Source organism: Thermostichus sp. MS-CIW-40, assembly GCF_054058315.1.
In genome coordinates this window covers 1-56570 of the sequence record NZ_JBSSAC010000001.1, presented here as the reverse complement: position 1 = coordinate 56570, position 56570 = coordinate 1, and the positions used below count along the sequence as shown (strand labels likewise).

At 58.3% G+C, this 56570-nt stretch carries 52 protein-coding genes and 1 tRNA gene (1 of these 53 running past the window's edge); 18 read left to right on the top strand and 35 right to left on the bottom strand.

What is annotated here, in order from left to right; translation table 11 throughout:
- Together ACVWXF_RS00265 and glgP are read left to right on the top strand one after the other, a co-directional pair.
- A protein-coding gene (locus tag ACVWXF_RS00265; protein ID WP_457473322.1) for a SpoIID/LytB domain-containing protein crosses the window boundary here: on the top strand, nt 1-472 show its 3' portion. It extends 713 nt beyond the left edge of the window; the window shows 472 of its 1185 coding nt (coding positions 714-1185); its start codon lies beyond the left edge, outside the window; its stop codon occupies nt 470-472.
- Between the two features lie 461 nt (nt 473-933).
- Entirely contained in the window at nt 934-3135 is a 2202-nt protein-coding gene (gene glgP / locus ACVWXF_RS00260) for an alpha-glucan family phosphorylase (RefSeq protein ID WP_457473321.1), read from the top strand.
- Between the two features lie 103 nt (nt 3136-3238).
- Here glgP and ftsH read toward each other — a convergent pair whose 3' ends face one another.
- Nucleotides 3239-5155 (bottom strand): ATP-dependent zinc metalloprotease FtsH, encoded by a 1917-nt coding sequence (gene ftsH, locus ACVWXF_RS00255; RefSeq protein ID WP_414332108.1) that lies wholly within the window; start codon nt 5153-5155, stop codon nt 3239-3241.
- Between the two features lie 141 nt (nt 5156-5296).
- Nucleotides 5297-6490, bottom strand: coding sequence for an RNA-guided endonuclease InsQ/TnpB family protein (locus ACVWXF_RS00250; RefSeq protein ID WP_457473320.1), 1194 nt, complete (start codon nt 6488-6490; stop codon nt 5297-5299).
- A 214-nt stretch (nt 6491-6704) separates the two neighbouring features.
- Between ACVWXF_RS00250 and ACVWXF_RS00245 the strand changes: the two genes are divergently transcribed.
- The gene (locus ACVWXF_RS00245; protein WP_011432275.1) at nt 6705-7178 is read left to right on the top strand and encodes a globin family protein; all 474 of its coding nucleotides are present in this window, start codon (nt 6705-6707) and stop codon (nt 7176-7178) included.
- Here the strand turns inward: ACVWXF_RS00245 and ACVWXF_RS00240 are convergent.
- The 4 genes from ACVWXF_RS00240 to ACVWXF_RS00225 all read right to left on the bottom strand — a co-directional run bounded on the left by ACVWXF_RS00240 (nt 7175) and on the right by ACVWXF_RS00225 (nt 11241).
- Nucleotides 7175-7435 carry a ferredoxin-thioredoxin reductase variable chain gene (locus ACVWXF_RS00240; RefSeq protein WP_414349997.1) on the bottom strand — a complete coding sequence of 87 codons (261 nt, stop codon included), beginning with the start codon at nt 7433-7435 and terminating at the stop codon, nt 7175-7177. The genes ACVWXF_RS00245 and ACVWXF_RS00240 overlap by 4 nt on opposite strands.
- A gap of 618 nt (nt 7436-8053) precedes the next feature.
- Nucleotides 8054-9421, bottom strand: a complete 1368-nt coding sequence (locus tag ACVWXF_RS00235; RefSeq protein ID WP_457473319.1) for a cytochrome c biogenesis protein — start codon at nt 9419-9421, stop codon at nt 8054-8056.
- A 111-nt stretch (nt 9422-9532) separates the two neighbouring features.
- Nucleotides 9533-10282 (bottom strand): cytochrome c biogenesis protein CcdA, encoded by a 750-nt coding sequence (locus ACVWXF_RS00230; RefSeq protein WP_457473318.1) that lies wholly within the window; start codon nt 10280-10282, stop codon nt 9533-9535.
- 68 nt (nt 10283-10350) lie between these two features.
- Entirely contained in the window at nt 10351-11241 is an 891-nt protein-coding gene (locus tag ACVWXF_RS00225) for a prephenate/arogenate dehydrogenase (RefSeq protein WP_457473317.1), read from the bottom strand.
- 509 nt (nt 11242-11750) lie between these two features.
- Here ACVWXF_RS00225 and ACVWXF_RS00220 point away from each other — a divergent pair.
- Nucleotides 11751-12149, top strand: coding sequence for a hypothetical protein (locus ACVWXF_RS00220; protein WP_414330450.1), 399 nt, complete (start codon nt 11751-11753; stop codon nt 12147-12149).
- Here ACVWXF_RS00220 and ACVWXF_RS00215 read toward each other — a convergent pair.
- Nucleotides 12146-14065 carry an ABC1 kinase family protein gene (locus ACVWXF_RS00215; protein ID WP_011432269.1) on the bottom strand — a complete coding sequence of 640 codons (1920 nt, stop codon included), beginning with the start codon at nt 14063-14065 and terminating at the stop codon, nt 12146-12148. The genes ACVWXF_RS00220 and ACVWXF_RS00215 overlap by 4 nt on opposite strands.
- A gap of 251 nt (nt 14066-14316) precedes the next feature.
- Between ACVWXF_RS00215 and ACVWXF_RS00210 the strand changes: the two genes are divergently transcribed.
- Complete coding sequence (locus ACVWXF_RS00210; RefSeq protein ID WP_457473316.1) at nt 14317-15156, top strand: CPBP family intramembrane glutamic endopeptidase; 840 nt, start codon at nt 14317-14319, stop codon at nt 15154-15156.
- A gap of 266 nt (nt 15157-15422) precedes the next feature.
- A complete protein-coding gene (locus ACVWXF_RS00205) occupies nt 15423-17597 on the top strand; it encodes a caspase family protein (RefSeq protein WP_457473315.1) in 2175 nt (724 codons plus the stop codon).
- Here ACVWXF_RS00205 and ACVWXF_RS00200 read toward each other — a convergent pair.
- Nucleotides 17594-18265, bottom strand: a complete 672-nt coding sequence (locus ACVWXF_RS00200; RefSeq protein WP_414332122.1) for a DUF1614 domain-containing protein — start codon at nt 18263-18265, stop codon at nt 17594-17596. The two genes, ACVWXF_RS00205 and ACVWXF_RS00200, sit on opposite strands and share 4 nt — an antisense overlap.
- Before the next feature lie 780 nt (nt 18266-19045).
- On the opposite strand from ACVWXF_RS00200, the gene ACVWXF_RS00195 reads away from it, so the two are divergent.
- Complete coding sequence (locus ACVWXF_RS00195; protein ID WP_457473314.1) at nt 19046-19990, top strand: putative CRISPR-associated protein; 945 nt, start codon at nt 19046-19048, stop codon at nt 19988-19990.
- 100 nt (nt 19991-20090) lie between these two features.
- Here ACVWXF_RS00195 and ACVWXF_RS00190 read toward each other — a convergent pair whose 3' ends face one another.
- Nucleotides 20091-21485 carry a malic enzyme-like NAD(P)-binding protein gene (locus ACVWXF_RS00190; protein ID WP_414522438.1) on the bottom strand — a complete coding sequence of 465 codons (1395 nt, stop codon included), beginning with the start codon at nt 21483-21485 and terminating at the stop codon, nt 20091-20093.
- A gap of 8 nt (nt 21486-21493) precedes the next feature.
- On the opposite strand from ACVWXF_RS00190, the gene ACVWXF_RS00185 reads away from it, so the two are divergent.
- Complete coding sequence (locus ACVWXF_RS00185; protein WP_457473313.1) at nt 21494-22105, top strand: chromophore lyase CpcT/CpeT; 612 nt, start codon at nt 21494-21496, stop codon at nt 22103-22105.
- 14 nt (nt 22106-22119) lie between these two features.
- Here ACVWXF_RS00185 and ACVWXF_RS00180 read toward each other — a convergent pair whose 3' ends face one another.
- The 10 genes from ACVWXF_RS00180 to ACVWXF_RS00135 form a co-directional block, all read right to left on the bottom strand.
- Nucleotides 22120-22425 carry a hypothetical protein gene (locus ACVWXF_RS00180; RefSeq protein ID WP_414400144.1) on the bottom strand — a complete coding sequence of 102 codons (306 nt, stop codon included), beginning with the start codon at nt 22423-22425 and terminating at the stop codon, nt 22120-22122.
- 107 nt (nt 22426-22532) lie between these two features.
- Complete coding sequence (locus tag ACVWXF_RS00175; protein WP_011432257.1) at nt 22533-23144, bottom strand: ATP-dependent Clp protease proteolytic subunit; 612 nt, start codon at nt 23142-23144, stop codon at nt 22533-22535.
- 138 nt (nt 23145-23282) lie between these two features.
- Nucleotides 23283-24482, bottom strand: a complete 1200-nt coding sequence (locus ACVWXF_RS00170; protein WP_457473405.1) for an RNA-guided endonuclease InsQ/TnpB family protein — start codon at nt 24480-24482, stop codon at nt 23283-23285.
- Complete coding sequence (locus tag ACVWXF_RS00165; RefSeq protein ID WP_457473312.1) at nt 24370-24963, bottom strand: IS607 family transposase; 594 nt, start codon at nt 24961-24963, stop codon at nt 24370-24372. The genes ACVWXF_RS00170 and ACVWXF_RS00165 overlap by 113 nt, the downstream gene beginning before the upstream one ends.
- Before the next feature lie 67 nt (nt 24964-25030).
- The gene (locus tag ACVWXF_RS00160; protein ID WP_457473311.1) at nt 25031-25189 is read right to left on the bottom strand and encodes a hypothetical protein; all 159 of its coding nucleotides are present in this window, start codon (nt 25187-25189) and stop codon (nt 25031-25033) included.
- A 37-nt stretch (nt 25190-25226) separates the two neighbouring features.
- Nucleotides 25227-25430 carry a hypothetical protein gene (locus ACVWXF_RS00155; protein ID WP_457473310.1) on the bottom strand — a complete coding sequence of 68 codons (204 nt, stop codon included), beginning with the start codon at nt 25428-25430 and terminating at the stop codon, nt 25227-25229.
- A gap of 81 nt (nt 25431-25511) precedes the next feature.
- The gene (locus tag ACVWXF_RS00150) at nt 25512-26147 is read right to left on the bottom strand and encodes an ATP-dependent Clp protease proteolytic subunit (RefSeq protein WP_414349574.1); all 636 of its coding nucleotides are present in this window, start codon (nt 26145-26147) and stop codon (nt 25512-25514) included.
- 127 nt (nt 26148-26274) lie between these two features.
- Entirely contained in the window at nt 26275-28749 is a 2475-nt protein-coding gene (locus ACVWXF_RS00145) for an ATP-dependent Clp protease ATP-binding subunit (protein WP_011432255.1), read from the bottom strand.
- Between the two features lie 118 nt (nt 28750-28867).
- Nucleotides 28868-28941, bottom strand: a tRNA-Arg gene (locus tag ACVWXF_RS00140).
- Between the two features lie 178 nt (nt 28942-29119).
- Nucleotides 29120-30217, bottom strand: a complete 1098-nt coding sequence (locus ACVWXF_RS00135; protein WP_457473309.1) for a tocopherol cyclase family protein — start codon at nt 30215-30217, stop codon at nt 29120-29122.
- A 204-nt stretch (nt 30218-30421) separates the two neighbouring features.
- Between ACVWXF_RS00135 and ACVWXF_RS00130 the strand changes: the two genes are divergently transcribed.
- The 4 genes from ACVWXF_RS00130 to ACVWXF_RS00115 all read left to right on the top strand — a co-directional run bounded on the left by ACVWXF_RS00130 (nt 30422) and on the right by ACVWXF_RS00115 (nt 36050).
- The gene (locus ACVWXF_RS00130) at nt 30422-31732 is read left to right on the top strand and encodes a CmpA/NrtA family ABC transporter substrate-binding protein (protein WP_457473308.1); all 1311 of its coding nucleotides are present in this window, start codon (nt 30422-30424) and stop codon (nt 31730-31732) included.
- Between the two features lie 522 nt (nt 31733-32254).
- Entirely contained in the window at nt 32255-33082 is an 828-nt protein-coding gene (gene ntrB / locus ACVWXF_RS00125) for a nitrate ABC transporter permease (RefSeq protein WP_457473307.1), read from the top strand.
- 59 nt (nt 33083-33141) lie between these two features.
- Nucleotides 33142-35139 carry a nitrate ABC transporter ATP-binding protein gene (locus ACVWXF_RS00120; protein WP_457473306.1) on the top strand — a complete coding sequence of 666 codons (1998 nt, stop codon included), beginning with the start codon at nt 33142-33144 and terminating at the stop codon, nt 35137-35139.
- 71 nt (nt 35140-35210) lie between these two features.
- Entirely contained in the window at nt 35211-36050 is an 840-nt protein-coding gene (locus ACVWXF_RS00115; protein WP_457473305.1) for a nitrate ABC transporter ATP-binding protein, read from the top strand.
- 69 nt (nt 36051-36119) lie between these two features.
- Here the strand turns inward: ACVWXF_RS00115 and ACVWXF_RS00110 are convergent, their stop codons facing one another.
- Together ACVWXF_RS00110 and crn3 are read right to left on the bottom strand one after the other, a co-directional pair.
- Nucleotides 36120-36911 (bottom strand): ADP-ribosylglycohydrolase family protein, encoded by a 792-nt coding sequence (locus ACVWXF_RS00110; RefSeq protein ID WP_457473304.1) that lies wholly within the window; start codon nt 36909-36911, stop codon nt 36120-36122.
- 103 nt (nt 36912-37014) lie between these two features.
- On the bottom strand, nt 37015-37983 hold the full coding sequence (crn3, locus tag ACVWXF_RS00105; protein WP_457473303.1) for a CRISPR-associated ring nuclease Crn3/Csx3: 969 nt from the start codon (nt 37981-37983) through the stop codon (nt 37015-37017).
- A gap of 165 nt (nt 37984-38148) precedes the next feature.
- On the opposite strand from crn3, the gene ACVWXF_RS00100 reads away from it, so the two are divergent.
- Nucleotides 38149-39582, top strand: a complete 1434-nt coding sequence (locus ACVWXF_RS00100) for a TIGR03985 family CRISPR-associated protein (protein WP_457385147.1) — start codon at nt 38149-38151, stop codon at nt 39580-39582.
- Nucleotides 39583-40064: 482 nt separating this feature from the next.
- Here the strand turns inward: ACVWXF_RS00100 and ACVWXF_RS00095 are convergent, their stop codons facing one another.
- The 7 genes from ACVWXF_RS00095 to ACVWXF_RS00065 all read right to left on the bottom strand — a co-directional run bounded on the left by ACVWXF_RS00095 (nt 40065) and on the right by ACVWXF_RS00065 (nt 46412).
- Nucleotides 40065-40751 (bottom strand): VanW family protein, encoded by a 687-nt coding sequence (locus ACVWXF_RS00095; RefSeq protein WP_457473302.1) that lies wholly within the window; start codon nt 40749-40751, stop codon nt 40065-40067.
- 1 nt (nt 40752) lies between these two features.
- Nucleotides 40753-41601: an anti-sigma factor domain-containing protein gene (locus tag ACVWXF_RS00090; protein ID WP_457473301.1), complete on the bottom strand. Its 849-nt coding sequence runs from the start codon at nt 41599-41601 to the stop codon at nt 40753-40755.
- Nucleotides 41602-41673: 72 nt separating this feature from the next.
- Complete coding sequence (locus ACVWXF_RS00085; protein ID WP_457473300.1) at nt 41674-42315, bottom strand: sigma-70 family RNA polymerase sigma factor; 642 nt, start codon at nt 42313-42315, stop codon at nt 41674-41676.
- Nucleotides 42316-42398: 83 nt separating this feature from the next.
- Nucleotides 42399-43016 (bottom strand): ABC transporter permease, encoded by a 618-nt coding sequence (locus ACVWXF_RS00080; protein ID WP_414344038.1) that lies wholly within the window; start codon nt 43014-43016, stop codon nt 42399-42401.
- A complete protein-coding gene (locus tag ACVWXF_RS00075) occupies nt 43013-43981 on the bottom strand; it encodes an ABC transporter ATP-binding protein (protein WP_457473404.1) in 969 nt (322 codons plus the stop codon). The genes ACVWXF_RS00080 and ACVWXF_RS00075 overlap by 4 nt, the downstream gene beginning before the upstream one ends.
- 26 nt (nt 43982-44007) lie before the next feature.
- Nucleotides 44008-44931, bottom strand: coding sequence for a glycine betaine ABC transporter substrate-binding protein (locus ACVWXF_RS00070; protein ID WP_457473403.1), 924 nt, complete (start codon nt 44929-44931; stop codon nt 44008-44010).
- A 236-nt stretch (nt 44932-45167) separates the two neighbouring features.
- Entirely contained in the window at nt 45168-46412 is a 1245-nt protein-coding gene (locus ACVWXF_RS00065; RefSeq protein WP_457473299.1) for an HhoA/HhoB/HtrA family serine endopeptidase, read from the bottom strand.
- Nucleotides 46413-46696: 284 nt separating this feature from the next.
- Here ACVWXF_RS00065 and ACVWXF_RS00060 point away from each other — a divergent pair, with 284 nt between their 5' ends.
- Nucleotides 46697-47404 (top strand): hypothetical protein, encoded by a 708-nt coding sequence (locus tag ACVWXF_RS00060; RefSeq protein ID WP_011432227.1) that lies wholly within the window; start codon nt 46697-46699, stop codon nt 47402-47404.
- Between the two features lie 25 nt (nt 47405-47429).
- Here the strand turns inward: ACVWXF_RS00060 and ACVWXF_RS00055 are convergent, their stop codons facing one another.
- From ACVWXF_RS00055 to ACVWXF_RS00030, 6 genes are all read right to left on the bottom strand, one after another.
- The gene (locus ACVWXF_RS00055) at nt 47430-48119 is read right to left on the bottom strand and encodes a V4R domain-containing protein (RefSeq protein WP_457473298.1); all 690 of its coding nucleotides are present in this window, start codon (nt 48117-48119) and stop codon (nt 47430-47432) included.
- Nucleotides 48120-48237: 118 nt separating this feature from the next.
- Nucleotides 48238-48708, bottom strand: coding sequence for a globin family protein (locus tag ACVWXF_RS00050; RefSeq protein WP_414331876.1), 471 nt, complete (start codon nt 48706-48708; stop codon nt 48238-48240).
- Between the two features lie 24 nt (nt 48709-48732).
- On the bottom strand, nt 48733-49287 hold the full coding sequence (locus tag ACVWXF_RS00045; protein WP_457473297.1) for a hypothetical protein: 555 nt from the start codon (nt 49285-49287) through the stop codon (nt 48733-48735).
- Nucleotides 49288-49350: 63 nt separating this feature from the next.
- Entirely contained in the window at nt 49351-49632 is a 282-nt protein-coding gene (locus ACVWXF_RS00040) for a hypothetical protein (protein WP_457405325.1), read from the bottom strand.
- 59 nt (nt 49633-49691) lie between these two features.
- Nucleotides 49692-50372 (bottom strand): V4R domain-containing protein, encoded by a 681-nt coding sequence (locus ACVWXF_RS00035; RefSeq protein WP_414331881.1) that lies wholly within the window; start codon nt 50370-50372, stop codon nt 49692-49694.
- A gap of 242 nt (nt 50373-50614) precedes the next feature.
- On the bottom strand, nt 50615-51100 hold the full coding sequence (locus tag ACVWXF_RS00030; RefSeq protein ID WP_041436217.1) for a 2Fe-2S iron-sulfur cluster-binding protein: 486 nt from the start codon (nt 51098-51100) through the stop codon (nt 50615-50617).
- 583 nt (nt 51101-51683) lie between these two features.
- Between ACVWXF_RS00030 and ACVWXF_RS00025 the strand changes: the two genes are divergently transcribed.
- Complete coding sequence (locus ACVWXF_RS00025; protein ID WP_457385158.1) at nt 51684-52211, top strand: phycobilisome rod-core linker polypeptide; 528 nt, start codon at nt 51684-51686, stop codon at nt 52209-52211.
- Here ACVWXF_RS00025 and ACVWXF_RS00020 read toward each other — a convergent pair.
- On the bottom strand, nt 52208-53218 hold the full coding sequence (locus ACVWXF_RS00020) for an ABC transporter substrate-binding protein (RefSeq protein ID WP_457473296.1): 1011 nt from the start codon (nt 53216-53218) through the stop codon (nt 52208-52210). The two genes, ACVWXF_RS00025 and ACVWXF_RS00020, sit on opposite strands and share 4 nt — an antisense overlap.
- Before the next feature lie 175 nt (nt 53219-53393).
- On the opposite strand from ACVWXF_RS00020, the gene cobA reads away from it, so the two are divergent.
- The 3 genes from cobA (at nt 53394) to ACVWXF_RS00005 (ending at nt 56488) form a co-directional block, all read left to right on the top strand.
- On the top strand, nt 53394-54896 hold the full coding sequence (gene cobA / locus ACVWXF_RS00015) for a uroporphyrinogen-III C-methyltransferase (protein WP_457473295.1): 1503 nt from the start codon (nt 53394-53396) through the stop codon (nt 54894-54896).
- Between the two features lie 117 nt (nt 54897-55013).
- On the top strand, nt 55014-55838 hold the full coding sequence (menB, locus tag ACVWXF_RS00010) for a 1,4-dihydroxy-2-naphthoyl-CoA synthase (protein ID WP_011432215.1): 825 nt from the start codon (nt 55014-55016) through the stop codon (nt 55836-55838).
- 5 nt (nt 55839-55843) lie between these two features.
- Complete coding sequence (locus tag ACVWXF_RS00005) at nt 55844-56488, top strand: DUF1614 domain-containing protein (RefSeq protein WP_457473294.1); 645 nt, start codon at nt 55844-55846, stop codon at nt 56486-56488.
- Nucleotides 56489-56570: the final 82 nt, after the last annotated feature.

Here is a 56570-nt window from a genome sequence, read left to right as displayed (position 1 = left end):
AGAGTCGCGGCCCTACTTACAGGGGGTGCCGGATTTCGATCAGCACTCACCGGTGTTTAGCTGGACGGCCACCGTTCCTGCCCAGCAGATTCAGCAGTTGGCTGCCGGGATCGGTGCCATTCGTTCTGTGGAGGTACTGCGCAGCTCCCCGTGGGGACGGGCAATCACGGTGCGCTTGACGGGATCCCAAGGAATCAAAGATCTCAGTGCTGGCGATTTTCGTCGGGCTCTAGGGTTGCGCAGCACAAAGATTGCCATTAGCCCGCGCGGGGATGCCACCACTACAGCCAGCTTGGCTCCTGTGGCAGGGACATTCCCGGCTTTCTTTGAGATTCATGGGCGGGGCTACGGGCACGGGGTGGGCATGAGCCAGTGGGGAGCTGCCGCCCTGGCCAGCCAAAACTACTCTTACCAACAGATCCTCAGCCACTACTACCGCAACACCAGTCTGGCAGTGGTGGAAGGACGTTAAGGCTCAACTTCAAGGAGAAGCCAACAAAATAATCGATTGGTAGCAAAAGTAGCTGCAGTTTTTAAGAGCTTATGAGAAGCAGCATTCTGAGCATTCTATACAGATCTGGAGGGGTTTCCCAAGGGTTCGTTGGGGTTCTGTAGATTTTGTTAACTTTGAGTTAACTCTAACGTTGCACCATCTCTTACGATAGACGGGCAGCTTCTAGACGGGCAGCTTCTGCCGGAATCGAAAGCTGGCCTGCCTGCGACCCCTGTTTTTGAAGGCTCCGCGCTGCTGTGGCAAGATCGGGAGAAGCCCTGGAAAATTTGGGTTACGTCCCCTGAAGATTTTGTAGAGATCTTGAATTCCCCCCTCAGAATCCTCAGGATCGGCTCAATAATAATTGAGATACGTTTACCAGGATCGACCTCTACCTCTTCTTTTTCGAGCCCATAACTTTAACCCCAGGTATCTGCCCTATGTCCATTGCCACCTTAGCTCCTGCTTTTCCCGAACGTTGTCCGGTGCTGCCGGAAGCGCTCACGCCCCTGTGCGAGATCGCCCGCAACTATTGGTGGACCTGGAACCCGGATCACCTCACCATTTTCCGGGAAATGGATCCCGCCCTGTGGGAAAAAACCTCCCACAACCCGGTGCGCATGCTGGAGGAGGTTTCCTACTTGCGGTTGGCAGCCTTGGCCACCGATGTGAACTACCTCAACACGTTGAACCGGATGGTGCAGTCCTATCGGAAGTACATGGCGGCTGAGGATACCTGGGCCAAGCGCACCATGAAAACCTACGACTGGCAGCGTCCTATTGCCTATTTCTGTGCCGAATACGGCTTGCACGAGTCTTTGCCCACCTACTCTGGCGGGCTAGGTATGTTGGCCGCCGATCACCTCAAGTCGGCCTCGGATTTGGGAGTGCCCCTGGTGGCCATCGGGTTGCTCTACCGTCAGGGCTACTTCCAACAGCGCCTGGACAACAATGGCTGGCAGGGAGAGCTTTATGAAGACTCTGAGTTTGAGTCTCTGCCGTTGACTTTGGTGCGTCAGCCGGATGGCAGCCCTCTGTTGGTGGAAGTGGCGATGCGGCAGCGGTTGGTGAAGGCGCGGGCCTGGCGGGCGGACGTGGGCCGGGTGCCGCTCTTTCTGCTGGACACCGACCTGCCGGAGAACGACCCCATCGACCGCTGGATTACCGCCCACCTCTACGGGGGCAGCACCGATACTCGCATTGCCCAAGAGTGCATCCTGGGTATCGGTGGGGTGCGCCTGCTGCGCCAGTTGGGTTTGGATCCCATGGTTTATCACATGAATGAAGGGCACGCTGCTTTCCTGACGCTGGAGTTGCTGCGGGAGGAAGTGGCGCGGGGTACCCCCTTCGAGACGGCGGAGGCCAAGGTGCGGGAAAAATGTGTGTTTACTACCCATACACCGGTGCCGGCTGGCCACGATGCCTTTAGCCCCAATGAGATGGATGCGTTCTTTGCCTCCTTCTGGCCTCAACTGGGCCTGACGCGGGAACAATTTTTGGCTTTGGGAGCTCGGCGCACCGGGGATCCCTGGGAGCGCTTTAACATGACGGTGCTGGCTTTGCGGTACGCGCGGGCAGCCAATGGCGTAAGCAAGCTCCACGGACGGGTTTCTCGCGAAATGTGGCATGTGCTCTACCCCGAGCGATCGGTGGATGAGGTGCCCATCAGCTCCATTACCAATGGGGTTCACGCCCGTACCTGGGTTTCCCCTCTTTTTTGGAACCTCTACGACCAGTACTTGGGCCCCGATTGGCCGGAGCGGGTGTCAGACCCGGAACTGTGGGCCAAGGTGGAAGAGATCCCAGATGAAGAACTGTGGCGGCGCAAAGAGGCTCTGCGGGAGCGGCTGGTGTCTTTTACCCGTCACCGGGTGTTGCGGGCCCGGCGCAATCGCGGCGAAAGCAATGAGCGCATCCAAGCGGTCAACCAGTTGCTGGATCCCAAGGTCTTGACGATTGGGTTTGCCCGTCGCTTCAGCACCTACAAGCGAGGAGATTTGATCCTGCGCGATCTGGAGCGAATTACCCGCATCTTCACCAACAAAGAGTACCCTGTACAGATTATCTTCGCCGGCAAGGCCCATCCCCGGGACGAAGGGGGCAAGCGCCTGATTCAGCGGGTGGTGGAATGGTCCAACCGGCCTGAGGTGGCCAACCGGGTCGCCTTCATCGAAAATTACGATGCCTATGTCGCTCGCAATTTGGTGCAGGGGGTCGATGTGTGGCTGAACAACCCGCGACGCCCTCTGGAAGCCTCTGGCACTTCAGGGCAAAAGGTGGGCTTCAGTGGGGGATTGAATTTGTCGGTGCTGGATGGGTGGTGGCCGGAGGGTTACAACGGTCGCAATGGCTGGGCTATTGGCCAAGAAATCGAAGGTCTGGATCCCGCTGCCCAAGACGACTTGGACGCCAACTCCCTCTACGACTTGTTGGAGTATGAGGTGATCCCCATGTTCTACGACCGGGATGAGAAAGGGATCCCACGTCGTTGGATTGCCCGCATGAAGGAGGCCATCCGCACCCTCAACCCCGTTTTCAACACCGACCGCATGGTAGCGGAGTACGTGCTGAAAATCTACGAGCCTCAGCCCCTGGAAGCAGAGGCGAGCCGGACTTTGTTGGGTTCGGCTGTTGCCGGCTAGGGTGGACTCCCCCTCTCCCAGCGCAAATCATACAAAACATTGGGATCCCTCTCTCCTCAAGAGGAAAAGCAGGGATCGCAAGTTTGAGCTTGGGGACAAGAGACTAGGCGCTGGCGTTGACGGCCATAGGAAGCGTCAGCGGTTCTGGCTCCTCTTCGGGGGGCAGCATCACCACCTCAGAGTTGTCGATGATGGCCTGCAGCTCTTCCCCATCGATGGTTTCGGCCTCCACCAGGCGGCGGGCAATCCGATCCAAGAGGGCACGGTTTTCCCGAATCAAGTAGGTGGCCCGTTGGTAGGCCTCGTTCACCAGCCGCCGCACCTCTTCGTCAATGAGGGCCGCTGTTTCCTCCGAGAAATCCCGTTCTGCGGCGATTTCCCGGCCCAGGAAAATGTTGGTGTACTGGCGACCTAGGGCCACATTGCCCAGTCGGTCGCTCATGCCAAAGCGGGTCACCATGTTGCGGGCGATGCGGGCCACCTGTTGCAGGTCGCTGGCTGCCCCCGTGGTGATCTCCGACTCTCCGTAGACCACTTCTTCGGCCACACGCCCACCCAAGGCAACGGTCATCATGTTCTTCAGATGGGCACGGGTGGTTAGTCCCATGTCGTCATCGCTGGGCATGAACCAGGTGAGGCCACCTGCTTGTCCCCGGGGGATGATCGTCACTTTTTGGATGGGATCGTAGTTGGGCAAGAGGGATCCCACCAGGGCATGGCCCGCCTCGTGGTAGGCCACCAACTCCTTGCGCCGCTCGCTCATCAGCCGATCCTTCTTCTCCGGGCCGGCCAACACCCGATCCACCGCGTCGTTGATCTCGTCCATGGAGATCTCAGTGAGGTTGCGGCGGGCTGCCAGAATGGCTGCTTCGTTCAGGAGGTTGGCCAAATCGGCACCGGTAAACCCAGGAGTACGGCGGGCCAATTTCTCCAGATCCACATCGGCAGACAGGGTTTTGCCGCGGGCATGCACCTTGAGGATCTCCAGGCGGCCTTGGAAGTCGGGGCGATCCACCGTAACTTGGCGGTCGAAGCGACCGGGCCGCAGCAGCGCCGCATCCAGCACATCCGGTCGGTTGGTGGCGGCGATGACGATAATGCCGGAGTTGCCCTCAAAACCGTCCATCTCGGTGAGCAACTGGTTCAGGGTCTGCTCCCGTTCGTCGTTGCCACCTCCCAAGCCAGCTCCCCGCTGGCGACCGACCGCATCAATTTCGTCGATGAAGACGATACAGGGAGCATTTTGCTTGGCCTGCTCGAACAGGTCCCGTACCCGCGAGGCCCCCACCCCAACAAACATCTCCACAAACTCAGAGCCAGAGATGGAGAAAAAGGGCACACCCGCCTCTCCGGCTACGGCGCGGGCCAACAGGGTCTTACCTGTGCCGGGCGGGCCCACCAGCAATACCCCGCGGGGGATCTTGGCTCCCAAAGCTGTGAAGCGCTCTGAATTTTTCAGGAAATCCACCACCTCTGCCAGCTCTAGCTTGGCCTGATCGATGCCGGCCACATCGTTGAAGGTAATTTGGGTTTTCGGCTCCATCTGCACCCGTGCCCTGGATTTGCCGAAGTTGAGAGCTTGGCTGCCTGGGCCATTTTGAGCCCGCCGCAGCAGGAAAAAGAGCCCCAGCAAGAGCAAAACCGGCAGGAAGAAGGTGCTGAGAATGCGCCCGAGTAGCCCCTCCTCTTGAACAGGGCGTACCGCCAGCTCCACCCCGTTGGCAACCAGGGTGTTCTCAAACTCAGGGGTAAGGGGGGGCAGATTCACCTGCACTTGGGTGGCGCGGTTGTTGATTTCTGCCTCGGCAATGGCAACTTGGCGACCATCCGGGGCCGTCTCCACCAAAACTTTGCTGACCTCGCCCCGTTCAACACGGCTGATCAGGTCGGAGTAGCTGATCTCCAAACGCTCAGGCGGGCGGGTACCCAAGAAGGTGGTGGCTAAAGAGATCAAGACGATGGCCAGTAGCGCATATAACCCCGCGCTTCTCCATTTCTTGTTTTTACCTTTCTGACTCACGGAAGTGTTTCCTCCCAAAGGGTGTTTTTGAATCGAACTCGCAGATGGCGACTTGTGGGTAACAATCTGGGGTCGGGTGGGTTCTTGCAGCAACAGACTGTTAATTAATATTAACCTGAGTAAACTACCCGGCTCCGACCGCTAAGCGGTACGGAGCGGGCTTTCAGTAGCCCTGAGCCTGCTCTGCTCTACCAGAGAACAAAACAGGCCCGAACCTCTAGGCTGGTTTACGGCAGCCCCCAAGAGCGCAATTACGTTTGCACCATTCAAGTCCGCATCTCCTTCCCATCCACAGTGCCCACACTTGAACGACTTGCCACTGCGGTAGGATTGCGCAGGATCGGGATGGATATGCAAACACTTGTGGCAGGTCTGCGACGTGTAGGCGGGCGGCACAAGAATCAGAGAAACCCCTGCAACCCTCGCCTTGTACTCCAGAAACTGACGTAGTTGGTAGAACGCCCAACTGTTGGTTCTGCGCCGCTCGGCTTTGCTGCGCGGCTGTTGATTGACCCTTTCCCGGATCCCTGTCAGGTCTTCCAGAGCAATAGCGCTGCTTGTGACCTTTGCCCTAGAGACAATAGCTTTGGAGATGCGATGATTGACCCACGCCTGAAAGCGTCTCTCCTTGCCAGACAGCCGTTGCAACAGTTCTCTGCATCTGCGCCGCGAACTGCGTGTGCCCTTACTGGCTTTACGTTGGAGCGCCGCTCTCAATCGAGAGTAGTGGTCGCGGACTCTGTTCAACTGCTGTCCATTCCAGTTGTCCCCCTCTGACGTATGGGCAATATCTGTCCTCCCCAAGTCCACCCCGATCACCTTGTCGGTATCTTGTTGCTTGGGTGGCTTTTTCTCTACGCAAATCTGGATGTAGTAGGAGCCATCTTTGCGCTTGACCAGGGTGGCAGATTTGGGGTTGGAACCAGCCAGCATCCCACGCTGGTAGTTGCCAATAGCCAGTTCAAAGCGTTTTCTCCCTTCCACCGTGGTCAGCGACACCGTCCAGTCTTTTTGACGGAACGAAAAGATGCGAGCATCGTAGGTAACAAAGCCGCTCTTAAACTCCTTGACGGGACGCTTTTTCTGCTTAGCCACTTTGCGGGAACCCGCTACCCGTCTGCACACCTGTTGAGCCAAGTTACTGGACAAGCCAAACCGGGCTCGAATCTCGTAGTAGCAAAGGGATTGCAGCTTGACCGCGTTGACGATCTTCTCCTGCGTGTTCTGGTTGACCCAGTTCAATGCCTGTACAAAGGCATCCATCGTCGCGTCCAATTTGGCGGCTTGCGACGGGGACACCTTGAGCTTGCAGGAGACGGTCAGGACTTGGGTCATGGTTCTATTGTAACCTCGCATTCCTCCCGGCACTGACCCTACGGGTACAGTGCGGGGCTCCTGCGATTTCTAGCTGAGAGGGTTGCCGGGGATCCCTGCAATTCCCCTCTTCTGGCCAGGAGTTTGGGGATAGGATTGAGGGACCAAGGCTGTGCCGTCAGCCAGGATAGGTGGTGTTTTTTCCATTCTCATTCCAGCTTGCCCAGGGATCCCTATGCTGACTCAACTGCGCGAACTGAGCATCGCTGCCGACGGGCGCTATCTCAGGGATGAGGAGCTGCAGTTCATGGAGACCTATCTAGCCTCCTTTGACCTACGCCTGAGCGCCTATCGCAAGATCCAGGCGGCGGAAGCCCAGATCATCCGGGATGTGGAGATGAAAATGCGCGCGCTGGATCCCTACTTGCTCATGCGAGGGGTGGAAGACTTCAGCAACAAGTGGAAAGCTGACACCGTGCGGGTTCTGCGCCTCTCGGCTTTGGCCATGCTCCTGGACGATGAGCAACGCTACAAAGATCGATTTCTCTACTGGTTCCAGACCTTAATGCGGGCCTTCCGCACCCAACGCAGTTGCGAGGCCACCTATCGCTTTCTGCAAGAGGTGATAGCCAATTACCTCACCCCCGAAGAAACCAAGTTGATCAGGCCGATTCTGGAAACCAACCGCACGCTGTTGGGCCTCAACTAGGCAGCCGTCTCAGCAGATTCTCCAGAACCAGCCGACTCCACCACCTCCAGCTCATCAGCCTGGAGATGGGCACGGAACTTGTTGTCAAACTGCACCTGAAAGGGAAAATTGGCGCTGATCGGGCGGCCATTCCAATCCCGAAGCACGGCCTTCAGTTCCCCTTCCATACCTTTGAGGTCAAAAGGTTGATTGCGATGTTCCGGGTGGTGATAGACAATCACGCTGGTACGCACCCGCACCCGATCTCCAACTTTCATGTCTTGCCCTCCTAACAAGGCGGCCCACCACAGGAACCCACTGGAAACACTCTAGCTCAATCTCTAAGCAAACCTTCGAGATGTGGAGAAGTATGTGGAAACTGAAACAGTAGTTTGTATTTTCCTCAGGGTCATCTTCATGTTGGGAAGCCCCAGAACATCCCCTCAAAGTCAACCCAGAGAAGGCCCGTCTCAACCAATGGGATCCCTCTGGAGCCAACAGCGCCGCTCACTGGATCCCTGGGTTGTATAGATGGGATCCCTATTGGGCAGGAGGCTGGTTTCGCCGGAAAAAGCTGCGTCTAGCCAATCTCAGCTTCCACCGGGATCTGGGAAAGAGAGAAGGCGACCTTTTGTTGCTGATACATTTACGCTGAACACTGCTGAACATCACTGTTCAACTATGCAGCGATAGCATTCTGTTTGTTTCCATTCGCGTTAGCGGGACGGAGTCCAAACAGAATGGCGGTATCCCGCAAAGCTTTGAGTAGAATACCCAAAGCGCAGTTTCCGTGTCGTCTTACTACCAATTTTCTGCTTTGCTTTGGCTACCATGTTGGCAGACTCGAAAGTAAACAGAAAGATCAACTGGTAGTAATCCGTACTGAACATATTTTATCAACTAGAGTCATGCTCCACCAAGCGGTCGAATTCTCGCTCGAAGGTGACCAAGGCCCGGTTGGTTTTGCCCCCCAAGTAGAGCCCCGCCTCCGTTTGCAAAGCCCAGATTTGGCTGTAGCTGAAGTAGCTCATCACCACCCCCACCATCAACAGGCCAAATCCGAGATACACCGCAGGGATCCCCGGATCGGATTTAATTTGCAGTCCGGTAGCGCCGATCACCTCATCCAGATGCAGAGTGAGCGGGTTGGGGAAGCGTTGGGGAGCGATTTCGTCGAGGGCCAAGCTCATGCCTTGGCGCAGGGATCCCATCCATTGCCCTTCAGTGTCGTAGAGCAGGGCTGTCCCCTGCAAATCCGGCAGCAGCAGCGTGAGTCCCTGGCTCATGTCCGGCTGGGTGGGCACAAAAGCGCCCCAGAGTTTGTTGCCTGCCTCGGTACGCACCGGCACCACCGGGATTTGAAAAGTGGGGCTGTTGTTGATGCGGATGCGGATGCTGTCGATGCTCCAATCGGCTTGGTAGAGGGTCACACCCCGGTAGGAGAGAGGATGGTTGACGGAAATGGTCTGACGTTTAACCTCCTGACCCTGATCCAAAATCGAGAGGTCGGAATAAAACTGCTTGACCCGGCCATCGGCAGCGTAGTCAATCCAGAAGCGATTGGCCCGAATTTGCCAGGTAGGCAAGTGAGCGCGAGCCAGATCCCCTGCTCCGGTCAAGTGTTGAATAGAAGCCACGCCGCCGCTGGGAATGAGTTCTTGGGCCTTGAAGCCGCTAATGCTGCCCCAAATCGCCCCCAGCAAGATCAGCAGCATGCTGACATGCACCAAGATGGGGCCGATCCTGCCGATTAACCCCTTGCGGGCGTAGAGGTAATGGCCCTCCTGAAACACCAGATAGCCCTGTCGGTGCAACCGCTCTGGCAGACCTTGTAAGGATTGCTGAGGCAGATACGTCCGAAACGGCAGGCGCTGAAAAGACTGCGGACGGGTGAGATAGCTCCAACGGCGAGCCACCTTCAACATCGGCCATTGGCGCGTCAGGGAACAGGCGGCAAGGCTGCTGCCGAACAGGATCAAAATGGCCAGAAACCAAGGGGTGCGGTAGACGTGATCCAATCCCAAGTTCAGGATCACCCGCCACGTGAGAAAGCCAAACAGGGCCGGATGCTCCGGATAGTGGGCTTGATAAAAAGCCGCTGTTTCCTCTTGCTCAATTACCGTGCCGGTGGCGCTCAAAACCGCAATCGCCAACAAAAGGCCGATGGCCAGGCGCAGATCCGCCAGCAGCGGCAGCAGCTCATGACGAAAGTACCGCCGCAGCGAGGAAACCCAGCGGGCAAGCGGGAGAGAGTATATGACCATGAGAAGTTTGTCGGCTTAAGATTCAGACCGCTGCTCTTGCCAGGCAAGGTGCAGTCCCCAACAGGGTGCTGTAGGTGTAGCCCCATCTTAGCCTGCAGCAGCAGGGATCCCTTAGGCCCAAGCCGACAAGATTGTTACGCTGCCGAACCCCACCAACACCACCCCACTGGCATAAGTGAGCCAGCCCGACCAGCGCCGCAGGGCCAACAGTTGCTTCACCGCTCCGGTAAACACCCCCGCCAGGAGCAGGGGAAAGGCCAATCCCAGCCCGTAAGCCAGCAGCAGCCCGCCTCCTACCCATGGCTGCCCTGTGGTGGAAACCCAGGCCAGCAAAGCCACCAAAACCGGCGTACTGCAGGGAGAGGCCACCAGGCCAAAAGTTAACCCCAGCAACACTGCCCGACCCAGCCTGGGCCATTCTCCGGGAATCTCGAGGCGGTTAAACCAATTGGGAAAACGCAGGGGGATCACCTCTAACAAGTTCAGCCCCATCAAAATAGCAATTCCCCCCACCACAACAGGCCCGAAGGATCCGGTTTGTCCGTAAACGCGACCCAGCAAAGCTGCCGACAAACCCAGCAGGGTCAGGGTAAAAGCCACCCCAGCCGCAAAACCCAAAGATTGAGCCCAAACTTGCCGCCGCCCTTCCCCAGCCGTTTCCTCAGAAGCGGGGGTGTAGCCGCCGATGTAGCCGATGGTCACCGGCAGCATAGACAACGTGCAGGGGGAAAGACTGGTGAGCAAGCCCGCCAGACCCACCACCAACAGACTAACGGGAGAAAGGTGCTGCAGTTGAAACTGCACCAGCTCAGTTGCCCATTGTTCCAGTTGGTAAAGCCAAAGCTGAGCCGCATTCAACATAAGCTCAATCTGTCAACATAAGCCCAAGGTAGCATGAAGGATCCCCGAGCCCGTTCAAGATATCTTTGCTATCCATTCCCACCGCCCAGGTTGTGGAGAATTTCGCGAGGATGGTTGACCGGGAACTGCTGCCATTCTTGTTGAGTTCGTTGCAGCACCCGGAGCAATTCGTCCCACTTTTCGCCATCGATCAACCGCTCTATCTGTCGTAACTGGGCTTGGTAGCTGCTCAGGGCAGTCAGCAGCGCCTGCCGGTTGTGGCGGGCCATCTCCAAACCCAATTGCGGGATCCCTCCGCCAACACGGCTGGTATCGCGGAATCCGCTGCTGGCCAAAGTGCGGGCCAATTCCAGAATCGCGGGATCCTCCTCCTGGCTGACGGCTGCGATCAAACTGGCGCTGACCATAACTGGCAAATGGCTGATCCAGGCCACCGCTCGGTCATGGCGGGCGGGATCCGTGAGGACAGCTTCTGCGCCAACAGCAGCAATCAGTTCTTTCACCGCATCGAGAGCCTGAGGTTGGGTCTCGGCGATGGGAGTGAGCACGTAGGGCCGCTCCTGAAACAAGTCAGCTTCTGCCGCTTGGATCCCTTGCAGGCTTTTGCCGGCCATGGGGTGCCCCCCCACAAACCAGGGCCACAATTCGGTTGCCGGAGCAACGATGGGCTGCTTAACCGAGCCGACATCGCTCACCACGGTTTCTGCCGACAAATAAGGCACCAGGGCGGCTAGGGTGGCCAACACCTGCTCCAGAGGGGTACAGATCAGCACCATTTGCGGATCAAAGCGAGCCAACTGGGCCAACTCGGTTCCACAGCCTTGGACAGCACCCCGTTCCAGAGCCTGTTTGCAGGTGGCCGGGTTGCGGCTTATCCCCCAGACGGGATATCCCTTTTCGGTCAGTTTGAGGGCCAGGGATCCGCCAATCAACCCCAACCCGACAATGGCAATGCGCATAGTATCTCAGTAAGCCAGTGAAACTCCTTTTTGGACACCACCAACAACCGCTTCCAGGTGTAGTAGGAGGCTGCTCCCGTAGCTCAGCGATACTCGCCACCGGCGGGCAAGCCTAGTTCCTTCCGAAGCTCCCGCCGCAGCAGCTAAATTCTCGGCCAGGGACTGTCCACTTGTCCATTTTTAAGTCAATATAGGGGTAATATCCGGGCTTGCTTGCCCTGCGGATTCGTGGTAGCCAAACTGGCCTCCGACAGGAAAAACAAGGGCAGGCCTTGGATGTATTGGCAGGAGCTCGGCCCGCTGTGGACTGCTGTTGCGCCGAAGGGATCCCAGCCTTTCGTGCCGGCTCAGCGCAGTTCTTCTTCGCTTACTCAAGAGCAGGTGTCCCTCTTCTCAGCGATTCTCCAGAACTGTACCCATCGAGCCACTTTCACAGCGGGCTCGGCTTTTGGCCTGCGAGTTCCCGCTTTAACCCCCGTTGGGGAGCACTCTGTCGTTTAGGAGATTCTATGCCTAGTGAACCCAAAACCCGCAAGAGCCGTGAAAGCACTAACCCGCGCCCGCGCGACCGTCGTCGTGAATCGGCCAAAGGGAGCAAAGGGGCAGTCTCAGCCACCCATCTCTCCTTGCCGAAGCTAATTCAAGAGAATGCGGTGCTCCAATCTCGCAGCCAGTTGTTGTTGATGTACAGTGACTTCCAAACCGAAATGCCCAACGATGGCAAAACCGGTGTGGGCACTTGGCTACAGTCTCGACTCAAGGAGCACGGCATGCCCAGCCTGCTGCGTTTTGGCCCCCGCTCCCGCCCCCAGGTTTTCCGCCGCGATGAATTTTCCGAGTGGATTACGCTGGCTCTGGCCTCTGTTAACCCCAACAGCGATACTGCCCCCCAAGAGCACCTGAGCTAGGCCGGAAGGGGAAGTTGAGCGGTAGAAGCAGAGGTTGCTGGCCCAGGGATCCCGCCACGCCCGTTGAGGGAAGAGGGTGAACTGGGCTTTTCTGTATCCGGCAACAGCAGGTCGCGGATGAGGCGAGCTGCCGAGCGTTGCAACCAGCGGGAGGCCAATTGACGGCCCAGTTGTTGAGCTTCCGGTTTGGCAGCCACCTTGGCAACAATCGGCAGAAGCTGCAGCGGCTGAAAGCTCGGGTTGCTGCTGAGGAGTTCCCACAGACGCTGCAAATGAGCCAAGCCATCTGAGCCACCCTGGGATCCCGAGCTGGAAAAGAGCACATCCACTAGGCGCTCCCGCAGGAAAGCGCCCCGCTCAGAAAAGATAAAATCAACGGCCTTTTCCAGGGATCCCTGTAGATCAAAATCCTCGCTGTTGACGGCGTTGCGCAGCAGGTTCTCCAGGCGGTTCCAGCGAAATTGCCCCTGGTTAAACAGCAGCTCCCGCAGAGATACGCGCAGCTCCGGGGCCGGGTCGGTGAGCAGGCGCTGAGCCACGTAGGGATAGGCCACGCTCAACACCTTAAAGTTGGGATCCAGGCCGATGGCGATCCCTTCCAGGGTGAGCAAAGAGCGGATGATCAAGGCGTAGTAGGCGGGAACTCGAAAGGGAAAGTCGTACATCACCCCCGAGAGCCGATCGGTGATGCTCTTGAAATTCAGTTCGGAGACCGATTTGCCCATCGCTTCGGCGAAGACAGCTTCCAGAGCAGGGATGATGGGAGTCAGGTCGGTATCTGGATCCAGGAACTCCAAGTCCACGTAGTCTTGGGCCAGCCCGGCAAAGTCTCGGTTTACCAAATGCACAATCGCCTTGATCAGGCCGTAGCGCTGATGGGGCGCGATGGTGCTCATCATGCCGAAATCGATATAGGCCAGCCGCCCGTCGTACATGGCCAAGAGGTTGCCCGGGTGGGGATCGGCGTGGAAAAAGCCATTTTCCAAAAGCTGCTTGAGGGAGCAATTGACACCGATCTCGATCAAGTGCCGTCCATCCAGCCCCGCAGCAGCGATTTTGTCAACCTGAGTCAGCTTGATGCCATCAATCCACTCCATCGTCAGCACCTTGGTGCGGGTGTACTCCCAGTAAATTTTGGGAGCGTAGATGGAGGGGTGACGGTACAGCGCCAGGAACCGCTCGGCATTGCGGCCCTCCTGCGTGTAGTCCATTTCTTCGTAGAGGCGCCCGGCAAACTCATCGACGATGCCCACCAGGTCGCTGCGGATGCGGCGGAAAGTGCGTTTGGCCCAGGCGGCCAGGCTGCGGACAATATACATGTCGAGAGAGATGCGCCCAATCAAGTCGGGCCGCTGCACCTTGACGGCGACTTTCTCCCCGCTGTGCAAGTAGGCCTGGTACACTTGCCCCAAGCTGGCGGCGGCAATCGGTTCAGGGCTGATCTCTCGAAAGATTTTGTCTATGGGTTTGCCGATCTCCGACTCGATGAGGGCAAAAGCAATGGCATTCTCGAAGGGGGGCAGCTCATCCTGCAGTTTGGCCAGCTCCTCCAGAAACAGGGGCGAAACCAGATCGGGACGGGTGGAGAGGGCTTGGCCGATTTTGATGGCTGTCGGCCCCAATTCCGTGAGGATCTCCCGTAGCCGGGCCGCATGTTTCGGGCGATTCTTCAGTTCTACTCCCCGCCAGCGATCCCAAAACACCCAGGCCAACAAGCCCAAAAAGGGGGTGATCAACTGAAACAGGCGCCGCACCACCAGATCCCAGCGCCCTCGATATTGCTTGGCCAACTGCTCTGGGTCGTAACGCAAGCTTGGCTCAGGAACCACCCCCAGATCTGCCGGAGGGATGGAGACAGCCCCAGAACCCAAGCCATCCTGCCTCGCTGCTATTGTCACTACCGGTGTTGCGCCCATAGATGCCCCAACGGATTCCGTAACACATCTTAACTTGCTGGCTCAGCCTGGCGACCCTCGGAGACAGCCACCGGCCTGCTCGATTGGGTTTGAAAAGGCGGGACGAACCTTCGGAATAAGGATCTTCAGTCTTCTCCCTGAGGAGTTGACAGCAGCCCACCTCTGGGGATCCCCGCCAAACCTAAAATGGGAAAACCGCGATCTCTGCCTTTGTGTCTGGATCCCCCCCTCTACGGCCTGCCGAGCCGAGTGTGACCGGATTTGCAGCCCTTAAGGCGCGCCACGTGCTGTTGGCCTTCTTGGTGATCAACCTGGGGGTAGGCTTGGGAGCCATCGCCTTGGCCCAGCTGTTTCATCTCCCATCTGACGATCCTCTGCTGGCCGACTTTGTCTATTGCGCTACATTTGTCCTCACCTGTATCTGGAGCTGGCGACGGGGGCAGCAAGCCCATCTGCAGATGAGACGGCTGTGGGGCAACTGGCGGGCTGCTATTCCTTGGGGATCCCTGCTGCGGGTGGTGCCGGCTTTGCTGGTGCTCTCCCTGGGCACAACTTTGTTGATGCTCTACCTGGTATCCCTGCCTGCGCCGGAGCTGGCGGAGTCGATGCTGCACTCACTGGGGGAAGAGGATAGGGAAACGGCCTGGCCGCAGATGTATCAGGGGTTGCGCTGGCTCTCGATTGGGGTGGTGGCCCCCATAACGGAGGAGTGGCTGTTTCGCGGCATCTTGCTACACCGCTGGGGCCTCAAGTGGGGCCTCTCCAGAGGTCTGCTGGCTTCTTCTGGGGTATTTGGCCTGCTGCACCCCAACCCCGTCGGGTTGACGGTGTTCGGCCTGGTGATGGGCCTGTTCTACTTGCAGACCCGCTCCCTGACCTTGCCTGTCTTGGCTCATGCCTTGAACAATCTCTTGGCTTTAGCGCTGGGATCCCTAGGAGGGGGAAGGATGGAACCAGCTGATCCAGTCGGGGCTTTCCACCTCTACTTTGGCCTGTTCTGTCTGGGGATAGCTGGGTTCATTTTGGTTCCCTTCGTCCGCTTCCATTGGCCGGAGCGTGGGGCTTGCTTGCCCTATTTCCTGAACCGCTGAGTATTGACTTCCTCACACTTTCCCTCCTGTCTGACGGACTTGTCTGACAGAAGAGCGCTGCCGTGGGATCCCCATGGGAAGTAGCGGAGGTTTGATTGATAAGGAATGCAAAGAAAACGCCAAAAACTGTCACTCGATCTCGGGAAAAAGCTGTGTGGATGGGGATATCCTGAAATAGGCAGCAACAGATTCCAGTGCAAAGTTTAGCTGTGGCTCGCCGGCCGATGGGGTAGTCGTTGGGCCGGGGGTCAGCCCAGAGGGTCAACATGGAAAGGCGGTCTTTTCTGCAAAAACTCCTCCTGGTTGCTGCCGGTCTTGGCCTATCCCCTGGCTGGTTGAGGGGCCGGGCTGAGCGATATGGGCAAGCTTTGGCGGCTGGCTCCCGCAAGCTGGCTGTTCTCATCGGTATTAACCGCTACCTTGGCGAGGGATCCGCGCTACAAGGGTGTTTGACAGATGTGGAGTTGCAGCGGGAGCTACTCCTCTATCGCTTTGGTTTTGACCCGGCAGACATTCTCACCCTTACCGATGGGGCAGCCACGCCGGCTGGGATCCAATCGGCCTTTGCAGAGCACTTGGGGGGTCAAGGTCACACGGCTGAAACGGTAGTGGTGCAGTTTAGCGGCTATGGCCAGTGGCGGCTGGGATCCGCGCCCAACTGTTGGCAGCCGGTGCTGCTGTTGTCTGGCTCTGAGGGAGTGGCAGCAATGGAGCTAGACAGCTTTTTCCGGCTTTTGGAAGGCTTGGGCACTGCCCAGATCACCACCCTTCTGGACTGTGGCTTTACCTATGTCTCGCCGTCGGTGCGAGGCAACTTGCAACTGCGTTCCCGTCCCCCAGCCGCGATCTCGGACTCCAAGGACTCCGTCCCGCTGGCGCGATCGGAGCCGCAGCGGGTTTGGCCGTCTCCGCCCAAGGGCTTGCTGATTTCGGCCACCACCCCGCAAGACTTGGCAGCAGAAGCCGCTTGGCCAGGATTCTATGCTGGGGTACTCACCTATCTGCTGACGCAGTACCTGTGGGAAACCACGCCTGCCACTCGTCTGCTGGTGGCCTTTAACCAAGTGGTTAGCCGGCGAGAGCTGGGCCTATTCGCCTGCCAACGCCCCACCTTGGAAGGCAAAGACACTGCTCGACACATCCACCCCTATTTTCTCATGCCCACACCGGCAGGGGTCAGCGGGGTAGTTCAAGAAGTGAAGGGAAATCGGGCTCAGGTGTGGTTAGGCGGGATCCCATCGGCGGCCCTGTGTGGTTTGCAGCCGGGTACTCTTTTGGTTCCCATTCCCGCCGATCCTTCCGCCTCTTCGCCGACGCCGCTGCTCATGCGTTCTCGCAGTGGGCTGTTGGCTCAGGTTCAGATGGCCAGTCCGGAAGGGCAGCTTCCCCCTGTGGGCACACCTTTGCGGGAGCAGCTGCGCGGCCTCTCCAGCACGCTCAAGCTTTTGGTTGGCCTAGAGGAGAACCTGGGCCGCATTGAAAAGGTGGATCTGACCAATGCCATTGCCGGCTACAGCTGGATGGAAACGGCCAACCCCCGCGAGCGACAGGTGGACTGTTTGTTGGGCCGCATCACCCCGGAAATGGCCACTGCTTTTAGGACTCCGTCCCGCTGGCGCGAACGGTCGGACACCCTGCTCAAACCCCTGGAAGTGAACAGCTACAGCCTGTTCTGGCCGGGGCGAGAATTGCTCCTGAATTCTTGTGGCCCGGTAGGAGAAGCCGCAGCAATGGCCGTCCAGCGGTTAGCTCCCCGTCTTGCCCATCTGCTGGCTGCCAAACGTTTGCGCACCACCCTCAATGCGGTTTCCTCTTCCTTGGCAGTGGTGGCGGAGTTGGCCGTCAAAGGTAAAGCTGCCAATCGCGCCAGCGGGACGGAGTCCTTAGCTCCCCCGTTGGCGGCACGCCTTGTCCAGTCCGCAACTTCCGCTCCTGCTGAGGTGGGTATGCAACGGTTTACGCGAGGGGATCCCTTGCATCTCACCCTTTGCAACAACAGCGATCAGCATCTGTTCGGCTACCTGTTGCTGATCGACCCGACCGGACAACTGCACCTGCTGGCCCCCCTGCCTCAGGACAACTTGGCCACACCTCTTCGCTTGGAAGCCAAGAGCAGTTTAACTTTGCCACCCTTGCCGGAGGTCGATGGGGAGCTGCGCTCTGCTGTGAGCTCTGACTTGCTCACCTGTCATGCCCAAGGGCTGACGGAGCTGTTGTTTGTGGCCAGCACCCGCCCCCTGTCCGCCAGCTTGGAAGCCCTCAAGGCTATGGCCCGCAAACTGGGGGTAGCCCGTTCGCCGATGTTGCTCAATGGGCCGCTGGAATGGACGCAAACGCTCCTCGAGGAGTTGACTCAGCGTGCCTCCGAAGGGGATCCCGACTTGCGTTGGCTGGATCCCGCCCAATCCATCACCCTTTCCCTTACCTATTTGCTGGTTTAGCTCAGCAGCAGGGCAAACAAGCCACAGAGGGCAATACCATCGAAAACCCCGGCCCCGCCAATGCTGAGAATGCCTGAGCAATTGCGCCGCAACACCTCCGGCAAGTGCAGGAGATCCGCCCCGATAAGGGTACCCAAAACCCCGCCGGCAAAGGCCACCGCTGGCGCCTGATCCCCAGCCCAGAACAAAGCGGCCAAGGCTGCTGTAGCTGGGGCAATTAGAGGATTCATCTGAATGCCGATCCCGGGCACCACGTGGGAAGCATAGTAGCTGACCAAGGTTACCAGCGCCGTTACCGCCAGGATCAGCACGCTATCGGCCCGCCCAAATTGGTATAGGGCCAAGAGCACCGGGATCAGCCCCCCGCCCACGTTTAAGGCAATCACCGTCTCCTGGGAAAGCTTGGTCAAAGGGATCCCCCAGAACTGCCGCATCCACAAGCTAGCTAGGTCTTCTACCAGCGTCACCTCGCATTTCACCCGATAGAGGGGAATATTGACCGAGCTGCCCACCAGGATGGCCAGCAGCAGTAACAGCGCTCCCTCCCGCGAGAACCCCAGCTTTCCCACCGCCAGCGCCACCACATCCACTGCCAGCCCCAGCCAGAGGAAAGGCAGCAGCAACACCAGCATGAAAAACAACAGCAGCGAGACCGGCAGGTAGAACATGGCAGGGATCCCAACTTTTCTTCAGCCTATCAGGACTCGGTTCAACTTTTCTCAGCTGCGTGCCCCCTGAGAAAGTAAGGACTCCGTCCCGCTGGCGCGATAGGTTTGCAACTAAACTTTATTCGTTTCAGGATCTCAAAGGCCAAAAATGAGGTTGCGAATATCCCGATCGCGTTAGCGGGACGGAGTCCTTGAAATATTGCGGCCAGCCCTCCAGTCGCCAGGAGTTTTAGCCATAACGATTTGATAGCGCGGATCTCCATAAAACCGAATTTTGATGTGATTAGATTCTTCAACAGTCTCGAAGCAAAGGTCGCGCAGATACTGTTCAGTATGAATGTTCCACTTGCGGTAGTCTCTGAAGATGTAGCCCTACAGGACAGGCCGGCAGAGGTGCTGCAGATCCTGGGCTAGGCATGGCCCGCTACTACGGGAATGGGGGGATGCCTGCTGGCGAGACTCCGCCACACCAGGGATCCCAGCCCAACAGCCACTCTGGTCGCAGGGACGCCGTTCCCCAAGGCGCGGCAAACGAGCCCCAGCAGGACAGACCACAGCAAAACAACCAATACCCACAAGACTAGACCCAACAGCGGGCCCGCCAAGCCTGCTTCCAGATTGGTCAAAAACTGAAGGCCACCATCACCAACATCAAGGGCAACGAAGTTACTTTCCAGATTTGAAGATATCAGAGAAGAAGATAGCAGAATCGGCAAAGTCCAGCTGCTCTGGGCGCAAAGCAAGACAGAGCTCTCGAAAAATTTGAGTTAACCGCCTATCATGCAGACCATCATCATGACTGTGGGCACCTCCTTGCTCACCAACCTTGACAAAGACCTGCAGCCGCAGCGCCCCTGGGTGGGACAAAAAACCATCGGGGATCCGGAGCAAGCGCTGGCCTGGATGAAAAGAACCGATCTGGAGCTGATCAGCGCCGATCGCGCCAGCGGGACGGAGTCCTTAACCAACACCTACTACCGCCTGGATCCCACCCCCGGCGATGCTTTGGTTCTGCTGCACTCCGCAACCCCCCATGGGCTGGAGTGTGCCCGGATTTTGAAGCTCTTCTTTGAAAGAGAACTGGGCCAACAACAGGTTTCTCTGGTGCCCCTTCCCGGCATCGACTACGAGCTAGAGGGATCCTCTCTGGAGCGGATGGCCGAGCTGTTGAAACAGTTGGCAGAGAGCGCCAAGGGGATCGTCACCTTTGCCGCCACCGGTGGGTTCAAAGCCCAAGCCATGATCATGGCTGTGGTGGGCAGCCAATTGGGGATCCCAGTTTGCTACATCCATGAGCAATACAAGTCTTTGGTCTACCTGCCCTACCTACAGCCGGAAGTTCAGCCCCGGATCCCTCGGGCAGGTCTTCCCGATCGCGCCAGCGGGACGGAGTCCTTTTCAGGCCGACCTCGCTCCGAAGTCATCCAGCTGCAGGTCGACAGCAGCCACCACCGTCCTCGCAGCTGGGTCAAGGTGGAAAGACTCCTGCGAGACATTCCCTGGGTGGATCTGGTCCGCTACGACCCGCACGCTTACTCTGCCCCCAAAAACAGCGTCAAAGCTGCAAACCGCAAAACAGAGGACGGCCGCCACATCTTGTGGATCCATCTCCACCAGAGCCAGGACACCCACCTTGCTGTCAGGGTAGAGACCACCGGTTACACCCCTGAGCACCTGGAGCAGGCCGCCGCTGAGTTGCGGGAGCGCTTGGGTCGTCTGGTGTGAGTTCCCCCCAGGGAAGGAACAGGCCAAGATCCACCCCCGGCCTTTCGCGAGGTGAGCGCGGGGCATTTTGTGGCTTGTCACCTGGTGCCCTAGGTAGCCCTCAAGGGATCCCGGCCACGCCGGTTTGGCGGGCAGCCTGGATTACCGCAGCGGCCACCTGAGGAACCACCCGCCCGTCGAAGACCGAGGGGATGATCCACTGGGGATCCAAATCCTCAGGTGGGATCAAGGCAGCAATGGCTTGAGCGGCAGCCAGGCACATCTCGGTGTTGATCTGCTTGGCGCGGCAGTCGAGGGCGCCGCGAAACACGCCGGGAAAGGCCAGCACGTTGTTGATTTGGTTGGGGTAGTCGCTGCGGCCCGTGGCCATCACTGCCACCCGATTGCCCACCAGCTCCGGCTGGATCTCGGGCACCGGGTTGGCCAGGGCAAAGACGATGGGATCCGGTGCCATTTTTTCTACCATCTCCACTGTCAGGGCATTGGCCACGCTCACCCCAATAAACACATCCGCTCCCACCAAGGCTTCCGCCAGGGATCCCTTCTCCTCGACGGCAATGGCCGCCTTCTCGGGGGTGAGATCGGAACGGGAGCGGCTGAGGATCCCTTGGCGGTCGCAGACCAGGATGTGGGCTGCCCCGGCCCGCCGCAGCAGTTGCGTCACGGCAATGCCGGCTGCCCCGGCCCCGTTGAGGACAATGCGCACCTCGTCTAGGCTCTTTTTCACCACTTTCAGGGCATTCAGCAGCGCTGCCAGCACCACAATGGCGGTGCCGTGCTGATCGTCGTGAAACACCGGCAGGTTGAGGCGGGCCTTGAGCTGAGACTCAATGGCAAAGCAGCGAGGGGCGCTGATGTCTTCCAGGTTAAAGCCGCCAAATCCCGGCGCCAGGCGCACCACCGTCTCTACAATTTCCCCCACCTCCTGAGTGGCCAGGCACAGAGGAAAGGCATCGATATCGGCAAAGCGCTTGAACAGCGCCGCCTTCCCCTCCATCACCGGCAAAGCTGCCTCCGGGCCGACATTCCCCAAGCCCAGCACCGCGCTACCATCGGTTACAATGCCTACACTGTTGCCCTTGATGGTGTACTCATAGACCGCGGCGGGGTTGGCAGCAATTTCCAGAGAAACCCGCCCCACCCCCGGCGTGTAGGCCATGGCCAGATCGGCGGCGCTCTCCAGGGGGCTTTTGGCCACCACCTGCAGCTTTCCCCCGCGGTGCAGCTCAAAGGTGCGGTCCACCGCCCGCTCCACCTTCACATTGGCCAAGGAGGCAACGGCGGCGTAAATTTGCTGAGCATGCTCGCTGCTGACGGCATCTACACAGATTTCTCGCACCGTTTCTGCTGCCGATTGGTGGATGAGATCGATCTGGCTGAGGCTGCCTCCCACTTCCGCAATGGCTTGGGTCACACGGGCTAGGGCTCCCGGCTGGTTGAGCAGGCGAATGCGCAGGGCAATGCTATAGCTAGAGCTGGGGGTAAGTTTTGTCATAGCTCCCTATGGTAGACGAAAAATCCGCTTCCGACCTGCACACCCTGGCCAACTGGCTGGAGGGCTACTACAGCAACCGCGCCCAGGCGATGGCAGAGCCGGTGTGGTTTGTGCCGGTCAGCCTTTGGTACGTGCGCCTTCCCCACCTGTTCTCGGAGGGGATCGGCTTTTTTACCGAGCAATTTAACCAGCACACGCCGGGCCGGTTTTATCGCAGCCGGGTGCTCCAGGTATTGGGGGATCCCTTGCGGATCGAGAACTACAAATTGCGGGATCAAGCAGCTTGGGCAGGTGCCTCTCAGGATCCGCAGCGCTTGGCGCAGCTCTCCTTGGCCGACCTGGAGCATTTGCCCGGTTGTCGCATTTTGGTGGAAAAGCGCCCAGACTGCTACCACGGCGAAATGCTGCCAGGTGGAGAATGTCGTCTGAACCCCGGGGATAGCACCTATATCCACATCGAGTTCGACCTCACCCCCAGCGAATTCATCACCTGGGATCGGGGCTTTGACGCCGCCACTGGCCAACAAACCTGGGGATCCCGCGCCGGACCCTACCGTTACCAAAAAGGGATCCCACCGGCCTCTTCCCCTCGCCCTTGGGGAGAGAGGGACAGGGGGTGAGGGCCAGAAAACAGTCAGGGGAACAAAAAAGGCAACAGATCTCGAAATCCTTTGCGCAGCCTGAGCAAAAAGATCAGCCGTTCCACCTCGGGGGAGACGGATCCGGTTTCGGGCCGAGCTGCCAAGGCTTCCTGGAGTTCCAGAGCCTCGGCGGCGGTGAGGGGCTGATTATCGACCGGAGAGCGAGCCCGCAAATCTGGCTGCGCCCGCAACACCTCTTCCGGGATCTCATCGGCAGGGGGCAGTGCCCAAGCTTCCGGCCAAAGCAGCAGCAGACCCGCGCAGCAGCCCAGTCCTGCACTCCAGAGCCGTTGGCCCATCCGACCGGTTCTCCTAGCGTTGTCCACTGAACTCCACCCCTTGAAGGGATCCCTCCCAACCTTTCCCAACCCCTCGACCTGTTGCTGGGGGAAAGGGGGGGATCCCTTTAGCTGGCCATGGCTTCCGAGCGCTCTTGAATCACCCGATCCACGATGCCGTAAGCCTGAGCTTCCGTGGCCGAGAGGTAAAAGTCTCGCTCCACATCCCGCTCGATTTTCTCCAGCGGTTGGCCGGTGGTTTGCGCCAAGATCTCGTTCATGCGTCGTTTGACTCGCAGAGTTTCGCGGGCGCGAATTTCAATGTCGCTGGCTTGGCCTTGGATCGTGCCCAGCGAAGGCTGGTGCAGCATGATACGGGAGTGGGGCAGGGCAAACCGTTTTCCCTTAGTGCCGGCAGCCAGCAAAAAGGCTCCCATTGAAGCTGCTTGGCCCACGCAAACCGTAACGATATCTGGCTTGATGTGGTTCATGGTGTCGTAGATGGCCATGCCCGCCGTCACAGAGCCACCGGGAGAATTGATGTACATCACAATGTCCTTTTGCGGATCCTGCGAGTTGAGGTAGAGCATCACCCCCACGATGGTATTGGCCAAGCTATCGTCAATGGGCTCGCCGATAAACAAAATCCGCTCTTGGTACAGGCGATCGTCAAGGCTAATCCACTGGCTATAGGGCTCGCCGGGCAAACGGTAGGGAACCCGAGGCACTCCAATCGGCATAAGTTTCTCCTGGCAAAGTATGAAACACAGAACGACGCGCTTGTAAGATATCTTCCGCGCTCAAATCCAGCTGGGGCAAAACCGAGGAAACAATGCGTCCAGATCCAGTTTTGACCTCGCCTTCGTATTCTGATACATTTACGCTGAACACTGCTGAGCATTATCGCTCAACGGTGCAGCGATAGCATCCTGCCCACTGCTGAACAGGATGGCGGTATCCCGCAAAGCCCTGAGCATAACACCCAGAGCGCCTTGCCAATCTCGTGGTAGCCTATGGTTGCACTTTGGGCATCGAAACACCTTTGCGCCACCCAACTTGGTGTGGATGTGCCCGCACTTGGTACAGGTTTTGCTGGTGTACGCTTCCGATACTTCCACAACGACCACGTTTTTCTTCTTGGCTTGAAACTTCAGGAACTGCTTGAACCGATAGTGCGCCCAGGTGAGCATCGCCCTTGCTGTCTTGCTACCAAACTTCCTCCCTGCCTTGGCAACCATCTGGGCTGACTCGAAAGTGGGGAGGAATATCAATCGGTAGTTATCCGTTAGGAACGCCGCTACCTTGCGATGGCACTCGTCCACCAAGTTCCTGATTCTCTCCCGCAGACGAAACGCCGCTTGCCGCATTCGCCTACGCTTGGGTCTCGGTGCTTTACTCAGCCTAGACTGCAGATCGTCTAGGTGGTAGCACAGCCGAGTGATTCTGCCGAAGTCCCCTTTGGCAATATCTACAAAGCCTGCCCCATCAAACCCTGTAAAGAAACTTCTTACCCCAGGGTCAAGCGCAATCACCCCCTTTGCTAGCGAACACTGCTCGTTCACGGGCTCAGGAAAGATGGCATACCATCTGTCTTTCACCCGCATTAGTTCAGTTCCGCGTGCCCATTCTCTGGGCATCTCCTCGGATGCACGAAACGCCAAACCTCGGGTGAGTTTCGGATAGCACGTTCCATTGCGAAAGTTGCCGGCGTTGAACTGCAGCGTATGCGACCTGTCCCGCACACTGCGAAACCTCGCGTCTTTGCTCCGGTGAAACGCCAGCCACGCCTCGACGACCGCGTTCTGCTTGATGTGGCAAGGGGCGTCCTTTACCCACCCAGGCAGGTCTGAGCGCAGGATGATATCCCGCAGCTTTCTGGCCGTTCTTGGAGCGCCATGCTGACGCTGATAGGCAATCGCTTGGTTATAGCAGTACCGGCACGCCGCTTGCCAATGCTTCCAAACCTTAGCCAGCGCTGGTTCCGGATAAATCCGTATCTTTCTCGATTGCAGCCCGATATTTTCTGAGTCCGTAGAGCCGACTGCTGAAGCAGTGCAGGATGGTGAGGATATCCTCAACCAGTTCCTGTTGGGGAGAAAGGTGATCGTCATCGAGAACCAAGACTTCGCACCCGTATTGGCGGCAGTACCACTCAACGAACTCAAATCCAAACCGGCAGAGTCGATCCCGGTGAGCGACCACAATTGTTCCGACATCTCCCGCACGAACTCGTTCCAGTAAGGCAAGGAACTTTGGTCTTTTGAAGTCGAGACTGCTGCCAATCTCTCCGACCACCTCGGCTCCAGGGTAGAGGTCAACCAGTCTTGCAATCTGTCTTTCCAAGTCTGGTTTCTGTCCTCGACTGCTGACTCGGGCGTACAAAACGACTCGTTTGACTTTTTTTGGCGTTTTGATGTAGCTGTCGAGGTCATACCTTCTCGCCCTACCAGATGGCGTACGTATTGCCTTGATCCAACCTTTCTGCTCCCATCGCCTCAAAGTGTGGAGACACACCCCAAAATAATCCGCCGCTTCTCTCGGTTTTACATACCTAGCCATACCAAGCAGACATACTGAACATACTGGGCATTATTTTCAGTATAGTCCAGCGTATCATTGACTAGAGTCATGCTCCGCCAACCCAGCGCACCGCGGAAACGGACTGCTTGGCGGGATCCACTGGGATCCCACGGGCAGCGTAATCTTTGCGCTTGTCTTGATAATCGTGTTTTTCATTGTCTACTCGGGGGGAAACGACTTCCACCACCAACAGCGGCAGGGGCATGTGCAGGCAAGGATTCCGCAACCGTTTCCCAGCAAGCTCACATAGCGGGATGCAAAGCCATCACCTCTGGATTGCGCAACCGAGCCTTGGCTGCGGGCACTTCGACCTCAACTTGGCCCAAGCTCAGGCGTTGGGTGGGCAAAAACTTGGGCAATTCCGCAACCAGAAACAGCTCAATGAGGGTGTTCATACGCTCCTCGGCTTCCCGAATACCCGTCTTCAGGTTCAACCCGTCCTTCATAAAGCCCGTCCGTGAGGCGTAGGTACTCCCCCACCGTCAAAGGCTGTACGGGAACTTGAACCATCGACGGATCCCTCTGCTTCAGTTTTTGGCTGTTGCCAACTTCGGCACGCCTTTGGAACTGGTCAGCACCTGATCGATGAGGCCGTAGGCTTTGGCTTCCTCTGGTGTCATGAAAAATAGTCGCTCCGTGTCCTTCTTGATGCGCTCCATAGGCTGGCCCGTGCTGCGGGACAGTTGCTCCAGCATCATGTTGCGCAAAGTCAGAATCTCGCGGGTGCGAATTTCGATGTCGCTGGCCTGTCCACGGGTGCCCCCATAGGGCTGGTGGAGCACGATCGTGGCATTGGGCAGACTGGCCCGAAATCCTTTGGCTCCTGCTGCCAATAACATGGCCGCCATCCCAATGGCATTGCCGATGCAGATAGTATGCACAGGCGGCTTGATGTAGTTCATGGTGTCCAGAATGGCAAAGGCCGCTGTGTCGTAGTTATAGGTGCCCGTCGAGTTGATGTACATCTTGATCGGCTTTTCCCGATCCTCGTACTGCAGATACAGCAGTTGCTCGATGATCAGCTTGGTGACGTTGGCATTCGACTCCTCTGCAAGGGGCAAGCCCAGGTAGACAATGCGCTCCTGCAGCAGCAGCGAAGCCAAATCTGGGGGTGGGGTACGAACCGGAGCGCCGCCATAGTAGTAGTAGGTCGATTGCACCATGCCAGAGATCTCCTACGCCTGGGTCTGTTCAACTGAAAAACACCAGAAAAACAACACTTGAGGACCACAAGGGATCCGCAGCATCCCAACGGATCCCTTGCAGTCTGAGGACCTCTCAAAGCCAGCTTTACTCCGCCCCTTGAGGCAAGAGAACCCGCTCCGGCTCCGTGACCAGCACCTTGGGCTTGCGCTCCTCATCCACATCGATGAGCACCTCCGATCCCTCCCGGACATGCCCAGTCAGGATCTCTTCCGCCAGGATGTCTTCCAGCAGGCGTTGGATGGCGCGGCGCAGCGGGCGTGCCCCGTAGCTGGGGTTATACCCCTCCTCCACCACCAAGTCTTTGAAGCGGTCGCTGACCGTAAGGCGGATTTTCTTCTCCGTCATGCGGTCAAACACTTCCTTGAGCAGGATGTCGGCAATCTGCTTCACCTCATCCTTGGTCAGTTGCCGGAAGACGATGATCTCGTCCACGCGGTTGAGGAACTCCGGACGGAAGTACTGCTTCAGCTCCTCATTCACCAGGTTGCGGATGCGGTTGTAGTTGGCATCCTCGTCGTTGGTGTTGAACTCGAAGCCGAGGCTGCCGCCGCCCTTCTCGATGACCTTCGAGCCGATGTTAGAGGTCATCACGATCAGGGTGTTCTTGAAGTCCACCGTGCGGCCTTTGGCATCGGTCAGGCGGCCATCCTCCAGGATTTGCAGCAATAGGTTAAACACATCCGGGTGCGCCTTCTCGATCTCGTCGAAAAGCACCACCGTGTAGGGGCGACGCCGCACCGCTTCTGTGAGCTGACCCCCCTCGTTGTAGCCCACATAGCCCGGCGGGGATCCGATCAGCTTGCTGACCGTGTGCCGCTCCATGTACTCCGACATGTCGAGGCGGATCATGGCCGACTCGGAGCCGAAGAAGTAGGCTGCCAAAGCCTTGGTCAGCTCGGTTTTGCCCACCCCTGTTGGGCCGGAGAAGATGAAGCTGGCGATGGGGCGGTTGGGATTTTTCAGCCCCACCCGAGCGCGGCGGATGGCCCGGGAGATGGCCCGCACCGCTTCGTCTTGGCCAATGATGCGCTGGTGCAGGGTTTCTTCCATGTTCAGCAGCTTCACTGACTCGCTCTCGGTCAGCTTGGCCACCGGCACCCCCGTCCAGGCGCTGACCACTTGGGCCACGTCCTCTTCGGTTACCTCAGGCATTTCGCTGCGGCTGCTTTCTTCCGCCTTCTTAGCAGCGGCAATGGCGCGGATCTGCTGCTTGATCTCCATCTCCCGATCCCGCAGCTCACCAGCCTTGTCGAAGTTCTGGGCCCGCACCGCAGCGTCTTTCTCCTTGAGCACTCGCCGCAACTCTTGATCCAGCTCCCGGGCCGCCGGGGGCAGTTGAGAGTTGATCAGGCGCACCCGCGAAGCAGCCTCGTCGATCAAATCGATGGCCTTATCTGGCAAGAACCGGTCGGAGATGTACTGGTCGGCCAGCTTGGCTGCCGCATCCAAGGCGGCATCGGAGATCTTCAGCTTGTGGTGCTGCTCGTAGCGCTCCCGCAAGCCAAACAGGATCTCGATGGTCTCGGAGACCGTCGGCTCGCCCACCATGATGGGCTGGAAGCGGCGCTCCAGAGCAGCATCCCGCTCGATGTGCTTGCGGTACTCATCCAGGGTGGTGGCGCCGATGCACTGCAGCTCGCCGCGGGCCAAAGCAGGCTTGAGGATGTTGGCGGCATCAATCGCCCCTTCCGCAGCCCCGGCCCCGATCAGGGTATGCACCTCGTCGATGACCAGGATGATGTTGCCGGCATTGCGGATCTCATCCATGATTTTCTTGAGGCGCTCTTCAAACTCGCCGCGGTACTTGGTGCCGGCCACCAGCAAACCAATATCCAGGCTGATCACCCGCTTGTCGGCCAAAATATCCGGCACATCCCCCTGCACAATGCGCTGGGCCAAGCCTTCGGCAATGGCAGTTTTGCCCACCCCTGGCTCGCCAATGAGGACGGGGTTGTTCTTGGTGCGGCGGCCCAAGATCTGGATCACCCGCTCGATCTCCCGCGTCCGACCGACCACCGGATCCAGCTTGCCCTCCTGGGCCAGTTGGGTGAGGTTGGAGCCGAATTCGTCCAGGGTGGGCGTTTTGGTGCGGCTGGAGGATCCCCCCCCCGCCGTCACTTCGGCGGTCTCGCCCAACATGCGGATCACCTGGGTGCGCACCTTGGAGAGATCCACCCCCAGGTTTTCCAAAACGCGGGCTGCCACCCCTTCCCCTTCTCGGATTAGGCCCAGGAGCAGGTGCTCAGTGCCGATGTAGTTGTGGCCGAGCTGGCGGGCCTCTTCTAGGGAGAGTTCCAGCACTCGCTTGGCGCGGGGAGTGAAAGGGATCTCGACGGCCACAAAACCGGATCCCCGACCGATAATTTTCTCGACTTCAATGCGGGCGTCCTTCAAGTTCACTCCCATGGACTTGAGAACTTTGGCGGCGACCCCAGTGCCCTCGCCGATTAACCCCAACAAAATTTGCTCGGTGCCAACGAAATTGTGACCTAACCGTCTGGCTTCTTCTTGGGCCAGCATGATCACCTTGATGGCTTTTTCTGTAAAGCGTTCAAACATGATCCTCGGGCTCCCTACGCCTGCATCAAGGCGGACTTGATAGGGGTAATCCTAGCACAAGTTCTGGCGAAACCAAGGGACGGTAAATACCCCAGACGGAAGCTGTCTGGGGCCAAAACGCGCCTGGAGAGATTTGAACTCCCGACACCGTGGTCCGTAGCCACGTGCTCTAGTCCACTGAGCTACAGGCGCAAAAGGGGCGGGCCAACCACGGTTGACTGTCTGTCCATACTATCTGTCCATAGTTACTCAGGTACTATCCAGAGGTACTATCCAGAGACAGAGATGGACATCTATCAATGTGGCTTAGGAATTCTAGCACAAGAGCGTTTTTTGGAAAGTCCAACGGGGGTGTAGATATCCGCCAGCGCTAACATTGCCCTTGCCAAGGTTGCCGGACTTCTCCCCCCACTTCCAGGCCGGCTTGGGGGCTGGTGGCCTTGATCACCGGCGTCCAGACTTGGCCGTTGCGCTGCCAAAGCTGTAGGTGCAGATGCCCTGATAGGGTATCCCGACAGTTGCGCTGCATCCCTTCTGGGCCAGGGGCGAATACAGTTTGGCCAGGCCGCCGCGTGTGCCCTTCTAGCTGAATACACCAGAGGGCACTTTCTCCCCAGATTCGCCAGGATCCCCAGGGATCCACTTGCCAAGTCAGATGAGCTTGCCCAGGCCGCCATTCCAAAAAGGGCTGGGATCCCCACCCATGCAGGCTGATCAGGGCCACTTCTTCGGGGCGGGTGAGCACCTGCCGCTCAGCTCCGGCACAGGTGAGGCTAAGGCCGGGATGCTGGGGAAAGGCGTTGCACTGGATCCAAAACCAGCGGCGAGGAAAGCTTTGGCCCCAATTTTTTTCGGCGTAGGCGGGAGCCTGCTGAAATTCATAGCGCCTGCCTCTCCACTCCACCCAGCCGGTGGCCAAGCCATGGCTCATGAGGATCTGCCAGCCCGGCTCAAAGATGGGCAGATAAGACCAGGCTCCCATGGTGGCTCGGGGTGGGATCCCATAGGCAAAACGAGGTTGAATGCGGTAGAGCCAGCGAATAGGCTCAGAGACCAAGGGATCCGGCAAAATCCCCTGATTGAGGTGGGCGGTGTATTGGTAGCCACTGGCGGTGCGCTGGAAGAAGGTGAAGGGATCCTGAAGGCCGCGACAGCCGGGGCCTGGGATCCCTGAGTGCCCCAAGGCCAGATGGGTTGAGCTGGCCCAAAAGCGGCGGGGATTGGGGAAGGTGCGCCAATGCAGCTCCTCCTCTGGCCCCAACACCTGAGCCATGCCCCCGCGCTTGGGATCGATGGCGTACATGAAGGCAAAGCTAATGGGCGGATCCCCGGGCAAGGTGACGCGGCTGTACCAGCCCTCAAAAAACCGCTCTGTGCAGCCATCCCAGTGGTAGCCGGCATGGGGCAGGGATCCCCAATCTGTTGAGTTGTTTTGCCCAGAGCAAGCCGCCGTTGGAGGAAACGCCATTGAGACCTAAGCCATCGCAACAATGATAAACGGAAGTCTATGCTTACCAAAATAATAATTGTATTGTTTCTATATTTATTTGCCCTTAGGATATCAACCAAGCTGAGATTTAAGGATTTCTTGAGATTTCACGAAGGAAATCCATGGTTCAGGCGACTTGAACCGGAAAGCTTCCATCTTGCCTTCACATATCCTTTCGATGAGGTGAGCATGACGTCACGTCGTAACTTTTTGCTGTCTGCGGGTGCGGCCACCGTGGGTGGACTCGTGAGTGGCAGCTTAGCACGGGCCAGCACAGGCTACTGGGTTGCCCAGGCCAGCGGCCCAGAAACCCCAAATCTCAGGTTAGGCTTTATACCGATTGTGGAGTCTGCCCCCCTGATCATCGCCAAGGAGAAGGGCTTTTTCGACAAGCATGGCATGACCGGTGTAGAGGTGTTGAAGCAGGCCAGTTGGCCGGCAGCCCGTGACAATGTGGTCATCGGCTCAGCAGGTGGGGGCATTGACGGCGGCATGTGGCAGATGCCGATGCCTCACATGATCCACATTGGCGCCATCACCAACAATCAGCCGGTGCGTATGGCAGTTCTGTGTCAGTTGATCACCCAAGGCAACGGAATTGCCATTGCCGGAATGCACGTTGGCAAGGGCTTGGGGCTGGATATCTCCGGAGCCGCGGATTACATCAAAAACTTCAGCGCCAGCAACGGGCGCAAGTTCAAAGCTGCCTATACCTTCCCCAACGCCAATCAAGATTTTTGGATCCGCTACTGGCTTGCCGCCGGGGGGGTGGATCCGGATCAAGACATTGACCTCCTGACGGTGCCCTCTGCCGAGACGGTGCAGGGGATGCGCAATGGCACCATGGACGCTTTCAGCACGGGGGATCCCTGGCCCTACCGAATTGTGGCGGATGGAATTGGGTTCATCGCGGCCCTTACCCAACAGATTTGGCCCTTTCACCCCGAAGAATACTTGGCCATTCGCGCCGATTGGGTAGAGCAAAACCCCAGGGCCACACAAGCCACTTTGATGGCGGTGATGGAAGCGCAGCAATGGTGCGACGATCCGGCCAACCGAGAAGAATTGGCCCGCATTCTCTCAGGCCGTGCCTACCTAAATGTGCCGGTTGAAATTCTCACGCCTCCTTTTCAGGGCAAGTACGAACTGGGAGACGGCAAGTCGGCTGTCCAGGATTTCAACGCCGGGCCCTTGTACTGGGAAGATGGCCGGGGCAGCGTCTCTTACCCCTATAAGAGCCATGACCTTTGGTTCCTGACGGAATCCTTGCGTTGGGGCTTCCACGCTCGCTTCCTGACCGATCTGGATACTGCCCGTCGTCTGGTGGATGAAGTGAACCGTGAAGATCTCTGGCGTGAGGCCGCCCAGGCACTGGGGGTGAAGAACATCCCCAACAACACCTCGCGGGGAACAGAGCGTTTCTTTGACGGTGTGGTGTTTGACCCACAGGATCCGCAGGCTTACCTGAACAGCCTGAAAATCAAAAGGGTCTAGCTGAATAGCTTGATTGGGCCAAGTTCCTCACCTTCTTTCGCAGGAAGTCCATGGCTTACCGTTTCCTTGTTCGAATCTCTCGCGCGACAGGGATCCTGCCTACCTGCGGGATCCCACGAGGTCGAAAAAAGCTGTGCCGAGCTTTCTGCTCAAACGATGGAAGCTTGATGAATGCTATGAGCCTCGCGCTTCTTGAAGAATTTTGAATACTATGTTGAGGATCGGCTATGTTGGCTCTACTTCACGTTCCGCGCGAACCCTTCAGGGATCCTCCTTTTGAGAGGCCGGCCCAGCCCCGCTGGGACAAGCTCATTCTCTCGATAGCCGTGGGGGCGCTGAGTTTTCTGATTGTCGTGAGAGTTTTGTTGAGTTTGCAATCCCTGTGTTTGCCCATCCAAGGAAAAGGCAAGGCCAATCCCAGTTCATGCTCTGTTTCCAACACGTTGTAGAACCCTGCGGCTGGAATGTTCTGAGAGCGCGACAACAGAGAACCTTGTAAAACCCTATCCTCCTCTAGGAGCTATGACGACGACACTTTCTTCTCCGGCAAAGTCTTCGGCAGCGAAGCTCGATTTGGCGAAGTACCGAGATCAGATTCTCCCCCCTGTGGTGGGTATTGTTGGATTCCTGCTCATCTGGCAGCTCTTGGCCAGTGCCAACCTTATTCGGCTGCCGGGGCCCTGGGATGTGTGGATGGATGAGCGCAGCCGGTATCTGATCCTGCATCCTTTGTACCGCAACAGCGACCTTGACCAAGGGCTGCTGCGCCAAACCTTGGCCAGCTTACAAAGGGTGGCCATCGGCTATTGCAGTGCCGCCTTGGTGGGCATCACACTGGGCATTTTGGTAGGAAGCAGCGTGTGGATCAACCGAGCTTTGGATCCCATCTTTCAATTCTTGCGCATGGTAGCTCCCTTAGCTTGGGTGCCCATTTCCTTGGCTGCTTTGCAGCGCAATGAGCCGGCTGCCCTGTTTGTTATTTTTATCACCTCAATTTGGCCCATTCTTATCAACACGGCTGTGGGGGTGAGACAGATCCCGGAAGACTACATCAACGTCTCCAAAGTGCTCAAGCTCTCCAAAGTAGACTTCTTTTTTAAGGTTTTGCTGCCTTCGGTTCTGCCCTACATGTTCACAGGTCTGCGCATTGGTATTGGCCTATCTTGGCTGGCGATTATTGCCGCAGAAATTGTGATGTCAGGTGTGCCGGGAATTGGCTTTTTCATCTGGGATGCCTACCAGCAGAACTACGTTACAGAGATCATTGTTGCCGTCATCTACATTGGAGCAGTGGGATTGCTTTTGGATCGCCTGATGTCTATTTTGCAAAACAAGATAGCCAATCAATGATGTGTTGTCAGTGCGTGGTTGGCTTAAGGCTAGATGAGTGATAGGTTGGGAGGCTTTCTGTGTCTGTATTGGTCAGTGTAGAGCAGGTGGAAAAATCTTTTCCTCTGCCTGGAGAGCAGGAATACCTTGCTCTCAAAGGGATCGATCTGCAAATCCATCGAGGGGAGTTTGTCTCCTTAATCGGCCACTCTGGCTGTGGCAAATCCACCCTGTTAAACATGGTGGCGGGGCTGTCTTTGCCTACGGGGGGGATCGTGGCTTTGGATGGGCATACCATCACCGCTCCCGGCCCCGATCGCATGGTGGTGTTTCAGCATTACTCGCTTTTGCCTTGGCTAACGGTTCGGCAAAACATTGCGCTAGCGGTGAATGCCGTTCTTAAAAAGCATTCTCCAGCCGAGCGTCAGCAGATCGTGGAAGAGCACATTGATCTGGTGGGCTTGCGCCACGCAGCAGATAAGCTCCCAGCCCAATTGTCCGGGGGTATGAAGCAGCGGGTGGCCATTGCCCGTGCCCTGGCTTTGCGGCCCAAAGTGTTGTTGTTGGATGAGCCATTTGGCGCTTTGGATGCGCTCACGCGCGGGAACTTGCAAGAGCAGTTAATGCGCATCTGTGAAGAACATCAGATGACCACTCTCATGGTCACCCACGATGTGGACGAAGCGGTTCTTCTGTCAGATCGTGTGGTCATGCTCACCAATGGGCCGGGATCCCGAATTGGGAACATTTTAACCATTGACATTCCTCGGCCCCGCCGTCGGCTGGATGTGGTCAACCATCCCAGCTACTACAGCTACCGCAGCGAGATCATCTACTTTTTGAACCAACAAAAACGGATTAAGCAATGGCGTGCTCGCCGCAGCACTGTGGTGGCCAGGCATGGCTTGGAAAAGATCAACCTGGAGATTGGCTTTGTGCCCCTCACTGCCTGTGCTCCCTTGGCTGTAGCTAAAGAAAAAGGGTTTTTTGCCAAACACGGCTTGGAAGAAGTGAATTTGGTGCGGGAAACCAGTTGGCGAGGGATCCAAGACGGCATTCAGGGAGGTTATCTGGATGCGGCCCAAATGCCCGCCGGTATGCCGGTGTGGATGTCCTTGGGTGGAGGGGATAACCCGCCTCAGCCGGTGGTTACGGCCCTCACCTTGACCCGCAACGGCAATGCTATCACCTTGCACAAGCGGTTCTATGAGCAAGGGATCCACACCCTCAGCCAGTTGAAGGCTTACATTCTGGATAGTCCCAGCCGTCGGCTTACCTTTGGGGTGGTGCATCCCAGCTCTATGCACAATTTGCTGTTGCGCTATTGGCTGGCAGCCGGCGGGATCCACCCGGATCATGACGTGGTGCTGAAAACGCTGCCTCCGGCCCAGATGGTGGCCAACCTGACAGCCGGCAACATCGATGGGTACTGTGTGGGAGAGCCCTGGAATTTGCGGGCAGCCTTAGAGGGCAGTGGCTTTACGGTGGCTACAGATCTGGAGATTTGGCTGGGCCATCCCGGCAAAGTGTTGGGGGTGCGAGAAGATTGGGCCAGAGCCTACCCCAACACCCACATTGCCTTGGTCAAAGCGCTGTTGGAAGCCTGCCGCTACTGTGAAGACCCGGCCCATCACGACGAGATTCGCGAGCTGCTCAGCCGCCGCGCCTACCTGAGCACCGACCCATCCTACATTCATCTGGGGGATCCCCAGCGTCTGATCTGTGACTTGGACAGGCCGATGCGGGAATATGCCCACCACCGCTTCTTTCTGGGAGCTGGCAACCGTCCCAGCCGCACCGAGCATCTGTGGATGATGACCCAAATGGCCCGCTGGGGGGATCTGCCCTTCCCCCGCAACTGGGTGGAGATCGTGGAGCGGGTATGTCAGGTGGGGGTGTTCAGCACGGCAGCCCGCGAGCTGGGACTGGATGTCTCCTACCAAAGGCAGCCCATTCAGTTGTTCGATGGGATCCCCTTTAATGGTGAGGATCCCCTGGCCTACCTCAACAGTTTGGCGATTAAGCACGATATTTATGTAGCCGAGGTTGCCTTAGATCGTCGTCCTGTGTTGCTCTAGATACCCACTTGGGCGCCCTTGCAAAAGCACATTCCCCGTTGTGAGAAAATCATGAGTTGGAGCACCCTACGATGACTGCCCTCTTGACAACCTCTACCCCAGCGAACGTAGCCGCAGAACCCTACCTAAGCCTTGAGAATGTCAGCAAGACCTACTCAACTCCCAAGGGGGATTATCCCGTCTTGCGAGATATTAATCTCAGCGTGAACGAGGGAGAGTTTGTCTGCTTGGTTGGGCATTCCGGCTGTGGCAAAACCACCCTGCTGAATATGGTTTCCGGATTTGCCCAGCCCACCAGTGGCTCGGTGAAGCTGAAAGGGCAGCCGATTACAGCTCCTGGCCCGGAGCGCATGGTAGTGTTTCAAGGGTATGCCCTGTTGCCTTGGCTCACGGTTTATGAAAATGTTTATTTGGCCGTTCGGTCGGTATTTCCCCAAAAGAGCCAGTCGGAAAAGCATCGAATTGTGGAAGAACATTTGGATTTGGTGGGGCTGGGGGAAGCCGCTCAGAAATATCCCTCGCAAATTTCGGGAGGGATGAAACAGCGGGTAGCCATTGCTCGTGCGTTGGCCATCCGTCCAGAAGTGCTGATTTTGGATGAACCCTTCGGGGCCTTGGATGCCATTACCAAAGAGGAGCTTCAAGAGGAGCTGTTGCGCATTTGGGATGAACATCGCTGCACGGTTTTGATGATTACCCACGATATTGATGAGGCGCTGTTCTTGGCCGACCGCTTGGTACTGATAACCAATGGCCCTGCAGCCACCATCGGGCAGATCGTGACCATCCCCTTCCCGCGCCCCCGGGATCGCGAGCGGATTCTTGAAGATCCGCAGTACTACCGCCTGCGCAACTCGGTTCTCAGCTATCTCTACGGCCATGAGGCCAACCCAGAGGCGGCTTGCCGATGAGCCGATAAATCAAACCTAGAGCAGTTGGCGGAGCGAGAGGGTGACCGGGCAGCCGGAACCCCTTGGCCGTCAGGGGCAGCGCTTGGGCAGGCGATCCGCAAACCTCTCTTGGAACTCGCCCACAACATTGCGCAACCGCTCGTCCAAAACGGCCAGCGTCTGGGATGCGATCTCGTCCGGCACGCCGCCGAAAAACGCCTCCGCAATGCCCCCGGCAATGCAGGCCATGGTGTCTGCGTCTCCACCAAGGGAGATGGCGTTGCGCACCGCGTCTTCAAAACCGTCTGCCTCTAGGAACGCGATGATCGACTGGGGCACCGAGCCCTGACAGGAGACATCGAAGCAGTAGTGCTCCCGGATATCGTCCAGCCGCTCGGATAGGCAGTATCCGAACTCTTGCTCGATGTACGTCTTGATGTCGGCCTTGGTGTACCCTGACCGGGCGAGAAACACGGCGGCTGCCGTAGCCTGAGCGCCGCGGATGCCCTCCGGGTGGTTGTGGGTTACCTCGGCACTGGCCCGCGCCTGGGCCAGCACTTCTTCCAGCGTGTTGCAGGCGATGCCAATGGGGCTAACCCGCATGGCGGCTCCGTTGCCCCAACCGTAGTACGGCTCACGGCAGCGATGCTCGGCCCAGTGGATGAAGCTGCTCCCGTACCCAGCCTCTGGGTAGGCGTGGAAGTACTCATGGTACCAATCGACGTAGCTACCGCCCCGCAGCAGCCGCTCGGCCACAGCGACCGTCAGAACCGTGTCATCGGTAAATTGGCTGGCCTCGACGAACAGCGGAAAGTTCTTCGTTTTGGTGCCCGAGTGCTCATGGACAGAGCCGATAACATCCCCGGCAATGGCTCCCAGCATCAGTACCCTCTCCTTTTTCTTTTCCCAGTTCTCAATCTCCCGGTTCTCAATCTCGCCGTTTCCGAAAAGGCTCGCCCGCCCATCCAATTCTGAATCCGCACCCCTAGGCAATCAAGCGGCGCACCGCCCGCAGCAGCTCCGCGGGGGGAGGAGAGTTGGGATCCCAGTGAATTTCCAACTCAGGTGGGTCTTTGGGCACTTGAGGATGGCCGGGTGAGGTGTGCAGGATGGCCACACAGCGCAAATTGCCCCGGTCTCGACAAAACTCGTGCCAGAGAGGGATAGCCTCGGGATCCCGGCTGACCACCAGGTAGTGGGAGCAGGCTTCCAGGATCGGCTGCTTTTGCGGATCCACCTTGCCGCCCACATCCACAATCACCAAACTCTTTTGCCGGCGCAAAGCCAGAATGGCCTGGGCATGGAAGCTGAAAAATTCGGGGGTAAAAGAGCCCCGGTACTGGTGCTTGAGGATCTTCGCCTCTTCTGGTGGCAAGTCTAAAGTCCAATTGCCTTCCCCATCCCAATGGGCCCGTTGCAGATAAATATCGGGATGCTCCGGCAGCAGAGCTTCGAAGAGGGCGCGGGCAAGACGGCTTTTGCCACTGTCGGGGGGGCCCACCACCATCACCGCCGCTGCCAATTCTGTTCGCGTCAGCGGGCCGTAGGCCTTGCCCGGCCTTCCCTGCACCCAGGGGATGACCTGGCCCACCCGCACTTCGGGGGTATGGCTGGAGACCACCACCGCGCCCAAGCGTGGGTCATAACAGGCCACCCAACGGGTGAAGTGGCACTCATGCACCAGCCAGCCATACAGCCAAATGGGGGCCCGCCCCGTCAGAACCACCCCCAGCTGGGCATTGATCCCGGCAGGCAGCTGAAGCTGAGCCAAATCCTCTGGAAAAACCAGGCGATCCGGTCGGGTCAGCTCAATTTCGATGACCTGAAAAGACAGTTCCGAAGAATGGGATCTTCGAGGGTCCAAGGACTCCGTCCCGCTGGCGCGAAAGGACTCCGTCCCGCTGGCGCGAGCGGCCAGACAGCCGGAAAGCAAATGCAGTGCCACAGCAGCCATGGGCAGATTTGACGAGACAGGTTGACTTCAGTATGGAAGAGATTGGAAGTGGGGGATTCCAAATCGTGGCAGAGTGGTCAGGCTCTCGTTTGCGCCTTACTTCAAAAAAATCCCTGGCCTGGAGTGCCATCAACTGGTTGACCTAAGAACCGAGGGAACTGTCGGATGAGCGGATTTGAGCTGCCTTTGACGGTGGAAGTGTTGCGTTGGTTAGCGGGCGGTCAGTTGGCCGAGCGCCTGGAGCGGGCCGTGCGCCTGTGGGTACTGCTCCACTGCCTCTATGGCGAAAACCGCTGGCCAGACCTGCCGGAAACCTTTGGCTATACCCACATTCGGGATCGCTTGCTCTCACCACGGCACCCCAAGCAGGATCTGGCACAAGGGATCCCTTCACCCTATGGCGATTCTGACTGTAGCGATTCTAACTGCATTTGCTGGAAACCCTTGAGTTTTTGGCTGAAGGATGCCAACCTATTGACCGCCTTAAAAGCAGAAGTTCCCGATCTGGAAACGCTGCTAGCTGCCCGACCCTTTCACAAGACCCACCGCACCCTGCGCAAAGAGCTGGACTACCTGGCCGCCCAGGGTTGGCTGCAGCAAATTCAGGCCAACCCCAAGCGAAGAGACAACTTCCGCTGCTGCGCCCCAGGGGCTCATCCCCAGTTGCCGGCACCTTCATCCACTTGGACTCTATCGGGCAAGCAGCTTGAGCAGATTTATCACATCCTCAGCGATGTAGCCTTTGTGCATCCAGATGTCCAGGTTTTGCTGGATGAAATCTGGGCCAACCAAAGGACTCCGTCCCGCTGGCGCGATCAGCACTCGCAGCGGCGGCTGTTTGTCTGGTTTGAGTACATCCTCTCAGACGAACAGCAAGAACGGGTGGATGAATATCAAAGCCAGCTAGAAGCCCTTTGGGCCAACCCAGAAGCAGGGGTGATCGGTTTTGACTACGCCACCCGCCAACATGGGATCCGACACGTTCTCACTTACCCAGTCTGTTTGTTCTATGCCCGCCGCGCCAAGTATTTGGCAGCCTTTGGCCAGCTTCCCACCCCCGAAGGATCCCTGGGCTGGCACAATTTTCGGCTGGATCGGATCCAGTCTAAGCGCTTGGCGGTGATCCCCTGGGGCGATCCTTCTATCCCGGCAGAGCTGGCAACCCGCAAACGGCAGAGGAAGCTGCCCAGCCCGGAAGAAGTCCAGGCGGCATGGGAAGAGGCCTGGGGATCCGATTTTTACCTGCCCAAGGCATTGTTGATCCTTCGATTTTCCCCGGAGTTTGCCCGTCGCTATGTGGAAAGCACAGTGCGACATCCCACCTTCCAGCCCATTGCCTACGAGCGGATCCCGGCTTTGGTGCAGCAGGCAGTGGCGGATGTGCGGGAACGCCAACAGATTTTGAACATTGTCCGGCAAAGGCCGGCCAGCGACCGCTATTTTCGGGCCTGGGTGCGGGTGGGAGATACCAATTTCACCATGCGTTTGCGCGACTGGCGGCCCAACGGCGAGGTCATCGCTCCCCTGGCCTACCGGGAACAGATGGCTCGGGAAGCCCAGGCAGAGCTGCAGCTTTATGTTTCGTCTGTTTCCGTTTAGTTGTTTTTGTTTCCATTGTTTCCATTAATTCCACTTCCCCGAAGGGAAGCGACTCCCCCCGATTATAACCCTTGCCCAGAGCGGGATCCAGGGGCCTAGATCGACAGGGTCTCGTTTAAGGACTCCGTCCCGCTGGCGCGAAAGGACTCCGTCCCGCTGGCGCGAAAGGACTCCGTCCCGCTGGCGCGAACGGCTGCAATTTCCCCTTATTTTTCTCCGCCGAGGGGCCTGAAACCCTTGCCCAGAGCGGGATCGACCGGGTCAACGGAAGAATCAGGGTTTGAGGCTTGTCGCCGACCCTGTCGCTAACCATGTTGGTGTAGAAATTAACATGGATCCCTGTGTGGAGGTTGCTGGGGAGCTGCTCCTGAGACGCTGAAGTAGGGGGCCAATGGGGCGAAAAAAGGACTCCGTCCCGCTGGCGCGTTCGCGTTAGCGTCGCGTAGCGACAAAGGACTCCGTCCCGCTGGCGCGATGAGAGGCTAGGGAGCAACGACATAGCGATCTTGGGAGAGGCGCTCGTTACCCCGATACACGCTCACCTGCAAATGCTGGGGATCCAGCCGGTGCCCCTCTACACGGATGGGTGGGATCCTCAGGGCGTGGCGGGATCCCCGTCCCAGCACGGACACAATCAGGTTTTGGCCGCGGATCTGAACTTGTAGGCGCACCGGCCAGGGGAAAGGGTTGCGCAGCTTGAGGTCGGCCAAGCCGTACCAAACGGTGGCATCTAAGCCAGGGGGCACCGACTCTACCTGCCGGTAATGGGGGTGCCTCTCCACCACCTCCAGCCCTGCCAACAGAGCGGCATTGTAAAGGCTAGAGGACACCTGACAGATTCCTCCCCCAACCGAATCCAGGGTTTCGGCCACCATAAACACCGGCGCGGGCACATAGCCTCGTTCCAGGCTGCGCGGCCCCACCACTTGGTTGAAGGAAAAAATCACTTCTGCCTGTTCCTGTGAGCGTGTCGCAGGCATGATGTAAACTCCATCCAGGCTTTGGACGGCTCGGCGAATGTTGTGGAGTTGAGAAGGAGTGCGCTCCTGCAAAGAAGTAACGTATTGGCTTAGGGTTGTTGGCGTGGGATCCGTCCACCACAAGGCCAGAAGGGCCAGTAGCGCCCCCACCAGCACAGCCAACCTCCGCAGGTCAACCCTTCCTCTCACCTCACACCTTGCCCGTCAGAAGGGGTTTCAAGGACTCCGTCCGAGTAGCGCGAGCGGGCAGTTGGCGGGAACCGGTCGCAATCACCAGCTCTTGGGCGCGGGTACCTGCCGGCAACGTGCGGGATGGGCGTAGGGCCACCAGAGCAGAGCCTTGAGCATCCACCTGAAAGTCACCACAGTGGAGGAACTCGCCATTGTCCAGCTTGAGCCAGAGGGAGTAGCGCTCCCCCGCTACCGGTTGGGGCAGATCCCGTGCGGCCAAGATAACCTCCTGCCAGTCTCCTGGGCGAAACAGCACATTGGCCGTCCCCACCTCCCCCTGCAAATGCACCAGACGGGATCCCGGCTGTTGCAGGAGATGAGACAATGCTCGCACCGGCTCTAACTGGGCTAGTTGCAGTGCTTGCCGCAGTCGCCAGTTGTCTAAGCTGAGCAGAACCAAAATTGCCGCCACCAAGCCTCCCAACCAGCGCCACCCCACCCCAAAAGCAGGCAGTGGAGAGTGAAGGGGGACTGCCATCTCCTGCTCGCGTAAGCCGATAGCCCCCACCTCTGCCATCACCTTATCGCGCAAGCTGGCAGGCGGGAGTACTCCTGGCAATCCGTAGGGCAACAATTCCAAGGTTTCTTGCAAGGCTTGCAGTTCGGCCACCAGCCGAGGGTCTTGAGTTAGGCGTGCCTCTAGAGCACTCGCCTGCTCGGGAGACAAGTCCCCCAGCAGATAGCCGGCCAGTTCTTCCCGTTCCTCTGTTAAAGGGGGCGAGGTGGATAAGGACTCCGTCCCGCCGACGCGAAAGGACTCCGTCCCGCTGACGCGATAGGACTCCGTCCCGCTGACGCGATCAGACATGGCCATCCCGACACCAGAACTCAACTCCAAACCTAGGACTCCGTCCCGCTAACGCGAAAGGACGCAGTCCCGCTAACGCGAGCAGAAACCCAGAAGGGCGCGCAGGGATCCCCGCAATTTGCAGAGAGCTTGGCGAGAGCGGGTCTTAACCGTCCCCAACGGGATCCCCAGTTGGCGAGCAATGTCCGCCTGGCTCAACCCTTGGTAATAGAGCAACTCCAGGATCTGCCGTTGGTTTTCGGGCAATTGGCTGAGGGCCGCTTGCACCGCTTGCCGCCGCTCCTCGATGGAAACCTGCTCAAAAGGGAACCGAGTCTTGCTATCGGCGCTGAGAATGGTCTGCCAGCGTTTCAAAAGAAGTTGGTGGCTGCCCTGAGAACGCAGACGGTCAATGGCCCGCGAGCGGGTCAGGATGCACAAAAAACTGCTCAGGGATCCCCGCCGCTCGCGCGACTCGGACGGAGTCCTTGGATCACAGCCAACCTTGCGCCACAGCTCGACAAACACCTCCTGAGTCAGGTCTTCTGCCTCGGCCACGTGGCCCAGGATCTTGAAGGCCAGCCCATAGACCAAGCCGGCATAGCGATCGTAGAGCGCAGCCAGAGCAGCAGGTTGCCCCGCCTTGAGCGCTTCCATCAGCTCGCAATCGGCGCGGGATGACCAATCTCTCACCCGCTCACGCCAGCGGGACGGAGTCCCTGGTTGCTCACCCATGCTACACCCAGTTTCGCCCCACACAACTAGAGGATAAACCTGCCCGATCGCGCCAGCGGGACGGAGTCCTTAAGTCTACCCCCTCAGCCACGACGGGCCGCCCATTCCAGGCTGAGCAAGGCTGTGTTCACCAGCAAGGCCAGGGATCCCACCGCCAGGGATCCGGCCCAGATCTTGTCGTAGCGACCGGCCTGGGCAATGCCATCGAACAGCAGGGTTCCCAGTCCCCCTGCCCCAAACTTGGCGCCCACGGTGGCAATGGCAATGGCCACAATTGCCGCCAAGCGCAGCCCTGCCAAAACAATGGGCAGCATGAGCGGCACCTGCACCTGCCACCACCGTTGCCAGAGGTTCATCCCCATGCCCTTGGCAGCTTCCAGGATGGCAGGCTCGACCGAGCGCAGGCCCACGCAAAAATGGCGCACCAAGATCACCTGCGTGTAGATCACCATCGCCACCACCACCGAGCGGGCATTGAGGCCAAGCCAGGGCACCAACAAAATGATCAAAGCCAGGCTGGGCACTGTGTACAGGATGCTGAGGATCCCCATGACCGGCAGGGCCAACCAGCGCACGTGGTGAACCAGCAGAGCCAGCGGCACCGCCAGCACCACCGCCATGCCCAAGGTCATCCCCACCATCGCCAGATGCTCTTGGGTGAGCTGCCACATCAGGCCGGGGTGGTTGAGGAGATAGCTCACGCGGATCCCCCCTCCAGCATGGCCAAGCTGCGAATGTGATCCAAGGTCAAAACGCCGATGGCCCGCCCGTCCTCCCACACCGTCAGGGCTGCCGCCCCTGTGCGCAACAGCAGGGACAAGGCTTGCCGCAAAGTGGCCTGGGGCCTCACCGTCGCTCCCTCCTGGATTTTGTGATTGTGCGGGATCCCGGCCATCGCCGTTTCCACCCGCAGCACACTCAACTGCCGTACCATGTCATCTGCCCCCAGCAGTTCCCTGACAAAGGGAGTAGCCGGCTGGGTGAGCAGCCGAAAGGGAGTGTCGAACTGCACCACCCGCCCCTTCTGCATCACTAAAATGCGATCCGCCAGGCGCAGCGCCTCTTCCACATCGTGGGAGACGAACAGGATGGTTTTTTTCAATTGCCGTTGCAGGCGCAGGATCTCCTCTTGCAGCTTGCTGCGGGTAATGGCGTCGATGGCCCCAAAGGGCTCGTCCATCAGCAGCAGCCCTGGATCCCCGGCCAGCGCCCGCGCCAGCCCCACCCGCTGCTGTTGTCCACCCGACAGTTGGGCAGGGTAGCGGTGGCGGTACTCGTGGGGGGGCAAATTAACCAAGCTGAGCAGCTCGTCCACCCGCTCGCGGATGCGCTCCTTCGGCCACCCCAAAAGTCGCGGCACTACCGCCACATTCTGGGCCACCGTCATGTGGGGAAACAGCCCCGATTGCTGGATAACATAGCCGATCCGCTGCCGCAGAGCCGTGATGGGAAACTGGCGGATATCCCGCCCGTCCAAGCGAATCTGCCCTTGGGTGGGATCCAGCAAGCGATTCACCATTTTCAGAAGGGTGGTTTTGCCGCAGCCAGAAGGCCCCAGGATGACCACCAACTGGCCCGATTCTATGGAAAAACTGCACTCCTCCACAGCCGGCTGGGAACTGTGGGGAAAGCGCAGCGATACCCGCTCGAACTCGACGGTGCTCACCTCAGGGTCTCGTGCAACAGGCAAGGTTATTTCTTGAGAATGCCGGCTTCCACCAAGAAAGTTCTGGCCACCTCCGCCGGCTCCTTGCGGTTGCCGCTCACCTCGTAGTTCAACCGCTGCATCACCTCGTCCGTCAGCAGGGGGGAAAGGGCATTTAAGGCAGCGGCAATGCCGGGGTTGGCCTCTAGGGTGTCCTTGCGCACCACCGGCGCCACCTGGTAGGGGGGGAAAAGCTGCTTGTCATCCTCCAGCAGCACCAGGTCAAAGGCGGCAATTTCTCCATCGGTGCCGAAGGCCACTGCCACATCCGCTTCCCCATTGACCAAGCCCTGGTAGCGGAGGCCGGGATCCACTGCTTTGTAGGCCTTGAGCCGGAAATTACCGTAGACGGCTTGGATCCCAGGTAGGCCATCCTCGCGGGCTTGAAACTCCGGCGGCCCGATCATCACCAGCTCGCCCGCTTTGGCCACCATGTCCGAGATGGTGGCGATGCCCAGCTCAGCCGCTCTAGTTCGGGTCATGGCCAGGGCCTGAGTGTTGTTCATGGGGGCGGGATCCAGCCAAATCAATCGGAACCGGCTCTCGTACTCGCGGGCCACCGTCGCGTACACCTCTGCCGGGTCGCCGCTGCTGGGCAGTTTAAGCACCGTCAGCAGGCCAGTGCCGGTGTACTCGGGGTAGAGATCGATCTCGCCGCTCAACAAGCCCGCATGGGCTACCGGTGTTCCGCCCAGGTTGAGCTTGCGCTCCACCGTGAACCCTGCCGCCTCCAGGGCTAAGGCGTACATTTCCCCCAAAATAAACTGCTCGGTAAAGTCCTTGGAGCCGACGGTAATGGGCTTGGCGAGGCCCCCTAAGGACTCCGTCCCGCTGCCGCGATGGGGAGTGAGAACAAGAGCTGCCAGCCCCGACAGGGCTAGCAGGGCCAAGCGACGAGTGGTTTTCAGCATAGACAAGGTGAGAAGGGATCCCAGGCTAATGACAAGAGGCCCTGCCGAGAGCGTTCCGGCCTGGGCCAGGAAGTTTCGACTGTTAAGTCACCATTAAACCATTATTTTCCCTGAGCCGTAACTGCAAGAACCAACCGTAGAGATCGCCAGTACGGTCACTGCAAGTTGGTTTGAAATAGCCCAAGTGTAAGGACTCCGTCCGAGTAGCGCGAAAGGACTCCGTCCCGCTGGTGCGATCAGCCTCCGCTGGGGGCCGGGAAAGAGCCTGTTACCGCGCGGATCTTCTGTCGCCGCCCGGCTCGCTCGATCTCCACCTCCAGGGTGCTGCCGACCTCAGTGCGCTCCACCTCCTGTTGCACCTGATCGGCTGTGGTTACGGCACGACCATTGATGGAGAGAATGACATCCCCAGACCGCAGCCCTGCCCGTTCCGCTGGGGATCCCTGGATGACTTCGCCGATCAGTACACCCTGATCCACCGTTATCAAAATGCGGCTATTGGGATCCTGGTTGAGGCGCTCCTTCAGCTCTGGAGTCAGCGTGAGCATGCGGATGCCCAGGTAGGGGTGATCCACCTTGCCGCGAGTGATCAACTGATTGGCCACCCGCTGGGCCGTCTCAATGGGGATGGCGAAGCCCAACCCTTGCGCTCCCTGGATGATGGCGGTGTTCACCCCTATCACCTCCCCTTGAGCGTTGAGCAGCGGGCCGCCGGAGTTGCCGGGGTTAATGGCCGCATCCGTTTGGATAAAAGATACCCGCTTGTCAGGCACCCGAATCTCCCCGCTGGAACGGCCCAAAGCGCTGATGATCCCAGCCGTAACGGTGTTATCCAAACCCAGGGGGTTGCCGATGGCAATGGCCCACTGGCCCGGCTCCAGGGTTTCCGAGCGCCCCAGCTTCACGGTCGGCAGGTTCTGGGCGTTGATCTTCACCACGGCGATGTCCGTAACCGGATCCGAACCGATTACCTGCCCATCAAAGCTGCGGGTATCCTTGAGCGTCACCGTTACCTTGTCGGATCCCTCGACCACATGGGCATTGGTGATGATCTGGCCGTCTGGGCTGATGATGAACCCAGAGCCGGTTCCCTGCTGTCGCCGCTGCCGAGGGATGGAAGGGATCGCTTGGCCAAAGAAATCCCGGAAAAAGGGATCGCTGAAAAACTCCTCCGGAAAAGGGGCAGGGGCGCGCACCGTCCGCTCAGCATCGATGCGAACCACCGCCGGCCCCACCTTTTGCGCCACATCGGCGATGAAATTCAGGTTCAGTTGGGCCGGGGTTGTCGTCGTTTGGGCAGATACCCCCTTGCCCCCCACCAGAGCCGCTCCCAGCCCAATGCCCAGCAGCACCAGCAGCACCGACGAGAGAAGAGACTTCCAAGTGGAGATGGCAAAAGGCTGGAAAGAGGATTGAGCAGGTTGGGCGGAAGCTTCTGACCCGGGAGAGGGCTGGCCCGGCATGGATGTTCTGCGCTTCATAGCTACAAGAAGAGGGTTGGGATGCTGCAAGACTTCGGCCCCACGCAGGGGGAGAAACCTAGGGCCTAATCTAACATGGACAGCAGGGATCCCAGAGTGGGCAACCCTAGCGTTTTTCCGTACTTCTATCTGGAGCGAAGAGCAGCGGAATCTGCTCACCTGAGGTAGCCCATTTCCATTCAGTTGGCTTTGATCAAGATAGGTAAAAGATAGGTAAGGCCCGAAAGGCTCCCGGTTTTGTCCGGTTTGCAGCTAGCGTAGGAATGATGAATGGGGGTAAGACCATGACCAACCCAGCCAGCCGCCTGTTGGCTCCTCTGCTTGGCGGATTGCTCTCAGCGCAGATGGCCGCCCCAGTTTTGGCCCAAATGGGGCCCTTGCCACCACCGCCTGCCGGTGAGGGATGGCGTCCTGTGAATCCTCGCCCCCTTCCCCCTGGCCCTCAACCCCTGCAACCTGGCCAGCCCTTTCAACTGCAAACCACGTTGCTATTGCGCTCTGGGGATCTGATCCAGGCGGTGCATCGCTCCCCAGAAACCCTCTTGATTGCCCCTGGGGAAACCCGCGCCGTCAGCCTTAGCTTGGATACCCCTCTGCGGGACATCTACGGCAACATGGTCGTCCCGGCGGGGGCCGTTTTGGAAGGCCAATTTCAGCCGGTGAGCGGCGGCACCCAGTTTGTCTCGCGGGCCCTGATTTTCAACGGCCAATCCTACCCCCTCTATGCCCAGAGCCAGGTTATCCCGCTGCGCAAGGATCCCCGCCACACTTCCGGGGAAGCGATTGTGCAAGATGCCTTGATTGGGGCAGCTGCGGGGGCCATCTTGGGAGGCTTGTTCGGCGACCGCGTGATCTCGACGGAGAAAGTGCTGGGCGGAGCGGCGGCGGGGGCTGTCATCGGCAATGTAACGGCACCGGAAGTGGCGGTGATCGACGCCAATGCCAACTTGACTCTGACGGTCACCCAAGATTTTCAGCCCTACCTGCCCTAGCGAGCCCCTGAAAACAGCTCTGGCCCTAGGGACTGGCGGTGAGCCGATCCAGAATCTCCTCGTGGGAGAGGCCCTTGCGCACCCATTCCTCGCAGTGGTGCAGCCGCTGAGCCGTGCCGATGAGGAAGCGGTTGAGATCGGCCCCCAGGGATTCGCAGGTGGTCTGTACGCAGATGAGATCCCGCCCCGAAAGCAAGGAGAAGAGGCTGGCCAGCATTCCCGCCTCCAAATATCCGGCAGGCTCTCGCCGTGCAGAAGGTTCCTCCGGGTTGAAGCTGGCGCGAGCGGCAAGGGCAAACCCGGAATTGCGGATCCCGGCCTGAACCAAGCCGTGGTCGGCGGCGGAAAAATCCAGCTCCAGGCGTCCCCAGCCGTGGGTAGCCCAGAGATCGCTGAGGGCATCCAGGAAGATCCCCATCGACAATTCCTGCAGCGGCTGCTGGTAGTAGCCGGAAAGCTCGTCTTCAACACGGCGGAAAAACGCCTCTCCCCAATCGCGGCCACAGTTGTAGAGAATGACGCGGGTGGCTTGGCCAGTTTCATAGCGCAGGCCGGAGTAGAGAGCTTCCAGCAGGGGCATGGGAAAGGCCGCCAAGCGGTATCCTCCGCGGCTGTACAGCAGTCCGGTGTGGATGTCAGGGCGGATGTAGTAGGCAGGGCTAAAGCAGTGCCCAGGCAAGATCTGGTCTTGCAGAATCTCTTGCAGGGTAGTCATGGCTATCTCACAGGGGGATGGACGGATTTGAGGGCGGCTGGAACTTGGCCTTTTGGAGTGAAGGGATGAATGTCCGGTGGATTGGCAAAACTAGGGAATCCATTGAGGGCGAATGGACCTAGTTAACCAGCATGGATTTGGCCAAAAGCAGATAAGGACGGATCATCTCGCTCTCTTCTGCCCCAAAGATGTAGGTCAGGGAGTCGAGCATTAACTTGTAGGCAGGCTGGCATTGGTCGCGCATCTTGAACGATTTCAGGATCGTCTCCAGCCAGTAGAGCAATTTATCCCTCAGGTAGTCTTCGTCGTTGAGCAGCATAGCCATGCAGCAGTAGCGCCACACCATGCTCAGATCCCGGCGGCAGCGCTCCCAGGCCAGGTGACCATGCTGGCGGATTAAATTCGGCATCATCGGCTGAAACTTCTCCATCACCCGATCCAGCAGCTCTTGTTCTTTGGCCTGCAGAACCTGGTAAAGGCGTACCCGCCTCGGGATCCCTTCCACGTAGGCGTGTAGAGTTTTCAACTCGTCCGGGCGCAGATAGCGGCCTTCGCTTTGTTGCATCAGCTCGGCAACCCTTGAATTCATAGATAGAGCCTCCTTCAGTGGGCTTCACACAAACATTTCCGCCAAGGTGAGAGCCCTCTCCGGCGGAACTGTGGGCAGGTCAACCTCGGCCTCAGACCTAGAAGAAGAGGGGGAAGGGAACTGGACCTGAGAAGTGGCGCAGACAGCTTGTAGCTCTTGCCAGTAGGGGGCAAGCAAACCCTGCTGATCCGCCGGCAGGGATCCCTGAACCACTGCCCGTAGCTGAGCGAGCGCTTGCGGCAACCCTAGGTACTGTTCCATCGCACCAAGAGTTACCTGCTGCACAGGGGTGGGATCCCCCAGCAACAGACTCAGGCCCAGGGAGCGCAAGCAAAAGGCCAATTGACGAGCCAAGAGGCGCTGAGATGGTGTCAGAGGGGACTCTGTTCCACCGCTGTGCCCCTGCTGTTGCAAGACCCTTTGGATCCAGGTCAGCTCCTGCTGTTGTAAGACCTGGTAAAGCTCCAGCCGTTCTTGAAAAGAGAGAGAGTAGCGAATCAGGTCTTGCAGATCGTCGGGTGTTAAGTAATCCCCTTCTCGCTCGGCAATGCGTTCTGGCCAAGAGTGAAGGTCATCCATGGGTGAAGTCTCCTTAGAGCACGGATCGAGAGAGCACAACTGAGAGCCCTGAACAAACCAGAGCTAGAGCAAAGCTCCGCCAAACAAGGCGGCAAAATCCTCAAGGGTAAAGGGATCCTCCGCTGGCAATTCCGGCACCGGCTCCACCCATGGGCGGATGCCCGACCAATTGAAGCCGGCAAAAAACTGTCCCACCGATTGGGCAAAGAGCATGGGGGACTGCGGCGGCGGCTCTTGAGCAAAGGGAGCCTTGGCCGGGGGTCGGTTATCCCAGTTCAACCCCTGCAAAAAGACCGCCAGCGGCTGGGTTAAGTCCAGATCGGTGTCTAAGTTGAAGGTGACCATGGGCGTTTCTCCAAAGTGTCGAGGGATCCCAGAGAGCCTTCAAAAGCCACAAGCAAGCCTCACAACTGGTGCAAACGCTGCTCGATCTCGCGGGCGCTGGCCCCTTCGGTGATCCAAAAATTGGCGGCATCAATGCGTTCTTGCCCGCCCAACAGGAACTTGCAGTAGGTTTCCCCCATGGCGTAGCACTGGATCTCGATGCAGGCCAGCTCGCGGGAAGTCATAGCGGTGAAAAACCCGGCAAATAGCCCGGCATAGAGATGACAAACCGGCTTGCCCACATCCCCAAGGGTGCGAGCCACCATCGAGTCAAACAAGTTGATAAACAGGAAGCCTTTTTGTTTGGATTCGGTTTCCACCTCCCACTTGCCCCAGCCCTGAGCCGTAAAAGGCCACCACCAAGTCTCCAGCAAAAACAAAAGGTTGGACTGTTTTACGCCAATCCCATACTCCCGCTCGTACCACTCGGAGAAGTGCTTGGCATCGCGGATGCCCCAATCTCTGCCAATGGTGTACATCACCGCCGCCGAAGCATCTCCCACTTCCCGTTCCAGGCCTGTTTGCAAGCCCACAATAAAGTCTTCGCTGAGCAGGAGATTTTGCGTGTTGTTCCAGTCGATGATCGTGCCCTGATCTCGGTTGAAGCGAAAGAAATCGCGGTAACTGTAGTGAGCATGCTTGTCACGGCCCACAGGCAGGGTGACTGCAGGACGGGGATCCGGTCGAGATGTGGTGGCCATGGCGCTCTCCTGACAAAAAACAGATGAGTCTAGATCGCGATGCAACAGGATTCGGTGGGGTTTAAGGGATCGATAATCGAGTCAGACGATGCAAATGGGCCAATGAGCCAATGAAATGAATAGCTAAACATTTGATAAACTTAGTCGGCTATTCGAGGGATCCAACATTGTTCAACTCTTGTTTGATTGTTTATAAAACAACACCTGCCGAGCTCAAGGGATCCCTGAATATCGACAATCCATCAAACTTCCCGAGTTTGGGCAAGTGTACTGCCGATGATGCGGAAATCTTCATTTTCTAGCTGCTTAACGGTAGAGCGAGTGATGATCTTGCCCTGCTCCACCAAAACCTTCCCCGTCCGTGGGTGCAGCAGGTCTTGTTCGGCCCGCCGACCGATGAGCACTTCGATATCCCTCAGCGAGTTCACGTACATCCCCGGCGGCAGCTCCACCACCACGCCATCGGAAACCACCCGCGCCTGACAGGCCAGCCGGGAATTGCTGCGGGCGCTGGTAATGGTCTCCAGAGTCTTGGCCTCGCGGGGGGTGATGGGAGTGAGGCTTTCCATTCCCTCTTTGACGTAAACATGACAGGTGGCGCAGAGGCCGCGACCGTTACATTCCCGCGAAACCTGCAGCTCCTCCGACAAAATGGCCGACAGCAGATTGCTGTAGGTATCGACCTCTGAGACGCGAGATAAAGGCTCTAGCCGGATTTGTTTAACCATAGATGGGATCCAAACGCTAAGGGCAGGCAAGAAACCCCGGCGGGCAAGATCTACTGCAAAAGCAACGCAAACAAATCACAACAATTAACTCCCTTCCCTGCAGTCCTTCTGCAGGTCTACAGCAACACCTGAGTCCCCAGTCAATCAAACCAGAGCACTTCACCAGAGCACTTCAAATGATGAGCCCTGCACCTGTGACCCTGGGAGAGGCTGCATTCTTTACTTAACTTATATTCTGGATCTGGAGCAGGTTATTCTGGATGGAAGTGTCATAATACTTAACTACGAATAAACACGGAATTTTTTTATCGGCTAGAAAGTTACAAAGTGAAATCACGTAAATTGGAGAAAATGACAATCCTTTCGTAAATATTTATCGCAGATCTCCCCCGGTCGTTCTGTCGGCAAGGTAAATCTTAAGTAGAACCTTCACGGTCTTTTATTGGCAATTTTGTTACAGAAGGATGTGCTGAAGTTTGCCGTAAAAGCGTATTGAGCCATTCGCTACTCTCTTGGCCATTTCTTTAAAGTAGCCCCTCGTTTTGTCTGTTTTTGTCAGTTCTGTCGATTGGGAGCTATTGCTATGGAACCACGCCAGCGGGATCCGCAAACGTTGCAAAACCTGTTGCGGGCCGCCTATCAGCAGCTTTTGGAACGCCAGCCCTACCAGCACGAGAAAGCGGGAGAACTGGAGAAAATCGAGCAGGACTTTCTCCGCGGGCGGATTGGGATCAAACGTTTGGTTCGTCAAATCGGGGGATCCCGTCTTTATCAGCGGCTGTTTTTCAGTGCCGGCTGCAACACCCGCTGTGTGGAGCAGGGTTTCAAGCACTTTTTGGGACGGGCCCCGGCCAGCAAGGAGGAGGTGGCCGCCTACCACGACATTTTGGTGCACCAGGGCTTGCAGGCCATGGTCAATGCCTTTATCGACTCGGAGGAGTACCGCCACCAGTTCGGCAACGACCATCTGCCCCACCCCCGCCAACGGCTGAGCGGCCACCCACCTTTGGCCTACTTGCTGACAAACCAAATGCACCGGCGCCATGAGCTGGGGATGCAGGGATCCCCGCTTTTGCACAGTTTGGCGGCGATGGAAGTGGGGATCCCTTAGGCAGTGGGGCCGGGGAGGAAGTCGAGGGTGTAGGCTTGGCCCACATCCAAGTTGGCTTCCACCGTTCCCAGGGCAACCATCTCCCGGAAGTAGGTTTGCCAGCGCTGGTGGGTCATGGCCCCGATCCCCAGCGTGGCGGCATCTCCACTGGTGAGAAGGCCGTAGTCTTTTAGGGCTTGGTGGGCGTAGGCCAGGAGGGCCTCGCTCATGTTGGGGTTGTCTTGGCGGATGAGGCGATTGCCGGGGCGGGGATCCTCTAGGTAGCTCTGCCAGCCCTGGATGGAGGCAGCTACAAATTTTCGCACCTGCTCCGGGTGCTGTTCGGCAAAGGGGCGGGTGGTCTCCAGGGTGGTGGCGTAGGGGGAATAGCCGTAGTCGGCCAGCAGAAAAACGACGGGATCAAAGCCCCCCTCCTGGCGCACGCGGAAGGGCTCGGAGGTCACATAGCCCTGCTGGGCAGAAGACTTGTCCAGCAAGAAGGGCGTGAGGCTGAGGTTGTAGGGGCGCTTCTGCTCGTCGGTAAAGCCAAATTTGGCCCGCAAAAAAGGCCAGTAGGTGAGGTTGGCCCCCGGTGACACCCAGATGGGCTTGCCCCGCAGGTCTTCCAGGCGCTCGATGCCCATCCCTGGATGGGCCAAGAGACACTGGGGATCCTTCTGGAAAAAGGCGGCCACGGTGAGAACAGGGATCCCAGCTTGCAGAGCCGCCAGAGCGTCGGGGCTGCCGCCGAGCACAAAATCTGCCGCTCCCCCGGCTAGCAGTTGCAGCACGTTAACCGCCGTTCCCCCCATGCGGATTTCCACCTGCAGACCGTAGTCGGCGTAGATGCCGGTGGCCAGGGCTTGGTAAAAGCCGCCGTGTTCGGCCTGGGCGTACCAGTTGGTGACCAGTCGCAAGGGCCGGGATCTGGCCGAAGAGGGGCGGGAGCCCGCTCCTACTGCTAGCAGAGCAGCTCCACTGGCCAAAAAACGCCGCCGCGGCCAAGGCTCTGGAGTTACACCGGACATAGGCAGGGATCCTCAGGCGGCCACGCTTTCAGTATCTCGCAAGTAGACCAGTTTTTCCTCAGGCTGGCCACCCCTTGGAAGAGGAGCTGTTGGGAGGCGTCTTCGATTTATATTTGCAAAGCAAGCGGGATCCCCTTCTTACAAGGGGCAAGATCGACATTCCAAGGGGTAGGGCATGGGCAAGGTGTATCTAGTGGGGGCAGGGCTAGGCGGGCGGGCGGGCCTGACGCAGGGAGCACTGGAGATCCTACGGCAGGCTGAGGCTATCTGGATCGACGAGCTGGTGGATGAGCGCTTGTTGGCAGAGTTGCCGCCGCAGGCGCAGGTGTGGCGACGCTCTGGGCCAGGAAGCCTCCAGGAGGGCATCCATTGGCTCATCCAGCGCTGCCGAGAAGGCAAACAGGTGGTTCACCTTAAGTCAGGGGATCCCTTGATCTTTGGCCGCGCTCGCGAGGAGATCCAAGCCCTTAGGGAGGCGGGCTGTCCCTTTGAGATTTGGCCGGGGTTGTCGTCGGCCCTGGCTGGCCCCCTCTGGGCAGGGATCCCCCTGACCGATAAGCACTTAAGCCGCGTTTTTGCCGTGCTGACTGCCCACGATCTAGAGGCCTTGCCCTGGGGCGCTTTGGCCCAGTTGGATACTTTGGTGATTTTGATGGGATCCCGGCAGCGACAGCACATTGGCGCACGGCTGATGGAGTCTGGGATCCCGGCAGACCGACCGGTGGCCTTGATCTGGGGAGCGGGGCAAGCAGAGCAGCAGGTGTGGGTGGGCACCTTGGCCGAGCTGCAGCAGGGGGAGAGTCAGGCAAAGTTGCCGGGCCTACTGGTGGTTGGGGAGGTGGTGCGGCTGCGGCAGGACTTTTTGCCGGGGATCCCACCCTTGCCGCCACCGGCTCCCCTGGCAGGCAAGACGGTGCTGGTTACCCGTTCTGAGGGGCAATCGCCAGCTTTTTGTGAGTTGCTGCAGGCCCAGGGGGCGCGGGTGCTGGAAATGCCCACCCTGGTGATCCAGCCGCCCACCTGTTGGGATCCCTTGGATACAGCCATTGCCAACCTGGAACAATTCGACTGGCTGCTGCTGACCTCTGCCAATGGAGTGCAGGCTTTCTTTGAGCGGCTGCAGCGGCAGGGGCGAGATAGCCGAGCACTCCACTCCCTGCAAGTGGCGGTGGTGGGATCCAAAACCGCTTCCGTGCTGGCCCAGTACGGCATTCGCCCGGATCTGATGCCCTCCGAGTTTGTGGCCGAAGCCCTGCTACCCATTTGGCCGCAGCCAGTGCAGGGGCAGCGCATCCTCTTTCCCCGCGTTGAGTCAGGAGGGCGGGAGGAGCTGGTACAGGGGTTGCGGCAGCGAGGAGCAGAGGTGGTGGAGGTGGCCGCCTATCAGTCCGCCTGTCCAGCAGCAGCGGATCCCCAGGTCCTGGAAGCTCTTAAAGCCCACCAGGTGGACATCCTCACCTTTGCCAGCTCCAAGACAGTACAGCATTTTGCCCACTTGATCCAGCAGGCAGGGCTAGGCCCTGAGATCTGGGATCCACCCGTGCAGATTGCCGCCATTGGCCCCAAGACGGCCGCAACCTGCAAGGCTGCATTTGGTCGAGTGGACATCGCAGCCCAGGAGTATACTTTGGAAGGATTGGTGGAAGCCCTCATCCAAGCGACCAACCGTTCTACCTAGCCTTTTCAGGCCGTTCGCGGTAGCGGTGCAGAGTACCCAGGTGCTCCTCATAGTGAGCCCCCATCAGCCAAACGGAACTCTCCTGGCCCGGCATCCCAATAGATACACCCAGACACCATGTGGCAGACGGCCAAGCTCTACGAAGACATTCTTTACGAAAAAACGGATGGCATTGCCAAGATCACCATCAACCGTCCCCACAAGCGCAACGCCTTCCGCCCCAAGACCATTGCCGAGCTGATTGATGCGTTTGCCGATGTGCGAGAGGATCCCAGGATTGGAGTAGTGCTCTTAACAGGCGCCGGGCCCCATACCGATGGGAAGTATGCCTTCTGCGCCGGCGGGGATCAAAGCGTACGGGGCGAGGCCGGTTACCTGGATGAGGCCGGGATCCCTCGTCTCAATGTGCTGGATCTGCAGCGCATCATCCGCTCTTTGCCCAAGGTGGTGATTGCCCTAGTGGCAGGCTACGCCATTGGGGGTGGCCATGTTTTGCATCTCATCTGCGACCTGACCATTGCCGCCGATAATGCCATCTTTGGGCAAACCGGCCCTAGGGTGGGCAGCTTCGATGGGGGCTTTGGGGCCGCCTACCTGGCGCGAGTGGTGGGGCAAAAAAAAGCCCGCGAGATTTGGTTCCTCTGCCGCCAATACACCGCAGCCCAAGCCCTAGAGATGGGTCTGGTCAATGCCGTGGTGCCAGTGGAAGAGCTAGAAGCTGAAGGGATCCGCTGGGCGCAAGAAATTCTCCAGCACAGCCCCTTAGCCATCCGCTGCCTCAAAGCCGCCTTCAACGCCGACTGCGATGGGCAGGTGGGGCTGCAGGAGCTGGCCGGAGATGCGACGTTGCTGTTCTACATGACCGAAGAAGCTGCTGAGGGCAAACGCGCCTTTTTGGAAAAGCGCCCACCTAACTTTCGCCAGTTTCCCTGGCTGCCATAGTTTGTTTGTTTTCATTAATTCCACTTCCCCGAAGGGAAGCGACTGCCTATCTACTCTTTTTACTCCTGCTCTTAGCCTTCCCGTTTCTCTGGTTGGTGGTTACCCTAGATGCGGTTCAAGTTGCTGTTGCAAAGCTCGGATTTTCTCCTAACCTATCTCTTGTGCTGCCGACCCTAGTAATTATTGGGAGTACGATTAATATCCCCCTTTATGAGAGAGTTTCCAAAGTAGCTATGGTACCTGATTTGGATCGATTGTGGACGATGCGCTTCTTTTGGGGTATTCCCTTAAGGCGAATTGAACAGAAAACGATTGTGGCGTTGAATGTCGGGGGTGGTCTGATTCCAACCCTATTGGCCATTTATCAGTTTACCTGTGTTTCGCCAATTTTGATTGTGCTTGTCACGGCTGTGGTGACAATAGTTAGTTATTATTCTGCCCAGGTGGTGCCGGGGATTGGGATTCAAATGAATGCCTTGATTGCTCCCCTAACGGCGGCGATGACTTCTGTGCTATTAACGGCGGGGTCTGATGTTGTGGCAGCACCGATTGCCTTTGCTGGCGGTGTATTGGGAACACTAATTGGGGCTGACCTGTTACACCTGCCCCAAATTGAGCGGATGACTCCAGGCATTCTTACAGCCTGTTAAGGGCTCAAGGGGTACAATAGCAGCACTTAGCAAACCAACTTCGGAAGGAGGATGGATTGATCAGTAGTAAAGAAGTCTTCAC

Excerpts from the sequence above, each read along its gene's own strand:
- glgP (WP_457473321.1), top strand. The coding sequence starts at position 934 with ATGTCCATTGCCACCTTAGCTCCTGCTTTTCCCGAACGTTGTCCGGTG.
- ACVWXF_RS00250 (WP_457473320.1), bottom strand. The coding sequence starts at position 6,490 with ATGACCCAAGTCCTGACCGTCTCCTGCAAGCTCAAGGTGTCCCCGTCG.
- ACVWXF_RS00245 (WP_011432275.1), top strand. The coding sequence starts at position 6,705 with ATGCTGACTCAACTGCGCGAACTGAGCATCGCTGCCGACGGGCGCTAT.
- ACVWXF_RS00240 (WP_414349997.1), bottom strand. The coding sequence starts at position 7,435 with ATGAAAGTTGGAGATCGGGTGCGGGTGCGTACCAGCGTGATTGTCTAT.
- ACVWXF_RS00235 (WP_457473319.1), bottom strand. The coding sequence starts at position 9,421 with ATGGTCATATACTCTCTCCCGCTTGCCCGCTGGGTTTCCTCGCTGCGG.
- ACVWXF_RS00230 (WP_457473318.1), bottom strand. The coding sequence starts at position 10,282 with ATGTTGAATGCGGCTCAGCTTTGGCTTTACCAACTGGAACAATGGGCA.
- ACVWXF_RS00225 (WP_457473317.1), bottom strand. The coding sequence starts at position 11,241 with ATGCGCATTGCCATTGTCGGGTTGGGGTTGATTGGCGGATCCCTGGCC.
- ACVWXF_RS00220 (WP_414330450.1), top strand. The coding sequence starts at position 11,751 with ATGCCTAGTGAACCCAAAACCCGCAAGAGCCGTGAAAGCACTAACCCG.
- ACVWXF_RS00215 (WP_011432269.1), bottom strand. The coding sequence starts at position 14,065 with ATGGGCGCAACACCGGTAGTGACAATAGCAGCGAGGCAGGATGGCTTG.
- ACVWXF_RS00205 (WP_457473315.1), top strand. The coding sequence starts at position 15,423 with ATGGAAAGGCGGTCTTTTCTGCAAAAACTCCTCCTGGTTGCTGCCGGT.
- ACVWXF_RS00200 (WP_414332122.1), bottom strand. The coding sequence starts at position 18,265 with ATGTTCTACCTGCCGGTCTCGCTGCTGTTGTTTTTCATGCTGGTGTTG.
- ACVWXF_RS00195 (WP_457473314.1), top strand. The coding sequence starts at position 19,046 with ATGCAGACCATCATCATGACTGTGGGCACCTCCTTGCTCACCAACCTT.
- ACVWXF_RS00190 (WP_414522438.1), bottom strand. The coding sequence starts at position 21,485 with ATGACAAAACTTACCCCCAGCTCTAGCTATAGCATTGCCCTGCGCATT.
- ACVWXF_RS00185 (WP_457473313.1), top strand. The coding sequence starts at position 21,494 with ATGGTAGACGAAAAATCCGCTTCCGACCTGCACACCCTGGCCAACTGG.
- ACVWXF_RS00180 (WP_414400144.1), bottom strand. The coding sequence starts at position 22,425 with ATGGGCCAACGGCTCTGGAGTGCAGGACTGGGCTGCTGCGCGGGTCTG.
- ACVWXF_RS00175 (WP_011432257.1), bottom strand. The coding sequence starts at position 23,144 with ATGCCGATTGGAGTGCCTCGGGTTCCCTACCGTTTGCCCGGCGAGCCC.
- ACVWXF_RS00165 (WP_457473312.1), bottom strand. The coding sequence starts at position 24,963 with ATGGCTAGGTATGTAAAACCGAGAGAAGCGGCGGATTATTTTGGGGTG.
- ACVWXF_RS00160 (WP_457473311.1), bottom strand. The coding sequence starts at position 25,189 with ATGCCCCTGCCGCTGTTGGTGGTGGAAGTCGTTTCCCCCCGAGTAGAC.
- ACVWXF_RS00155 (WP_457473310.1), bottom strand. The coding sequence starts at position 25,430 with ATGAAGGACGGGTTGAACCTGAAGACGGGTATTCGGGAAGCCGAGGAG.
- ACVWXF_RS00150 (WP_414349574.1), bottom strand. The coding sequence starts at position 26,147 with ATGGTGCAATCGACCTACTACTACTATGGCGGCGCTCCGGTTCGTACC.
- ACVWXF_RS00145 (WP_011432255.1), bottom strand. The coding sequence starts at position 28,749 with ATGTTTGAACGCTTTACAGAAAAAGCCATCAAGGTGATCATGCTGGCC.
- ACVWXF_RS00135 (WP_457473309.1), bottom strand. The coding sequence starts at position 30,217 with ATGGCGTTTCCTCCAACGGCGGCTTGCTCTGGGCAAAACAACTCAACA.
- ntrB (WP_457473307.1), top strand. The coding sequence starts at position 32,255 with ATGACGACGACACTTTCTTCTCCGGCAAAGTCTTCGGCAGCGAAGCTC.
- ACVWXF_RS00115 (WP_457473305.1), top strand. The coding sequence starts at position 35,211 with ATGACTGCCCTCTTGACAACCTCTACCCCAGCGAACGTAGCCGCAGAA.
- ACVWXF_RS00110 (WP_457473304.1), bottom strand. The coding sequence starts at position 36,911 with ATGCTGGGAGCCATTGCCGGGGATGTTATCGGCTCTGTCCATGAGCAC.
- crn3 (WP_457473303.1), bottom strand. The coding sequence starts at position 37,983 with ATGGCTGCTGTGGCACTGCATTTGCTTTCCGGCTGTCTGGCCGCTCGC.
- ACVWXF_RS00100 (WP_457385147.1), top strand. The coding sequence starts at position 38,149 with ATGAGCGGATTTGAGCTGCCTTTGACGGTGGAAGTGTTGCGTTGGTTA.
- ACVWXF_RS00090 (WP_457473301.1), bottom strand. The coding sequence starts at position 41,601 with ATGTCTGATCGCGTCAGCGGGACGGAGTCCTATCGCGTCAGCGGGACG.
- ACVWXF_RS00085 (WP_457473300.1), bottom strand. The coding sequence starts at position 42,315 with ATGGGTGAGCAACCAGGGACTCCGTCCCGCTGGCGTGAGCGGGTGAGA.
- ACVWXF_RS00070 (WP_457473403.1), bottom strand. The coding sequence starts at position 44,931 with ATGCTGAAAACCACTCGTCGCTTGGCCCTGCTAGCCCTGTCGGGGCTG.
- ACVWXF_RS00065 (WP_457473299.1), bottom strand. The coding sequence starts at position 46,412 with ATGAAGCGCAGAACATCCATGCCGGGCCAGCCCTCTCCCGGGTCAGAA.
- ACVWXF_RS00060 (WP_011432227.1), top strand. The coding sequence starts at position 46,697 with ATGACCAACCCAGCCAGCCGCCTGTTGGCTCCTCTGCTTGGCGGATTG.
- ACVWXF_RS00055 (WP_457473298.1), bottom strand. The coding sequence starts at position 48,119 with ATGACTACCCTGCAAGAGATTCTGCAAGACCAGATCTTGCCTGGGCAC.
- ACVWXF_RS00050 (WP_414331876.1), bottom strand. The coding sequence starts at position 48,708 with ATGAATTCAAGGGTTGCCGAGCTGATGCAACAAAGCGAAGGCCGCTAT.
- ACVWXF_RS00045 (WP_457473297.1), bottom strand. The coding sequence starts at position 49,287 with ATGGATGACCTTCACTCTTGGCCAGAACGCATTGCCGAGCGAGAAGGG.
- ACVWXF_RS00040 (WP_457405325.1), bottom strand. The coding sequence starts at position 49,632 with ATGGTCACCTTCAACTTAGACACCGATCTGGACTTAACCCAGCCGCTG.
- ACVWXF_RS00035 (WP_414331881.1), bottom strand. The coding sequence starts at position 50,372 with ATGGCCACCACATCTCGACCGGATCCCCGTCCTGCAGTCACCCTGCCT.
- ACVWXF_RS00030 (WP_041436217.1), bottom strand. The coding sequence starts at position 51,100 with ATGGTTAAACAAATCCGGCTAGAGCCTTTATCTCGCGTCTCAGAGGTC.
- ACVWXF_RS00025 (WP_457385158.1), top strand. The coding sequence starts at position 51,684 with ATGGAACCACGCCAGCGGGATCCGCAAACGTTGCAAAACCTGTTGCGG.
- ACVWXF_RS00020 (WP_457473296.1), bottom strand. The coding sequence starts at position 53,218 with ATGTCCGGTGTAACTCCAGAGCCTTGGCCGCGGCGGCGTTTTTTGGCC.
- cobA (WP_457473295.1), top strand. The coding sequence starts at position 53,394 with ATGGGCAAGGTGTATCTAGTGGGGGCAGGGCTAGGCGGGCGGGCGGGC.
- menB (WP_011432215.1), top strand. The coding sequence starts at position 55,014 with ATGTGGCAGACGGCCAAGCTCTACGAAGACATTCTTTACGAAAAAACG.